This is a genomic window from Polyangiaceae bacterium (assembly GCA_020633205.1).
In the GTDB taxonomy this organism is placed as follows: domain Bacteria; phylum Myxococcota_A; class Polyangia; order Polyangiales; family Polyangiaceae; genus JAHBVY01.
This window is the reverse complement of sequence record JACKEB010000011.1, coordinates 864,308-907,500: the sequence shown is the minus strand read 5'-3', so window position 1 is coordinate 907,500 and position 43,193 is coordinate 864,308. Positions and strand designations below refer to the sequence as shown.

General features: G+C 64.0%; 46 protein-coding genes (2 of these 46 running past the window's edge). 18 read left to right on the top strand and 28 right to left on the bottom strand.

Translation table 11 applies throughout. The features are described from left to right. The 4 genes from H6718_10540 to H6718_10525 form a co-directional block, all read right to left on the bottom strand. On the bottom strand, nucleotides 1-636 hold the 5' portion of the coding sequence (locus H6718_10540; protein ID MCB9585830.1) for a peptidyl-prolyl cis-trans isomerase. 285 nt of this gene lie to the left of the window's left edge; 636 of the gene's 921 nt are visible here — the first part of the coding sequence; the start codon lies at nucleotides 634-636; its stop codon lies off the left edge, out of view. After that, complete coding sequence (locus tag H6718_10535; GenBank protein MCB9585829.1) at nucleotides 633-812, bottom strand: hypothetical protein; 180 nt, start codon at nucleotides 810-812, stop codon at nucleotides 633-635. The genes H6718_10540 and H6718_10535 overlap by 4 nt, the downstream gene beginning before the upstream one ends. A 13-nt stretch (nucleotides 813-825) precedes the next feature. Continuing rightward, complete coding sequence (locus H6718_10530; protein MCB9585828.1) at nucleotides 826-1,578, bottom strand: hypothetical protein; 753 nt, start codon at nucleotides 1,576-1,578, stop codon at nucleotides 826-828. Nucleotides 1,579-1,725: 147 nt separating this feature from the next. Further along, nucleotides 1,726-1,998, bottom strand: coding sequence for a DUF2277 domain-containing protein (locus H6718_10525; protein ID MCB9585827.1), 273 nt, complete (start codon nucleotides 1,996-1,998; stop codon nucleotides 1,726-1,728). A gap of 188 nt (nucleotides 1,999-2,186) precedes the next feature. Here H6718_10525 and H6718_10520 point away from each other — a divergent pair, with 188 nt between their 5' ends. Both H6718_10520 and H6718_10515 read left to right on the top strand, forming a co-directional pair. Continuing rightward, a complete protein-coding gene (locus H6718_10520; protein MCB9585826.1) occupies nucleotides 2,187-3,308 on the top strand; it encodes an ADP-ribosylglycohydrolase family protein in 1,122 nt (373 codons plus the stop codon). 110 nt (nucleotides 3,309-3,418) lie between these two features. Further along, the gene (locus H6718_10515) at nucleotides 3,419-4,786 is read left to right on the top strand and encodes a hypothetical protein (GenBank protein ID MCB9585825.1); all 1,368 of its coding nucleotides are present in this window, start codon (nucleotides 3,419-3,421) and stop codon (nucleotides 4,784-4,786) included. Between the two features lie 34 nt (nucleotides 4,787-4,820). On the opposite strand, the gene H6718_10510 is transcribed toward H6718_10515, so the two are convergent. Genes H6718_10510 through H6718_10500 form a run of 3 tightly spaced genes read right to left on the bottom strand, consistent with a single transcriptional unit; the run spans nucleotide 4,821 to nucleotide 7,047 of the window. Continuing rightward, on the bottom strand, nucleotides 4,821-5,240 hold the full coding sequence (locus H6718_10510) for a hypothetical protein (protein MCB9585824.1): 420 nt from the start codon (nucleotides 5,238-5,240) through the stop codon (nucleotides 4,821-4,823). Further along, a complete protein-coding gene (locus H6718_10505; protein ID MCB9585823.1) occupies nucleotides 5,240-6,061 on the bottom strand; it encodes a metallophosphoesterase family protein in 822 nt (273 codons plus the stop codon). Before H6718_10505 ends, H6718_10510 begins: the two co-directional genes overlap by 1 nt. Beyond that, nucleotides 6,058-7,047: an ADP-ribosylglycohydrolase family protein gene (locus H6718_10500; GenBank protein ID MCB9585822.1), complete on the bottom strand. Its 990-nt coding sequence runs from the start codon at nucleotides 7,045-7,047 to the stop codon at nucleotides 6,058-6,060. The genes H6718_10505 and H6718_10500 overlap by 4 nt, the downstream gene beginning before the upstream one ends. 328 nt (nucleotides 7,048-7,375) lie before the next feature. Here H6718_10500 and H6718_10495 point away from each other — a divergent pair, with 328 nt between their 5' ends. Then, nucleotides 7,376-8,083 (top strand): hypothetical protein, encoded by a 708-nt coding sequence (locus tag H6718_10495; protein ID MCB9585821.1) that lies wholly within the window; start codon nucleotides 7,376-7,378, stop codon nucleotides 8,081-8,083. 30 nt (nucleotides 8,084-8,113) lie between these two features. On the opposite strand, the gene H6718_10490 is transcribed toward H6718_10495, so the two are convergent. From H6718_10490 to H6718_10480, 3 genes are all read right to left on the bottom strand, one after another. Continuing rightward, on the bottom strand, nucleotides 8,114-8,854 hold the full coding sequence (locus tag H6718_10490) for a CbrC family protein (protein ID MCB9585820.1): 741 nt from the start codon (nucleotides 8,852-8,854) through the stop codon (nucleotides 8,114-8,116). Nucleotides 8,855-8,935: 81 nt separating this feature from the next. After that, nucleotides 8,936-9,457: a DUF427 domain-containing protein gene (locus H6718_10485; protein MCB9585819.1), complete on the bottom strand. Its 522-nt coding sequence runs from the start codon at nucleotides 9,455-9,457 to the stop codon at nucleotides 8,936-8,938. 213 nt (nucleotides 9,458-9,670) lie between these two features. Further along, nucleotides 9,671-11,155, bottom strand: coding sequence for a leucyl aminopeptidase (locus tag H6718_10480; protein ID MCB9585818.1), 1,485 nt, complete (start codon nucleotides 11,153-11,155; stop codon nucleotides 9,671-9,673). A 511-nt stretch (nucleotides 11,156-11,666) separates the two neighbouring features. On the opposite strand from H6718_10480, the gene fbp reads away from it, so the two are divergent. The 3 genes from fbp to H6718_10465 all read left to right on the top strand — a co-directional run bounded on the left by fbp (nucleotide 11,667) and on the right by H6718_10465 (nucleotide 14,684). Then, entirely contained in the window at nucleotides 11,667-12,677 is a 1,011-nt protein-coding gene (gene fbp / locus H6718_10475; GenBank protein MCB9585817.1) for a class 1 fructose-bisphosphatase, read from the top strand. Nucleotides 12,678-12,823: 146 nt separating this feature from the next. Next, a complete protein-coding gene (locus H6718_10470) occupies nucleotides 12,824-13,684 on the top strand; it encodes a hypothetical protein (protein ID MCB9585816.1) in 861 nt (286 codons plus the stop codon). A gap of 628 nt (nucleotides 13,685-14,312) precedes the next feature. Continuing rightward, nucleotides 14,313-14,684 (top strand): DUF559 domain-containing protein, encoded by a 372-nt coding sequence (locus H6718_10465; GenBank protein MCB9585815.1) that lies wholly within the window; start codon nucleotides 14,313-14,315, stop codon nucleotides 14,682-14,684. On the opposite strand, the gene H6718_10460 is transcribed toward H6718_10465, so the two are convergent. Both H6718_10460 and H6718_10455 read right to left on the bottom strand, forming a co-directional pair. Beyond that, nucleotides 14,665-15,384 (bottom strand): hypothetical protein, encoded by a 720-nt coding sequence (locus H6718_10460; protein MCB9585814.1) that lies wholly within the window; start codon nucleotides 15,382-15,384, stop codon nucleotides 14,665-14,667. The two genes, H6718_10465 and H6718_10460, sit on opposite strands and share 20 nt — an antisense overlap. Before the next feature lie 247 nt (nucleotides 15,385-15,631). Beyond that, nucleotides 15,632-16,276: a hypothetical protein gene (locus H6718_10455; protein ID MCB9585813.1), complete on the bottom strand. Its 645-nt coding sequence runs from the start codon at nucleotides 16,274-16,276 to the stop codon at nucleotides 15,632-15,634. Between the two features lie 272 nt (nucleotides 16,277-16,548). On the opposite strand from H6718_10455, the gene H6718_10450 reads away from it, so the two are divergent. From H6718_10450 to H6718_10440, 3 genes are all read left to right on the top strand, one after another. Beyond that, nucleotides 16,549-17,337, top strand: coding sequence for a class I SAM-dependent methyltransferase (locus H6718_10450; protein ID MCB9585812.1), 789 nt, complete (start codon nucleotides 16,549-16,551; stop codon nucleotides 17,335-17,337). 27 nt (nucleotides 17,338-17,364) lie between these two features. Next, nucleotides 17,365-18,018 carry a glutathione S-transferase gene (locus H6718_10445; protein ID MCB9585811.1) on the top strand — a complete coding sequence of 218 codons (654 nt, stop codon included), beginning with the start codon at nucleotides 17,365-17,367 and terminating at the stop codon, nucleotides 18,016-18,018. Between the two features lie 217 nt (nucleotides 18,019-18,235). Next, nucleotides 18,236-19,114 (top strand): LysR family transcriptional regulator, encoded by an 879-nt coding sequence (locus H6718_10440; protein MCB9585810.1) that lies wholly within the window; start codon nucleotides 18,236-18,238, stop codon nucleotides 19,112-19,114. On the opposite strand, the gene H6718_10435 is transcribed toward H6718_10440, so the two are convergent. The 3 genes from H6718_10435 to H6718_10425 all read right to left on the bottom strand — a co-directional run bounded on the left by H6718_10435 (nucleotide 19,093) and on the right by H6718_10425 (nucleotide 22,651). Continuing rightward, on the bottom strand, nucleotides 19,093-21,375 hold the full coding sequence (locus H6718_10435; protein MCB9585809.1) for a GAF domain-containing protein: 2,283 nt from the start codon (nucleotides 21,373-21,375) through the stop codon (nucleotides 19,093-19,095). The genes H6718_10440 and H6718_10435 overlap by 22 nt on opposite strands. After that, a complete protein-coding gene (locus H6718_10430; protein MCB9585808.1) occupies nucleotides 21,365-21,979 on the bottom strand; it encodes a biliverdin-producing heme oxygenase in 615 nt (204 codons plus the stop codon). Before H6718_10430 ends, H6718_10435 begins: the two co-directional genes overlap by 11 nt. A gap of 138 nt (nucleotides 21,980-22,117) precedes the next feature. Further along, on the bottom strand, nucleotides 22,118-22,651 hold the full coding sequence (locus H6718_10425; GenBank protein ID MCB9585807.1) for a hypothetical protein: 534 nt from the start codon (nucleotides 22,649-22,651) through the stop codon (nucleotides 22,118-22,120). A 108-nt stretch (nucleotides 22,652-22,759) separates the two neighbouring features. Here H6718_10425 and H6718_10420 point away from each other — a divergent pair, with 108 nt between their 5' ends. The 5 genes from H6718_10420 (at nucleotide 22,760) to H6718_10400 (ending at nucleotide 27,171) form a co-directional block, all read left to right on the top strand. Next, nucleotides 22,760-23,608, top strand: coding sequence for a zinc metallopeptidase (locus H6718_10420; protein ID MCB9585806.1), 849 nt, complete (start codon nucleotides 22,760-22,762; stop codon nucleotides 23,606-23,608). 45 nt (nucleotides 23,609-23,653) lie between these two features. Next, the gene (locus H6718_10415) at nucleotides 23,654-24,547 is read left to right on the top strand and encodes a YihY/virulence factor BrkB family protein (GenBank protein ID MCB9585805.1); all 894 of its coding nucleotides are present in this window, start codon (nucleotides 23,654-23,656) and stop codon (nucleotides 24,545-24,547) included. A gap of 180 nt (nucleotides 24,548-24,727) precedes the next feature. Continuing rightward, complete coding sequence (locus H6718_10410) at nucleotides 24,728-25,165, top strand: hemerythrin domain-containing protein (GenBank protein ID MCB9585804.1); 438 nt, start codon at nucleotides 24,728-24,730, stop codon at nucleotides 25,163-25,165. 27 nt (nucleotides 25,166-25,192) lie between these two features. Next, nucleotides 25,193-26,317 (top strand): putative zinc-binding metallopeptidase, encoded by a 1,125-nt coding sequence (locus tag H6718_10405; GenBank protein MCB9585803.1) that lies wholly within the window; start codon nucleotides 25,193-25,195, stop codon nucleotides 26,315-26,317. Then, nucleotides 26,314-27,171, top strand: coding sequence for a hypothetical protein (locus tag H6718_10400; protein MCB9585802.1), 858 nt, complete (start codon nucleotides 26,314-26,316; stop codon nucleotides 27,169-27,171). Before H6718_10405 ends, H6718_10400 begins: the two co-directional genes overlap by 4 nt. 63 nt (nucleotides 27,172-27,234) lie before the next feature. Here H6718_10400 and H6718_10395 read toward each other — a convergent pair whose 3' ends face one another. The 12 genes from H6718_10395 to H6718_10340 form a co-directional block, all read right to left on the bottom strand. Further along, nucleotides 27,235-27,627, bottom strand: coding sequence for a hypothetical protein (locus H6718_10395; GenBank protein MCB9585801.1), 393 nt, complete (start codon nucleotides 27,625-27,627; stop codon nucleotides 27,235-27,237). Then, nucleotides 27,624-27,953, bottom strand: coding sequence for a phage holin family protein (locus H6718_10390; GenBank protein ID MCB9585800.1), 330 nt, complete (start codon nucleotides 27,951-27,953; stop codon nucleotides 27,624-27,626). The genes H6718_10395 and H6718_10390 overlap by 4 nt, the downstream gene beginning before the upstream one ends. Further along, nucleotides 27,950-28,336 (bottom strand): hypothetical protein, encoded by a 387-nt coding sequence (locus tag H6718_10385; GenBank protein ID MCB9585799.1) that lies wholly within the window; start codon nucleotides 28,334-28,336, stop codon nucleotides 27,950-27,952. The genes H6718_10390 and H6718_10385 overlap by 4 nt, the downstream gene beginning before the upstream one ends. Before the next feature lie 53 nt (nucleotides 28,337-28,389). Further along, entirely contained in the window at nucleotides 28,390-30,072 is a 1,683-nt protein-coding gene (locus tag H6718_10380) for a hypothetical protein (GenBank protein MCB9585798.1), read from the bottom strand. Nucleotides 30,073-30,084: 12 nt separating this feature from the next. Next, entirely contained in the window at nucleotides 30,085-30,633 is a 549-nt protein-coding gene (locus H6718_10375; protein MCB9585797.1) for a hypothetical protein, read from the bottom strand. Between the two features lie 22 nt (nucleotides 30,634-30,655). Continuing rightward, a complete protein-coding gene (locus tag H6718_10370; protein ID MCB9585796.1) occupies nucleotides 30,656-31,075 on the bottom strand; it encodes a tellurite resistance TerB family protein in 420 nt (139 codons plus the stop codon). A 44-nt stretch (nucleotides 31,076-31,119) separates the two neighbouring features. After that, complete coding sequence (locus H6718_10365) at nucleotides 31,120-32,913, bottom strand: hypothetical protein (protein ID MCB9585795.1); 1,794 nt, start codon at nucleotides 32,911-32,913, stop codon at nucleotides 31,120-31,122. A 75-nt stretch (nucleotides 32,914-32,988) separates the two neighbouring features. Further along, on the bottom strand, nucleotides 32,989-34,782 hold the full coding sequence (locus H6718_10360; protein ID MCB9585794.1) for an ATP-binding protein: 1,794 nt from the start codon (nucleotides 34,780-34,782) through the stop codon (nucleotides 32,989-32,991). Between the two features lie 54 nt (nucleotides 34,783-34,836). Further along, complete coding sequence (locus tag H6718_10355; protein MCB9585793.1) at nucleotides 34,837-35,715, bottom strand: hypothetical protein; 879 nt, start codon at nucleotides 35,713-35,715, stop codon at nucleotides 34,837-34,839. 74 nt (nucleotides 35,716-35,789) lie between these two features. Further along, the gene (locus H6718_10350) at nucleotides 35,790-37,406 is read right to left on the bottom strand and encodes an OmpA family protein (protein ID MCB9585792.1); all 1,617 of its coding nucleotides are present in this window, start codon (nucleotides 37,404-37,406) and stop codon (nucleotides 35,790-35,792) included. Next, nucleotides 37,406-38,152, bottom strand: coding sequence for a PspA/IM30 family protein (locus H6718_10345; GenBank protein ID MCB9585791.1), 747 nt, complete (start codon nucleotides 38,150-38,152; stop codon nucleotides 37,406-37,408). Before H6718_10345 ends, H6718_10350 begins: the two co-directional genes overlap by 1 nt. Before the next feature lie 126 nt (nucleotides 38,153-38,278). Then, nucleotides 38,279-38,896 carry a hypothetical protein gene (locus H6718_10340; protein ID MCB9585790.1) on the bottom strand — a complete coding sequence of 206 codons (618 nt, stop codon included), beginning with the start codon at nucleotides 38,894-38,896 and terminating at the stop codon, nucleotides 38,279-38,281. Between the two features lie 419 nt (nucleotides 38,897-39,315). Between H6718_10340 and H6718_10335 the strand changes: the two genes are divergently transcribed. The 4 genes from H6718_10335 to H6718_10320 are packed head-to-tail and all read left to right on the top strand — an operon-like array spanning nucleotide 39,316 to nucleotide 42,965. Beyond that, complete coding sequence (locus H6718_10335) at nucleotides 39,316-40,173, top strand: alpha/beta fold hydrolase (protein MCB9585789.1); 858 nt, start codon at nucleotides 39,316-39,318, stop codon at nucleotides 40,171-40,173. 23 nt (nucleotides 40,174-40,196) lie between these two features. Further along, nucleotides 40,197-40,412 (top strand): hypothetical protein, encoded by a 216-nt coding sequence (locus H6718_10330; GenBank protein ID MCB9585788.1) that lies wholly within the window; start codon nucleotides 40,197-40,199, stop codon nucleotides 40,410-40,412. A gap of 44 nt (nucleotides 40,413-40,456) precedes the next feature. Then, a complete protein-coding gene (locus H6718_10325; protein MCB9585787.1) occupies nucleotides 40,457-41,185 on the top strand; it encodes a ferredoxin--NADP reductase in 729 nt (242 codons plus the stop codon). A gap of 46 nt (nucleotides 41,186-41,231) precedes the next feature. Next, complete coding sequence (locus H6718_10320; protein ID MCB9585786.1) at nucleotides 41,232-42,965, top strand: hypothetical protein; 1,734 nt, start codon at nucleotides 41,232-41,234, stop codon at nucleotides 42,963-42,965. Here the strand turns inward: H6718_10320 and H6718_10315 are convergent. After that, a protein-coding gene (locus H6718_10315; protein MCB9585785.1) for a nucleotidyl transferase AbiEii/AbiGii toxin family protein crosses the window boundary here: on the bottom strand, nucleotides 42,946-43,193 show its 3' end. Its footprint extends 340 nt past the window's final position; 248 of the gene's 588 nt are visible here — the last part of the coding sequence; the start codon falls outside the window, past its right edge — the gene reads right to left on this strand; the stop codon is at nucleotides 42,946-42,948. The two genes, H6718_10320 and H6718_10315, sit on opposite strands and share 20 nt — an antisense overlap.

Genomic DNA, 43,193 nt, shown 5'->3' with positions numbered 1-43,193 from the left:
AGTCGGCGGCGCCGGATTGTCCGGAGTCACTGGCCGGCCATCGGCGGCAACCGGGGGCAACGCCTCGACCCGCACGTTCAGGCCTTCGGTCGGAACTGATTTGGCCTTCGCTGTGAAGTCCGCTTCGTCCTTTGCGCCGGTGACGGCCTCGAGGATGCGCTCCGCAAGCGCCTTCGCGCGCGCCTTGTCCGTGTCCTTGTCTACCAGCACGACGGCATGGCTCGTACGCGCGGCGCTTGGGCGATCAAACGTCAGCCAGCGCTCCTGGGTGAGCTCCGACAGCTCAGCGTCGGTTGCAGGTCCCTTGGCGCGCGCGTCGGCTTCGAGCTCTTGATAGAGGGCGCGCGCCAGCTCTCCCCGGCGAACCACGCTGCGTTCGTAGGGGCTGAGACGAGCGTCCGCTGCCTGCGCGAACAAACTGTCCTGAACAGCGGAGTCCCTGGCCACCTCGAGACTGAGTCCTTGCGCAGAGGCGATGCTGCGCACCGTGGTTCCCGAAATTGGCTGAGTGCCGACGACGGCGACCGTGCCGTCGCTAAGACTCGCGCGCTGGGCGACGGGCGCCTGTTGTTCGTCCTCGCCGCACCCAGGGAGCAGCACGAACAGAAGCGCGATGGTGCCGCGAGTCGGCTTCATCGCCCTCCCTTCGGCCGCACCATGTCCGTCGCTGCTTTGAGCACCAGCGCACCCACCACGAGCCAGTACAAGGCCTCCAGATCGGCGCGCTTGCCCAGAGCGTGCACACCCACGCCAAACGCCGCGATCGCCAGGACCATCAGGACAATCGACAGCAAATCGACGGCGCGGCTCATCAAGCCCGGAACCTTACCAGAGCATCGCGGCCATGAAGCCAAGCGACAGCAGCGCCACAGCGAGACCCAGGGAGCGACTGGCTAGCTCCAGGCGAGTCCGGGGCGAATGCTGCCGAGTATTGCCGCGTGACACGCCAACCAGCGCCGCGGAAGTCACCAAGGCGACGGCCACCACGACAGCCACCGCGTGCCCAAGCAGGGCGTGCAGCGGGCGATCGATGCGCCAGGCTAGGAAGATTGGAACCACGGCGCCCGCCAGGCCCAGCCCCATGACGATGCCTGCTCCCTTTGGCAGGGTGCTGCGCGCCGTCAGCGGAGCGCCTGTGAGCGCGTGGGGATCTTGCTCCGGGATTGCGCCGACCTCACGCACGGAGCCCCAACCGAAGGCGAACAGCGCCCAGCCCACACTCCCAAGAGCCGCGCGTACGGGGTCGAGCTTCGCGCCCGACAGCAGATCTCCCAGGACCAGCCAGGTGATCACCGCAAATCCAACGAAGCCGTATACGCCCATCGCGCGCCCGACGCGCTCCCGATAGAGCGCAACGATGGGTCCGCCGATCAGACAAACCAGGGCGAAAAAAGCGCTGATCTTGGGCAGAGCCGACGCATCTCGCTGTGCGCTCGGAAGCGCCACCGTGACGATCCAAGCGTAGATCCCTGGAACCAGCACCCGGATCACTGCGGTCGGCAGGCGCTGCGACGCGCCCTCCGCCTCCAACCTCACCGCTGGTGCGCGGCTGCTCTGGGGCTCGACTTCCGACTCCACGACGGCTGACTCTAGCCTTAGCTGGGCGTCACGGGGAGCGCCGGGCCCGTATTGTTGATTGTTCGGGCCTGCCGGGCGCGAAAATCGCCGCACGCCGTATGGGGTTTGGGGGGGAGGAGCAGCGTTCGTGCGCGGTCACTCGGCAGCTCAGGCGCCGCCAAAGCGCCGCTGATTGCGCTCCTTGGCCTTGCGCGCTTCTTCCTCGCGGTCCTTGGGAGGGGCGTGGGTGCTCAGGGAGTCAAGCAGGCGCGTGGCCGCCTCCGTGACCTCCTCGACGGCGCGCTCGAACGCTTGAGCGTTGGTTTGCGACGGCGCGTTGTAGCCGGAGAGCTTGCGCACGAACTGCAACGAGGCCGCGCGAATTTCCTCCTCCGTCGCGGGGGGCTCGAAGTTGAAGAGAGTCTTGATGTTGCGACACATGGCTGAACTCCAAAGTCGGAGCGCGGGTGCGATTCCCCGCGGCAGAGAGGTTGTCAGTCTGGCGCGCCGCGCCCGAACCGCACGCCAGTCTGGCAGGTTTCAAGGCGCCTCCCAGCGGCAAAAGGCGGAAATAGTCGCTGACCGTCGCTTGGCGCGCGGCTTGCTCAAGCCTGTACATGAGCCTCTACATGCTCGAGCAAGCGCCCTATCTGCCGCCAGGGCGGCCCTCGTTGGTGGCTGTAACCCAACAGCAGAACTCCCACCGCGGCGAAGCCCGCCGCCGAGTAAGCGCGGTGGAGGCAGTGCAAGGCGCGCTCCTCGGGACCGCCGTCGGCGATTCGCTGGGCTTGCCCTACGAGGGAATGAGCCGCCAGCGAGTGATGAACACGCTGCGTGGAGATCCGCTCCGCCAACGCTTGATGTTCGGGCGCGGCATGGTGAGCGACGACACGGATCACGCCTGCCTGGTGCTGGAGACCCTGGCGGAGACGACGGATCCCGATCAATTCGCACACCAGCTCGGCGACCGTCTGCGCTGGTGGCTGGCTGGACTCCCCGCCGGTGTGGGGTGGGCCACGTTGCGTGGCATCGCACGGCTGTGGCTCGGCAAGTCACCCCACGAAAGCGGCGTCTACTCCGCAGGCAATGGTCCCGCGATGCGCGCGCCGCTGATCGGCGCGTTTCCTCAAGGCAATAACAGAGAGAAACGCCGGGCGCTAGTGCGCGCGTCCACCCGACTCACCCACACCGACCCGCGAGCGGAACAAGGCGCTCAGGTGTTGGCGAGCGCCGCCGCCTACGCTCGCCTCGGCGAGGCTCCAGAGGACATCCTGCGGTTGGTGCTGGCTGACGCTGAAGACCTGGAGCTCCACACACGGCTCGAGCGCGTCGCCGAGTCGCTCAAGAGCCCGAGCGCTGAGCTGTGCGCGGAGTGGGGCCTTGGCCGCGGCGTGACCGGCTACGTCAACGACACGGTTCCCGCGGCGCTGCATGCCTGGGCGCATAATCAGGGGCACATCGAGCCGGCCCTCGCAGAAGTCATTCGCCTTGGCGGCGACACCGACACGACGGGCGCCATCGTAGGCGCATTGTGTGGAGTGACTCACGGCGTGCAGAGCATTCCGCTGCCGTGGATCGAGGGCATCGTCGAGTGGCCGCGTTCCACCGAGTGGATGCTGCGAATGGCTGAGCGCGCCGTGCTCCAGGCACCGCTACGCCGCGTATCCTTCGTCGCTCAGCTACTCCGCAATGCCACCTTTCTCTGCGCCGTGTACGGGTTGATCGCCAAGCGCGCGCTACCACCTTATTGAGACCGCTCCCGGGGACAGGGGCGCGCTCGACCAGCGCGGAGTTTTCCACGGCGAAATCGTGCGTTGCGCTGGGACTCGCGCTGGGCTTGGAATTGCGAGACACTTAGGGGATGGGGCGCTTCTTCTCTTCGGTGTTGGCGGTGGTGTCTTGCTGTGCGGTGGGTACTCCGGGATGCGGAGGTAGCGAGTTTAGCGCTGCGGAGACGGAAGGGGCCGGAGGCAGCAGCAGCGGAGGTACTTCCTCTAGCGGAGGTACTAGTAGTGGAGGCGCTGCGGGAAGCGCTGCCGGCGGCAACGGTAACGGCGGCGCCAGCACCGGCGGTACCGGCGCTCTGGGCAGTGGCGGAAACGGCGCCGTCAGCGGGAACGCGGGTGCACCCGGCGGCAGCGGCGGTAGCGTCAGCTGCCCGGAACCCTCGGGAGACGAACTGTGGGTCGATGGCAAAGCGAGCGCCGGGGGGAACGGCTCACAGGCTTGTCCGTTCCGAACGATACCCGAGGGCATCGCCGCCCTGGGCAGCACTTCGGCAACCACGGTACTTGTGCAGTCCGGCAGCAAGTATGCCGGAGGATTTACGGTTCCTAGCGGATACACCGTGCGAGCTAGTGATCCCCAGACGGAGCTCAAGGGCACGACCATGTGCGACTCAGGGAGCGTGTGCGCGGTAGTCGTCTCGGCGAACGCCCGGCTCGAGAACTTCACCATCCTACTCGAAGACAATGAAGATGGTGTGTTGCTCGGTATGGACTCGACCCTGCGTCAGGTGAAGACGCGAGGAGGTCGCCGCGGCATCGTCGTGAACGGGCAAGCCGTGCTGGAACTCGGCGTCGAGGCCACCGACAGCGTACACAGCGGCATCGAGGTGGTGGCTGGCGGGACGCTAGGTTTCCCGAACGGGGACTACAAGTTTACTGGGTCCCAAGGTGTAGGTCTGCGAGTGCTGGGCAACGCGGTCATCGATATGTCGCACCTCACGGAGCAGGCTGCAGTCGACTTTTCGGACAGCGCGGAAGGCATCCGCTTCGAGAGTCGATCAGACGCAGTCACCGCAAGCACTCCAGCAAGCGAGATCAGATTCGCCCGCTTCCAGCGTAACCAAGTCTCACTCACCGTGCGAAACAACGTGAAGGTCAACGTCCGGAACAGCGAGTTCCTTGGCGCCGTGAACCCGGCGGTGCAGCTGTTCGCGCCCAACTTCGCGAACTTCGGAGACAACTCCAACGTTGGGGGCAACGTCTTCCAGCGCGCCGATGGCGGAAGCAGCGTGGCGTTCATGATGCTCTGCGATCAGCCGTTTTCGAACACGCCCAAGATAGCGCTTGCAGGGAACACCTTCCCCAATTGCCCGAGCATTGGCTACGCCGGTCGGCTGCAAGTAGGAAGCTGCCCCACTACCGCCTCCGGCGCTGACACCATCGCGTTCTTCCCCGGCGGGACGATACCGGGAGAAGCCGCGTTCAACGGTAGCTGCCTCTAGCAAGACACCCGAGTGCGTTGTTTGGCTTGGGCAGCTAGCGCTGCCGCCAGCCACCGCCAGGCTGACGCTCCCGAAACTCCTCTTTGAGTTCGCTGCGCGCGTCCGTTTCTAGCAGCTCACATGGATCGAACCAATGGGTGGTGACTTCGCGCGCCAGCACATCGGGGAGCTGCCCCGCAAACTCTGGGTTGGTCGGACAGCGGCGCCGCCACAAGCCGCCGCGATCAGGCATTTCCGCGAGGCAAAGCACCTCTTTGACCCCGCCGTTGCAGTTGGTGGCGACCACCAAGTACGCGCCCGGCAAGCCGGGGCAATCGGCTCTCAGGACGACATCGTGGTGGAACTCACCTTGCTTCCAGTGGGCGCACAGCTCGTAGCCACCTGCGCGCTCACGCAAGCGCTCGAGCAACGCGCCGAGCACCATCTGAGAGGCTAACTCTTCGAGGACCTGCATCAGTCCAAAGCTAGCATCCGCACCAGCCTCAAGCCGGCTCCGGAGCCATCCGACACCCAAGAACCATCCGGACCGGGCGGCAGCGACCAGTGCCCCACGTGACCCGCAGCAGGACGCACGGAAATCAGTGCACTCGCTTGAGCGATTTCAGCAACGGGCGCATCCCCATGAGAAAAGTCCACGATGGCAAATCCCTGGGGGTAGCCGCGAAGCAGCGTGCCGGCGTTCAACACGCCCAGGGACGCTTCAGCCGCGGGAACTTCGATCGGCTCATTGCCAACGACCGACTGTTGGAGCGCGAACTGGCGCAGCATCAGCTGATGGGTGTGTCCGTTGATCACCCAGCGCCAAGGTCCTTCCAGCAGGCGAATCAGCTCTTCGCTCTCCAGGCTGTACCCGTGGTCATCTGGCTTGATGCCAAGCATGTCGTTGTCGCCGAGGCCGTGACACACCTTCACCAATCCCCGCGGTGTCTCGAAATCAAGGCTGACGGGCAGCTGCTCCAGGTATTTCCGCGAGGATTCGTTCACCGCAGTCGGCGGCGTGGTAATCGGGAGGTCGCGCTGGGTGCCCGTCAAGAACCAGCGGTCGTGGTTGCCGCGCACGGTGTGCACACGGTGCTCTCGCAGCAGCGAGATGGTGCGGTCCGCATCACCCAGGCCGTCCATCAAGTCCCCGACGCAGACGACCAAGTCGAGTCGAGCATCCGCGAAGAATGCGAGGATGCGCTCCAGCACGAGGTCCTCGCAGTGCACGTCGCCAATGCAGCCGACCCGACAGTAGCTGCCCTCCAGTTGCTCTACACGATGCTCGAGTGTCATGACTCTTCGAGGCCCTTGAGGGGTGGCTGGCGGCTCATCACGACCAGGGACTCGCGCTCTTCGGTCCACTCAGCCGGTGCGCAGACTCGCGAGTCACTCGCGAGAATTCCGCCCACGATGGCGCAGGTGGTGTCGCGATCTCCGAGGCCGCTCACGGTGGCCCAGAAAGCAGCTTCGTAGTCGCCGAGGTGACGGGCGACGCACCACAGGCAGAAAGGCACTGTGTCCTGCGCCAACACTTGGCTGCCGTTGCCCAATGCGCTCACCGCCGTGCGCACGTCGTACTCCGACGGCAGGCTGGCTGCGCGCTCGATGCGGGCGGTGGTCTCTCCCGGCGTGGTGTGCCTGAGCACCAGCTGGAAGAGCTCGGTGAGCGGCCTCTGAGCTTTCTGCTCGGCAACCCAGGCGACCCAGGCCGCGGCGATCGCTACGGCCTCTGCTCCGGCTTGGCCTTCGGGGTTTGCGTGAGTCACTGCCGCAGACAGCCGGGCCTCCGCGGCGACGTGAGCCCAAGCTGCCTCGAGCTCAGCGGCGGGAGTCAGCGCTTCCGGAGCCCAAAACGCGCCCACCGGAGCGGCGCGCATCGCTCCGCCATTGCCCATGGAGCCGCTGCCTCCGAACGGAGCTCGGGCGACCTCCCGATAGTCGGCTCCTGCGTGAAGCGCCTGGAGCGTGCGGTGCATCGACGGCCCGTAGCCGCGGCCTGGATCTGCGGTGTATTTCTCCCCGAACCCTAGCGCCAACGCGCGGGGCTCGATGTGGCCAAACTCAGCCAAGTTCTCCACCACCGCCAGTGCCATCACGGTGTCATCGGTGTAGCCCCAGGTACCGCGCGGAAATACACGCGCTTCGATCAGCTGCTCGACGGTGTCTGGGTTCACGAAGAATCGCTCACCGAGAGCGTCTCCCGTCGCCAGCCCGCGCAGTGAACGCAGCGCACGCTCGAGGCGCGCCGGCGGGACGGCTCCAGGGGGAACGGTGGATATCGAGTTCGACACGGTCCGGCGCAGGGTGCCGCGCCTGGAGCAGCTCGCAAAGCCTGTGACGTGCGATTTGTATTACTCTCGGGCCATGTTGGTGGGGATTGGGGGGAGGAGCACCGTGGTCTGCGCTGTTGCCGCGCTAGGTTGCGCCCTTGTGGCTGGCTGCCGGAGCGGTGCCGTCTCCCCCCCAACCAATCCAAACCAAGCGCGCGGCCCTGAAACACAGTCTTCCGCCCCGGACACGCCGGACCCCTGCGCCGCGCGCCGAAGCTGCGACGCCTGTGTGGTGGCCCCCGGGTGCGAGTGGTGCGCCGGCCAAGAGCACGACTGTGTGAGCAAGAGCGCCGAACGCCCGTGCAGCGGGTTGAAGCTGACGGCGCTGCCCCACTGCATCAACGATCCCGGTGACCCGGCAGCGCACGATCGCAAGTTGATCGAAGATCGTCTCGGGGTGACGCTGGGCGCCATGACTCCGGACGCGCCGCCGATCGTTGGCCAACTGGAGAACTTCAGCGGCGTGGTGCACGCCGTGCAGCGCGGGCGCTGCTACTTCATGGTCGCCACGCTGGCCCCCGACGCGAAGCCGGGCAAAGCCATGACCCACTTCTCCTGGCGCACCAAGACCGAGACAGAAGGCAGCGTCGGCGGCGCTGCGACGGCGGGCGCGATGCTTGGTTCCGGGAGATTTTGTCCCCTAAGCGAAGGCACCCTGCGCTTCTACTTTGGCGAGCTGACCGGACCACCCGTTCCCTCGAACGGCTCCGGGGGCGTCGTGGTGCAAGTCTTCAGCGAGCCCATCGACGCCGGGGAGCTGAGCGCGATGGAGCAACGCAGGGCTGATCTGCTGCGGAAAATCGACGAGATGCCCGCCGACTGCGACGGCTATAGCTATGACTGCAGCAACGACCGCGACCACTGCGATCGGGACTGCTGGATGAGCTATCGCGTGGGCGACAACGAGCGGCGGCGATGTGAGCGCACCTGTGAACAGCTCGAGCGGGACTGCCTGCGCCGCTTCCAGCGCCGCTGCGGTTACTAGGCGGCAGCGATGCTGGCGGCTACAGCGCCCTCAGTCCATGTCCCAGTGGGCGCGCAGCTTGCCACTGCTCGGCATGCTGAACACGTAGACGCTAATGCGGCCGCCCTCTAGCGCCTTCCACATCCAGCGCTCTTTGCTCTCGATCACTTGTTCGAAGAAGCTCTGGGGGTCTTGAGTGCCGGCGTGGTGCTTGAAGTCAGCCTGGGTCCAGCAGCCCTGGTAGACACCGGGAGTTCCGCCGTCGAACAACCAGCGCTCCCCCTGCCAGGAGATATAGGTCGGCGTGGTCAACAGCTCACGCATGACCTGAGGATCCAGGCGAGCACCAATCCAGTCGTGACCGATCTCGACCAGCGGCACCCGCTCCGAGTGGCGCAGCCCGCTGCCACCGGGCACGCCGTGGGTCAGCCCCGACTGCGCTTGCTCCCAGGTGATCATCCCGTACTCGGTGTCCTTGCTTATCGCCGCACGGAAATCTCTGAGCGCGGCATACGAGACGATGATTTCTTCGGGCATGTCGCCGGGGAAATGCACGAGGTCTGCACACTCGTGGCAAACCTCATCTTCTCGCTCATCGCAATCGAGGCCATTGAGCGCCTGGCACTCTGGGCACTCGATCATCAACGCGCAGCCCATACCCAAGCGAAAGCACGGTACGTCGCTGTCCCCGGAGAGGCTGCAGGTGCCTAGCCCGACGTACTCCGCCGCTTCTTCTGCTGCTGCTGCAAAGAGCGGGAAAGCCGCCCCAAGATCGTCGAAGTGCTTGGCCAATGCGTTTTTTCGAAGGTGGAGGAGCGCTAGGCTTCGAACTCTGACCGGGAGTCACGATCCAAAGCAAGCCTCGCGTCGGCCCTACCAGCCAGAGCTACCTGGGTCCCCTTTGAACGGCCCCACCAGCTCCCGCGTGATCCAGCCACCGTAGAAGTCCCCAGGCTGCGCTTCCACCCGCTCTCCTGCGACGAAGCACTCAACACGGCTCGGATAGAAGGCGATGGCTCCGCCGAGCGCTTCGAAGCCAGGCTTCGGCCGATCGTAGCTCCAAGCGACGGGGCGCTCGGAACCGCGCAGTGACCAGTAGCTGGCTTCGCCTTTCCACTCGCAGAAGGAGCTCCCGCCGCAGCGCTCGAGCTCCGCGAAGCTCACGTCCTCCGGCAGGATGTAGAACGTGGGCGGGCTTGCTGTCTCCAACACCCGCATCGCTACCTTGGAGCGGGCCAGCTGGACGCCGCCGCTCAACACCTCGACGAGTCGTCCGTCCGTTTCCACGCGCGGCGGACGCGGGTAGTCCCAGACGGATTCCTGACCAGGCCCCGGCTCCACGGCAAACGGCGGCCTCGATTGGCCATACCACTGCCATCCGTAGCGTTCGGTCATCACAAGAGCTTCGTGGATCCTTGCGCCGGGTCCTATCACCCAGCAGGGTCAATCGCTCCCCATCGGCTGTATCAGACCTCAGCGGCGCAATGACCAGCGCCGGGGAGATCGGATCACCCAAAAAGCAAAACGGGTTCCGTGCCTACCGCGCGGAACCCGTTCGCAATTCGCGCCCGGGAGGCGCGAACAAGTAAGAATTGGGCGACGCCGAGCCTAGTTGAAGCTCTCGATCAGGTTCAGGAAGGTCAACACGGGGTGCCCCGTGCCACCCTTCGGCAGCACACCGCGCGGTGCGTCACTGAAGGCCGGACCGGCGATGTCGCAGTGGATCCACGGCACATCACCCACGAACTCCCGCAGGAAGAGCGCCGCCGTGATGCTGCCACCCCAGCGATCGCCGGTGTGCTTGAGATCGGCGCAGTCGCTCTTCAACTGCTCACGCAGCTCAGCCAGGAGCGGCATCCGCCAGAAGTTCTCACCGGCGTCCGAAGCCGCCTTGTCCACGCTCTTCGCCAAGCGGTCGTCCGCCGTGTAGAAGCCCGTGCAGTTCTTACCCAGGGCAACCATGCACGCGCCAGTGAGCGTGGCAGCGTCGACGATCAGGTCAGGCTCGAGGTTCCTGGCGTAGGCCAGCGCGTCCGCCAACACCAAGCGCCCCTCGGCGTCGGTGTTGATGATTTCGACGGTCTTGCCATCGAGGGAGCCGAAGATGTCGCCGGGGCGGTACGCCGCGCCATCGGGCATGTTCTCCGCCGCGCCGATGATGCCGTGCACCTCGACGTTCGGGCTCAGCTCGGCGATCGCCGACATCACGCCCAGGACGGAAGCCGCGCCGCCCATGTCGCTCTTCATCTCGCCCATGCCCGGAGCTGGCTTGATGCACAAGCCACCCGAGTCGAACGTCAGCCCCTTACCGACGAAGACGATCTTCTTCTTCGAGCGCTTGGGCACGTAGCTCATGTGGATGAAGCGCGGCTCATTGGCGCTGCCTTGGCCGACCGCGTAGTGCAGCTTCATGCCGGCTTTGGCGATGCCCGCCTTGTCGAGCACGCTGATCTTCAGCTTGCCTGCCTTGGAGATGTCCCGCGCGATCTGCGCCATGCGCTCCGGGGTCAGCTCGTTCGGGGGCTCGTTCACCGCGTCACGCGCGACGCAGATGCTGTTCCCCACGGCAAGGCCCTTCTCGAGCAGCTTCTTCTCAGAGGCGTTGGCCTTACCTGATTTGAAGACCTCGACGTCGGTGATCTCCTTCTTCGGCTTGCGATCGCCGGTGAGGTACTTGGTGAAGCGGTAGGAACCGAGAACGACGCCCTCGCCCAGGCTGCGCATCAAGGGCCCAGCGGCCTTGTCCGGAGGCGCTAGGCCAACGCTGGTCGCGAGCAGCGCGTTCCCGCAGCGTGCAGCCGTTGCCGCGAAGATACGCAGCCGCGCAGCATCCACGCCCCGCTTGCTTCCGAGGCCAATCAGCAGAATCCGCTTCGTCGGCAGACGCCCACCAGTCTGCACCTCGAGCAAGCTGTCTGCGGCACCGCTGAACTCCGCTCGCTCTGCCTCGGCAAACAGCGCACCTTCGAGAGCGCCATTCAGGGCGACCAACAGCTTCTGCTTGTCGAGGGCGCCTTGAATCACGCCTACGGCCAGAACGTCGGTGCTGGCGGTCAACGGGTCCGCCGAGGAAAGTCGAATGCTGAGCGCCATCTAAAGCTCCCTCTCTTGGGGGTGATCTGTCGCCCTTTGGGCGACCAGACCTCTGAACCTGCGCCGAGCGGCGCCACCTCATATCGGAGCTGATCAGCAACCCCGAAAGGTTCCCTAACGGAAACCGGGGCGGATAATGGCACCGGGCCCGTGTAACTATCAACCGCCTTCCCAGTCACGAGCGGTGACCCCCGCCGGGCCCCCCAATCGTCAGTTAACGAAGTGGCTGCTCTGGCGGGGAACCCGCCGCGAACCAGCCCCACCACCAGGCAGCCTGCAGCCCTTGGGCGAAGGCGTCGGGAAACAGCCAAAAAAGCCAAGTTCACGGGCGGCAGCGCGCCAACCAGCAACAAGGCGCCGGGAGTCCATGCATCCGAGCCCTGGCGTTGCTAAAGCCCGCGGGATCCGCGCGCCCGTCGAGGCGTGAAACAACGTGAGCCAGGGAGCGCCGCTCCGGCCGGCCCCCCCACGCCCGAAAAACGAGGAAAAAGCCATGCAAAATGCCTCCTGGATGCCGCCTTCGGTGTCCGACTCGCCCACCATCGAGACCTTCATTCTCGAAGGCATGTTCCAAGCCTCGGCCGCCACGGGCACATTTACTTCAATCTTAAACCAGATCGTCCTCTCCTCGAAGCTGATCACCGGGCGCGTGCGCCGGGCCGGTCTCGCGGACCTCCTGGGCCACACCGGCGGAGTCAACGTTCAGGGCGAGACGGTGCAGAAGCTCGACGTGATCGCCAACGAGACGCTGATCCGTCAGCTCAAGCGTCGGGGCCACTGCGCCGGCATCGCCTCCGAGGAGCTGGACCACGCGGTCATTTTCCCCGAGGCAACGGGCAACTACCTGGTGTGCTTCGACCCCCTCGACGGCTCGAGCAACATCGACGTCAACATCAGCATCGGCACCATCTTCGCGCTCATGCGCTTCGACCGCAAAGCGGGCCCGCCGACGGAACAGACGTTCCTGCAGAAGGGCTCCGACATGGTGGCGGCCGGCTACATCATCTACGGCTCGTCCACGGTGATCGTGCTGACCACCGGCAAGGGCGTACACGGCTTCACGTACGACCCCACCGCCGGGGAGTTCTTCCTGAGCCATGAGAACATGCGCGTCCCGGAGCGCGGGAACACCTACTCGATCAACGAAGGAAACCACGCCAAGTGGAGCCCTCAGGTGAAGGCGTGGAACGAGTACATCAAGGGTGACGGCCCCGGCCGGCCCTACGGCCATCGCTACGTTGGGACGCTGGTCGCCGACGCCCACCGCACGTTGCTGCGCGGCGGTGTGTTCGTGTACCCAGAGGACAACAAGAATCCCGACGGAAAGCTGCGTCTCCTCTATGAGGCAGCACCCATGGCGATGATCTTCGAAGCGGCCGGCGGCGCGGCGTCCACCGGGAGCAAGCGCATCCTCGACGTGATGCCCGGCGAGCTTCACCAGCGTGTCCCTCTCGTCCTCGGCAGCAAACGCGACGTCGAGGACTACGAAGCCATCATGCGCGGTGAAACACCTGCGCCCTGAGCTGGCTCGCTTTTGACGCACCGGCGGGCGTGATTGTTCACGCTCGGCCCAGGTGTTTTGTCGCTGGATCGTCGCGGGAACGCCGTGTGAAACTCCCCCGCGTTTGAGGTGGCCGCGATCGGCTATCGAACCTATGCTTCTCGCCTATGGGCCTTAAGCACGCGGGAATCGCCACGACCATCATCGCCGGCGTCGGTCTATTTGCAATCGACGCCAGCGCTCAATACGGGCAGCCACCGCCTCCCGGTTACGGTCAGCCGCCTCCCCCCGGCTACCAGCAACAGCCGCCGCCCCAGGGCTATCAGCAGCCGCCTCCGCCCGGGTATCAGCAGCAGCCCCAAGGCTACAATCAAGGCTACGGCGGTGCACCTCCGCCTCCGCCGCCCAAGAAGAGCAGCGGCAGCGACTTCGAGATCGAAGGCTGGGCCGTGCGCCTCGATCCGCTCAACTGGTTGCTTCAAGGGCGCCTCGGCATCTCCGGTGACATCGCCCTCACGGAGTGGTTCAGCGTCGAGGTGATGCCCGTGTTCGTCGTCAACAGCACGCCGCCCGCGTTCAACCTCCGCGGCCGCGAGGACACGCTCAGCCAGGAGGGCAATTTCATCGGCGCCATGAGCGAGATCAACATCGCGCCGAGCTTCTGGCTCGAGGCTCCGCTCGAGGGCTACGTGCTACGCGGCATCTACACCCACGCGGCGTACAGCTACAAGGCGGAGGACGGGAACGGCCAGTTCGACGCCGTCGACGAGAAGTCAGACAAGCTCACGTTCTTCTTTGGTTCCTACGGGAAATACGGACCAGTCACGATTGGTGGCGGGCTTGGCATCGGCACCTACCTCGGCAGCCAGGAGCGCTGTCCGGATGACGCCGGTGGCGTCAAGACTTCCGGTTGCGATGGTGAGCTGAATATCGCTATTGACCGTCAGGGCAACTACGCGGACATTCATCCTTCGTTCTACCCCATTGATATTTCCGGGCGGATTGAATTTGGCGTTGTGTTTAATTGATGCCTCCCCCCGGTCCGCGCCGCGCTGACGCGCGAGCGGCGGCCCGCCCCCTCCCGGCGCCGGCGCGTCTCGCTTCGCTCGCGCGCGCGGGCGGAGGGGGCCCCTCCTCTCAGTAACCTAAGTCGTTTTACGTTTCCGCACGGCTTCTCCAGAGTGCGGTGTACAGGGTGTCGGCAGTTGGGTTTGGGTGATCGCGGCGCGCTCGCGCGCGGCCGCTTTCGGGGCCTTTCGGCGGGCTTGGTTCGGTCGGTAGCTCGGGGTGGCCGCGGCGCGGCTTCGCGCGGCCGCTTCCGTTGCCTTTCGGCTTGCTTGGGTTTTCTTGGGGGCGCGGCGCGGCTGCGCGCGGCCGCTTTCGTTGGGTTTGGGCGGGCTTGGTTCGGCGGGTAGCTTGGGGTGGTCGCGGCGCGGCTGCGCGCGGCGCTTCCGTCAGGGCTTCGCGGTTCGATTGGTGACTGCTGACTGGCTCAGCGGCGCCTTCCTGCTCGGGGCTGCCGCGCCTTGTGTCGCGCACAGCTCGCGCCGCGCTGTTTCCGCGCGGTGTTGTTGAGGCGCTGAGCGGCGGGGCGCGGCACGCGCTCTGCGCGTGGGGCGGCGGCTCGGCAGCCCCGAGCAGGAAGCCAGCGAATCCATGCCAAACCACGCAACACTCCACCAACGCGCGGCGCGCCGCGCTGATCTCGAGACCCGCGCCTACTGGCTGCGTCGCCACCCCACGCCAACCGAGGCTTTGCTCTGGCTCTACCTGCGCCGCGCTCAGCTGGGCGTCACGTTCCGGCGGCAGGTCGTGCTCGGGCGCCGCTACATCTGCGACTTCGTCGCGCGGGACATCAAGCTCATCGTCGAGCTCGATGGCGCAACTCATCAGCATCTCCAAGCCGCTGACGCCCGTCGGGATGCGTTCTTGGCTCGCCTGGGCTACCGCACGCTGCGCTTCTCGAACACAGACGTGCGGCAGTCGCTGGAGCAGGTGTTGCTCGCCATCAGCCGCGCCATCGGCTGACCTCGGTCGCGCTGGCCTGCAGGATGGCGATCGTCTCGTAGGCGCGATTGTCGGCGTCCATCATGGGTACGACTCCGATCACCGTTCCATCGGGCATCAGGAGCAACTCGCGGCCGCCTTCAATCAGGGTCGTGGTGCGATCCGTCAGATCGATCAAGAACGCCCACGGCGTGAGGTCGTCGCCTCCGTCGCACCACACCAGAGCGCGCTCTGCGGAGTGAGTAGCCTGCACGCCGCGGACACACGCAGCATCCTCTAGCAGCAACGTTGCGCGGCGGTTGGCGAGGTCGAAGCGCCAGATGGTTTCGTCGAGCGGGTCCGCCACGAAGGTCCACGCGGCGGATTCGATGGCGAGCACCTTCACGCGACGGGTCTTGATGAAGTCGGGGTCGGCGTGGCGCCACCAGCTCGTGAGTGATGTTGGGTCCGCTGCGGCGGTGAATGCCTCGGCTCCCGGCTCGGAGAACGCATGCTGCGCCAGGCGTTCGCCGTTTGGGGCGACTACTATGGGTTCGAGCAGGGTGTCCGCTCTTGAATCCGTGCGGTTACAAAGCGGTACGGAGGATGACTCCCGGGGACCGTTGGTGGCGGTGGCGTCCAGCGTGATATATTCGGCTTCGTCACCCACACGGACGCTGAAGCGGTCGCCTTGGGTGCACTCCAAGTGCAGCTTCTTCGCGGTCAGGCCGAAGTAGTCCACGGCGGACGCTGGGCTTGGGCGGAGCTCCGGCGTGGCCCATGCCAAACCGTAGACGTGGCTTGCGGCACTTTCATGGGATTGCGCGTCGCCCGGCGCTTCCAGGGGAATGACAGATTGTGCCGTTGCTCTCTCACCCCCAACCGCGGGAGAGCAGGCAAGGAGCGGTAGCGTGGCTGCTCCGATGCGTGCGGCGCGGCAGGCTGAGGGGCACATGGCTGTCGGACACCGCGCCCAGGCGCTGCTTGGGTCAGGGTTCGAAGCTTTGCCCGTCCTTCAACGGCTCGCCGAAAGCCACATGAAGTAGCACGGGCCAGAACTCGTCGAGGCGCGCCTCCGACTCCGAGCCGATGTTCAGGCTGAGCGTGAGGGACGAGTCGTGGATGAGAAACGAGACTCCGCGCCCCCAGTAGCTCCAGCCCATCGCGTCCTTGGTGAGCCGGTCGCCAAACACCGCACGAGCTCGCTTGAGCACCTCTGGCGGGAGCTCTGAGTCGGCGGCTGAGGGGTTGGTAGTCAAGTTCGTGACGTGGTCCGATTCTGCAGGGTTCCAACAGAAGGTGACGAACCAGCTCGGCTTCTCCACTTTCATCGAGACGCACCGGCCGCGGTTCGCCCCGCCGTGCTTGGCCACGAATTGATCGCGGGACTGCTCCAGCTGAATGGCGTGCAGGTCGGCCACTTCGATCTCTTGTGCCGCGACGTGCCCGCCTGCCCCGCTGGTGATGGTGAAGATCGCTAAGCCGATGCCAGACAGCACCACGAGCGCTGAGATGGCGAAGATCAACGCCAGCGGCTGATCTTCCGGCTTGGTGCCGACCGCCGTCGAGGGCGCCTGAGTCAGCGACTGAGTCTCGGTGACGATGTGCGCTCGACAGTACGAACACTCGATCACTTGCGCGGGACCTCGCCAGCGCAGCGGTGCCCCACAGTTTGGACAGCTCAAGATCCGGCTTTGACGTCCAGTCCACTGCATCACAACAAAGACCACTGCATCATGAACGCCTCACACCATCGACGCGGAAACGCGACCCATCAATCCGCGCGGCAATAACGCCTCATAGTTTCCACAGGTCGCCCGCGACAGCTTGTCGGGTTCTCTTGAGCGCAGCGTTTGCTAGCCTGCTCTGGTCAGCACACGGAACATCCAGATTTTTTGGGGGTGAGGTGGGACGCATTCAGCTATTCGAGTTCTTCGACCTGACTTGGGTGCCCGGGGTGCTGCGTCAATGCGGGGTCGAGTACCTGGCGTTCATCGAGGGAACGGCGAAAGGGCCGGTTTCCACGCTGGCTGAGCCCATCAGCCGCGCTCTCGAGATGGTCCCCGCAGACGGCGATGGGCGCAAGCGTGTCGTCGACCTGTGCTCCGGGGCGGCCGGGCCGTGGCCGGTGCTGCTGGAAAGTCTGCCCGATGTGAGTGTCACGTGTACGGACCTGCATCCTAACCTGGCCGCGTTGGAACGCGCGGCGGATCGATCCGATCGGCTGAAATTCGAGCGAGCCTCGGTTAACGCCCTGGAGGTCCCGAACGAGCTCGTGGGCGCGCGCACCATCATCAACGGCTTCCATCATTTCCCCCCGGCAATGGCAGCAGGCATCCTGCAGTCCGCCGTTGACGCCCGTGCGCCCATCGCGGTGCTCGAGATGACGTCGCGATCCGCGCTTCACGTCTTGACCTCCCCGTTCATCTTCCTGGCCTGCCTGCTGGTAACGCCATTCGTGAAGCCGTTCCGGCTCTCGCGGCTGCTCTTTACCTACCTGATTCCGCTCTTGCCGTGGATGATCTGGTGGGATGGCCTGGTGAGCGGACTACGGGTCTACTCCGAAGGCGAACTCAAGGAGCTGGTCAGTGGCCTGAACCTGCCCGGGGACTACACGTTCGAAGTCGGTTCACTGAAAGCAGGGCCGCTGCGTGTGCCGTACTTGGTGGGCAAGCCCTCCGCAAGTCTTGCCTAGCTCGACGACATTGGTAGCCTCCGGCGCATGTCCTTGCGTCTGGTTGTTGGGCCCCTCAACTACAGCTCTTGGTCGGTGAGGCCTTGGTTGGCGCTCAAGTACAGTGGGTTGCCTTTCAAGACGCACCTCATTGATTTGTTCGTCGACCCCGCATGGCACGACAAGGTGTTGCAGTTCTCCGGCGCTGGGAAGGTGCCGGTGCTGATCGACGGCAGCCTCAGCGTGCACGAGAGCCTCGCCATCTGTGAGTACGTGAACGAGCTGGCGCCAGACGCGAAGCTGTGGCCCGAAGACCGCGCTCAGCGGGCGCGCGCACGCGCCATCAGCTGCGAGATGCTCGGCGGCTTCCCCGCTCTGCGCAACGAACTCGGGATGAACGGGCGAGCGCGCGCCAAGGCTTTCAAGCCGAGCGCTGAAGCCCTCAAAGAGGTCGCGCGCGTCAGTGAAGTCTGGAGTGCGTCGCTGCAGAGCCTCGGTGGGCCATACCTCTTCGGCCACTTCACCATCGCCGACTGCATGTACTTCCCCGTGGTAACACGCTTCCGCACCTACGGCATCGAGCTGTCCGGTGACGCAGTGGAGTACTGCCGCACGATGTGGGAGCACCCCATCGTCGCCGAGTGGGAGAAGCTCGCGGCGGAGAGCGTCGCCATCCCGAAGTACGACGCGGCGATTGAGTAGCCAGATGTAGTCCCCCTCCGCCCGCGCGCGCGAGCGGTAGCGAGACGCGCCGGCGCCGGGAGGGGGCGGCGCAGCGAGGAGCCGAGCGAGCCGGGGGGAGGCAGCAAGGGCTGTCTCACGCGAGGCAAATCGCAACACGCCGGAATGCCTCAGGCACGTCAAGCCCTCGAGATCATTCAGTCTTGGGCGGGCACGCCGGTTGCAAATCAGTCTCCCGATGTCCCTGGAACGACTGAACTTCAACCACCTGTTCTACTTCCACATCGTGGCGGAGGAAGGCTCCATCGCGCGTGCGGCGGAGCGCCTGCGCATCACCAAGCCGACGGTGAGCGAGCAAGTGAAGCAGCTGGAGTCGACCCTGGGCGTGAAGCTGTTCGCGCGCCGGGGAAACCGTCTCGAACTCACCCAGGAGGGCCGCACCACGTTCTCCGTGAGTCGCCGCATGTTCAGCGCGGCCAGCGCGCTGGTGGAGCAATACTCAGGACAGACAGAGCACGCGGTGCTGCGAGTCGGCGTCGCGAACTCCGTCTCACGCGCAGTTGCGGCTGACTACTTTCGGCCGATCTTCGGAGTCGGGGGACTACGCACCGTGCTGCGGGTACAGCCGGGGGAGGACTTGGAAGCCGCGATCCAACGGGGTGATGTCGATGTGGCCATCACGGATCAGCTTCCGTTGGGTGCGACCGAGCGTGGCTTCGTCACCGACCCGCTCACCACCACGCAAGTGGTTGCCGTGGTCGGCGCCGGAGTGGAACACCCCCAGGGTGTGCTCTTGCCAGCTCGTGACACGGCCCTACGGCGCGCCGCAGACGACTACATCCTGCGCCACGAGCTGCATGAACTGAACATCCTCGGGGAAACGGATGACATCCCGGCGTCGCTGGCTTTGGCGAAGGACGCCGAGTGCTTGGTTTTCGCCCCTGAAGCTGGAATCCGCCACGAACTCGCGGCGCGTCAGCTGAAGCTGGTTGAGGAGCTGCCGAACGTGATCTCCGTGGACGCCTTCTACTGGGAGCGAACGAGCCTGAACGAGCGCATCCTGCACGCACTGGCGCTGCTCAAGCGGACACCGGTTCAGCTCTCGGAGTCCGCCTGAGCGTCGAAGTCGCCCGTAGCAGAATCTCCACTGCCTCCGGAGAGCGTGAAGAGGAACGTGGTCCCCTCTCCGGGAGTGGACTCCACCCAAATTCGGCCGCCATGTCTGGACACGAGGTTCTGCGCAATCGCCAGCCCGATGCCTCTGCCTCCCTGGTAAGCCCCGTCGGGGTGGAGGCGCCGAAAGACCGTGAACACATCCTTGAGTCTTTCCTTGGGGATCCCGATCCCGTTGTCCTTGACGTAAATGGTGGGCGAAAGTCCGCTGCTGGGTAGTACGCCAATCTGGATCAGCGGCCCGCTGGCGTCGGTGTACTTCAGTGCGTTCGAGATCAGATTCTGGAACACCTCGCGCAGCATGGTGCGATCGCCGTAGACGAGAGGTAGCTGCACATCGAGCTGTACCTCCGCGTTGCTGGCGATGATGGCAGCTCCAAGCTCCTCCTTTGCTTCACGCACGACGTCGGCGATAGCCACTTCTTCAAGGTGCATCACCCGTCGCCCCGACTCGGAAAAGGCCACCAGGGAGTCCAGGAGGCCGTGCATGCGGTCGGAGATGCTCAATAGCTGGAACAGCCGTTGCTTTCCCTCGTCGGGCAGGTGCTCGCCGTGATCTTCCAGCACCCACTGAGCGCAGTAGCGCATGGTGCGCAGCGGTGCCTTCAGATCATGTGAAGCAACGTGCGCGAACGCGTCGAGCTCCTGGTTCACCTGCCTGAGGCGATCGTTCAAGCGATCCAGCTGGCGCAGGCGCCGATAGGTGATCTCGACGAACGCTTGCCTGAGGCGTCGGACAGAATGCAACTCCTCGGGGTCCCACGCAACGCTCCGACCGCGCACATTCTCGCTCCACTCCGCAAAGCTCTTGCGAGGGGAGATGCGCTGGGTCTCCGGGTCGACCGTATAGGCCTCGTCGGGCCGGCCTGCCCACTTCACCGCGCGCACTTGTTCCGCTCGGAACCAAATCAACCACTCCGTACCGGTATCGGTCAAGGGCAACGCCAAGAGCCCACTAGCGATCGCCGTCACGTCCTCGGCACCTTGGAACCCCGCTTCACCCACGCAGTCGGTCGCCCACACATCCAGCACGTTCTGGGCATTCAACCAGCTGACGAAGCGCCGCAGCAGCGCGGGCTCTGGACACTCGCCCCAGCTCCCGGGGTGGCTCCCGACGATCGCAAAACCAGTAGAGTCGACATACTCCGCGAGCTTCTCCCCGCCGTTCAGCAGCGCCTGGAGGGGGTCTTTGGTCTCGCCCTTGAGCGCCTCAACCAACAACAGTCGCGTGCTGGTCGCTTGCTCCTTGATCTCGAGCTCGCGCCGCTTGAGCTGTCGCTCCACGTGGAGCGACACCGTGCGTGAGAGCACTTCGCACGCAAGCCGTGCATCATAGGAGAGCCGCCTGGACCCTGAATAGTGATGGCACGCGATCAGCCCCCAGAGCCGCCCACTCACCACGATGGACAGGCTGAGACTCGCGGTCACTCCCATATTGCGCAGGTACTCGAGGTGAACTGGGGCGGCCGCCCGCAGCTCGGCGTACGTGAGATCCAGCGCGCCTGTCGCCGCGTTCGTCGCCGGGCAGACGGGTGAGGCGGGGGCGTCGACGTCGACGATGACTCGGGATCGCTTCAAGAGCATCACCCGCCGCGCGGGCTCGGGAATGTCAGTGGCTGGGTAGTGCAGATCGAGGAAGCTCTCGAGCTGCAAGTTGTCGCCCATGGCTTCGGAAATGACGTGTCCGGCGCCGTCTTCTGCGAAGCGGTACACCATGACGCGGTCGTAGCCTGTGAGGCGACGAACGTCGGCAACGACGGTTTCCGCAAGGCATTGAATACTCTGCGCCTTCTCGCAGCGCACTAGGCTCTCGTGTAGCTGCTCTGCGAACTCGAGGGCGATCAGGTTTCTCCCTTGGGCAAGCTCGGCTTCGAGCAGCACCACGTCGCCACACTGATGCAGCAGAATGTCGAAGTCCTTGTCCGTGCCGAAGCGGTCAACTCCCAGGTGCCGAATCGCATCCCCGAGGCCCTCCAGCACCCGGCGCTGCAACCGCGAGTAGGTGTCAGCGGTCACCAAAGCGCTCACCGGAACACCGATGATCTCGTTCAGCTCACGCTGAAGTTGCTGCTGGGCGTTCAGGGAGACTCGCTCGACCACCAGCGTCACGGAGTTCAGGGCCAGCAGCACTCCATGAGGCTGGATCGCACCAATGAAGTGTACCGGCTCCGTGTCGCAGTATCGGCGTAGCGCTTCAGTGTCCATCCCGGGCACCTGCTCCCTGCTCAAACCAAGCTTCGAGCCGAGAGAACGCGTCGACCGCACCCTGCGTCGCCTCCAGCTGATCTGGGTCGCTGATCACGCTCGTCTCCAGGGCGTTCAGGAAGCGCTTCCAGCGATAGCTGGTCTGCGGACCGTAGCCGCGCAAGTACCTCCCCACGCCTTCCGTTTCCTCTGGAAAAACCTCGAGCGCTTTCAGCAACGAGCGCCCTCCAAGGGTGGCCCCTTCGAGCACGTACAGGACACCAAGTGCTCGAGGTAGCGTGTCGGTCTGCGGCAGGTCGCTGCAGATCGAAAGCTGGGTATCAGGCGCAAGCACTCGCAGGTCTTCCCGAGCGAGCTTGGCGCGGGCGCGCAGCGGCACATCCGGCAACACCGTGCGGAGCCGCGGAAAGGCCGCCAGGCGCTCTTCAAGCGGATACTGGAAGCCCCACATCCGCTCGAGGAAGCGCACATAGCGCTTCCGCTCGAAGCGGTCATTGGACAAACCGACGTGTAGCTCTAGCCGCGCGTGCGCAACCCGAGTTGCCTCCCGGATACGGCTACGCACTCCGTTAGACTGCAAAGATGAGTGGTAGATCGCTTCCATGAGGTGGAGGAAAGCCTAGTAACCGGCCTCCCCACCCGCCATGAAGAAATACTAGTTTAGGCTAGTTCGGCAAAACCGAACGTAGCATACCGCCACGTCGCTGAATGGCGTGGTGACAAGGCTGGAATATCCGCCTGGTTATATCGTGCTACCACGCAGAAACACGACGAAGTTGCTCGGGTCCGTCATGAAGTCGATGCCGTACCAGTTGCTGACCAGGAGCGCGACGGCAAGCAAACTCATCACCACCCAGACTCTGCGCGCCGCGCGCACGCGCTCGCGATTCAACAGCAGCGTCCCCACCCCCAGCCCGACCACGGTGGCTCCCAGGACAACCAGTGGAAACGTGGCGTACATGAAGGGCCGTGCGCTCAGCGGCGCCAGGTCCAATTGAGTCGCGACCGCTATACGAAGCTCGAGAAACGCGTAGAGGGACTGGATAGCTGCCCCAACCCCGAGCAGAGCACCGAGCAACGCGACGCAGTGTTCGACGGTCAGGGTCAAGACCCGGGGCGCACGAGGTTCATCGATAGGTGCCTGAAACGGATTCTGGGGGGGAGGTGCGGCGGTACCCACCTGCGTCAGACGCAGGCGACGCTGTTTCGTTTGGTACGCCTGCGCTTTGTTGGAAAACGCGAGCTTGAGTCGGCGTAGATTTTTTCCGCCGGGCAACAATCGGCCGCCTCAAGGTGAAACACCATTCCGTCACGCTGGTGTAATCTTCTACGCACAGCGCTTTGCGCCGTGCCGCGACGTTTGAGTGTTGATAGATCTGAGCCCATGCGCTGGGACCAGAATCATAAGAGCTCGGACGTTGTGGACCGTCGGGGTCAGGGAGGTGGGGCTGGCCTCCTGGGACTCATCCCGCTGCTCATCCGCTCGCCGCTGGGCCTGGTGGGCACTTTGATCGTGGTTGGACTCTACGTGGGTTACCGCTTCTTTCTTGGTGGTGGACTTGGGCTGAGTCAGGATAGCGCCGGCGGCGGACAGCAAACCAAGGACGAGTCGATCGCGTTCGTCTCGTTCGTGCTGGACGACGTACAAAAGACCTGGGAGCGCAAGTACCCGGGCGGCAAGTACCAAAAGGCAAAGCTGGTGGTCTTCACCGGTAGCACCCCTTCCGCGTGTGGAACCGGCCGCGCCTCTACTGGCCCTTTTTATTGCCCCGCGGATCGCAACGCGTACATCGACCTGAGCTTCTACGACGCCCTGAGAAAGCGCCTGGGCGCCCCTGGAGACTTCGCCCAGGCCTATGTGATTGCCCACGAGATCGGCCATCACGTCCAGAACCTCATGGGGACTAGCGCGAAGGTTCACGCGGCACCCAAGTCCCAACAAGCCGGTGCCAATGGCTTGTCCGTGCGGCTGGAGCTCCAGGCGGACTGCTACGCAGGTGTGTGGGGCCACGACACCAGCCAGCGCAAGCTGCTCGAGGAAGGCGACCTGGAGGAGGCGCTGACGGCGGCGGCAGCGATCGGTGACGATCGACTTCAGAAGCAGGCGACTGGCACCGTCTCTCCAGAGACGTTCTCCCACGGTACCTCCGCCCAGCGGGTGAAGTGGTTTCAACGCGGATACAAATCTGGCGACCCGGCGGAGTGCGACACCTTCAGCGTCCCCGCACCGTAGGCCACTCGCCTCGGCACACTCCTTGCTCAGAGTCGGTCAGCCGCCATGATCGAGCGATCGACCTCCCCCACATTCCGAGCGCCTGCACAGCAGGTCCAGGCGCCAACTGCTTCCAAGCACCTCGGAACCACGCTGCGCCGGGTCTGGCAGGAAGTGAGTGAAGACAATCTCTCGCTCGTTTCCGCCGGCGTGGCGTTCTACGCCTTTCTCTCTCTGGTTCCCGCGCTCAGCGCGGTGATCTCAATCTGGGGGCTATTTGCCACGCCCGAGCGCCTTCAGGCCCAATTGGTCACGCTCCAGGGCGTCGTTCCCCCGAACGTGTTCGGCCTGCTGCGAGAACAAATGCAACGCGTCGCGGAGACCAACTCGAACAGCCTCGGCTTCGGAGCTTTGGGCTCAGCCCTAGTTTCCCTCTGGATTTCCAAGAAGGGCGTCGAGGCGATCATCGACGCAACCCACATCGCCTACGATGAAGAGGACGAGCGGAGCCTCGTGCGTCGCACCCTGGTAGCGCTCGGCCTGACCGTGGTCTCCGCCGTGGTGTTCGTGCTGACCGTCGGCTTGGCACTCCTGGTTCCCCTAGCGCTTGCTCAGCTCGGAATTGCTACGGCCTCTGCGACGCTGTTCAGCGTCCTGCGCTGGCCTCTGCTCGGGGGAATCGTGTTTAGCGCCCTGTGCGTGTTGTACCGCCTGACCCCGCGGCGGGTGACGAGGTGGCGCGAAGTGCTGCCTGGGGCGTCGATTGCAGCCCTGGCTTGGCTGGTGCTTTCAGCAGCGTTTTCTTTGTACGCGTCGGAGTTCGCGAACTACCAGCGGATCTACGGCTCCCTTGGCGCCGTGGTGGCTCTGTTGCTTTGGCTTTGGCTGAGTTCGTACATCGTCCTCGTCGGGGCGGAGCTGAACTCTGAGGTGTACCCGAGCGCCCAGTCAGCGGACTAGGCGTGCCCAGTGTTTAGGCGTGGGAACTAGTATGGCTCAGCCGAGGCAGTGTGCCGCTGACCTGTCTGCGCCGCTGCGGCGTTCTCCAGCAGGAACTCACCCACCCAAGCGGCCGACTGTGTGGCGCAGTCATTGCTAGTTTGGTCGCGCTCCTTCGTTGGAGAGCTCTGGAGGTCTGAAATGTCTACGATCTACGATGAAATCAAGAACGACCATCGCACCCTGGAGAAGCTCATGGACGCACTCACCGAAACCCACGGCGAGAGTGAGGAGCGCGCCGCGTTGTTCGAAGAGTTTCGCAAGCTCCTCGAGGTGCATTCCCACGCGGAAGAGCGAGCATTCTACGCCGCTATCCTTCCAAGCGCAGACGCGCGAGAAAAGACGGCTCACGGTATGAAGGAGCATTGCGAAGCCGCTGAGCTGCTCGACGAGCTCGAGCACCTCAGCCAGGGCAGCGGAGGATGGCTCCCGAAGATGCGAAAGCTCCGCGAGGCAGTACGCCATCACATCAAAGAAGAGGAACAAGAGGTCTTCGCCAAGGCACGCAAGGTCTTGCCCGCCAAGACAGCCGAGCAAATCGCGAAGCGCTTCTTGGACTTCAAGCAGGACGAGTCGTAACCGGGGCTCGGAGCAGCAGGTATCGCGATGCAGCTGTTCAACTGTGAATGTGACTCCCTGGTGTTCTTCGAGAACACCCAATGCACGGACTGCGGTCGGACCGTCGGCTTCGACCCAATCTCCCGCTCGATGCTGGCGCTGGAAGCGGCCCCGGCCGCAGAGCTCCTCTCCCCCCAAACAGGTAATGCGTACAGGCGCTGCGCCAACTGGCTGGAGTATGACGCCTGCAACTGGCTGGTTCCGGTGGAGGAGAGGGACGCCCGCTACTGCAAGGCTTGTCGCCTAAATGATTGCGTGCCCGATCTCTCCAACGAGACGCACCTAGCACTCTGGAAGCGCATGGAGGCAGCCAAACGGCGCCTGCTGTACACCTTGTTGACCCTCGGCTTACCCCTCGCGTCCCAGGCGGAGGCTGAGAACGGACTCGCATTTCGTTTCCTTGCGGATCATAGGCTGGGTACCAACCCCGACGGTCCTCAGGTGATGACCGGACATGCCTCAGGGGTGATCACCATCAACCTGGCGGAAGCCGACGAGGTCGAGCGCATCCAGACAAGACAACAAATGGGGGAAGCGTATCGAACGCTACTCGGCCACTTCCGCCACGAGATCGGGCACTACTATTGGGATGTCCTGGTCCGCGACTCACCACACCTGACCGGATTTCGAGAGCTGTTCGGAGATGAACGCATCGACTACGCCCACGCCCTCGAACAGCACTACGCCGCGCCTCCGGACCCAAACTACGCCGACCACTATGTCAGCGCGTACGCCGCGAGCCACCCCTGGGAAGATTGGGCGGAGAGCTGGGCGCACTACCTCCATCTCGTGGACGGGCTCGAGACCGCGAGCACCTTGGGTATTCAGACCCACAAGCACGCGCGCAGACTGGTTGAGCCGACGTGGACGCCAATTGGCAGCTCTGCAGAGCTCACGTCTGGGCAGTTCGAACAAACACCGCGTTTCGAACAATCACTGCAGTTCGAGCAATCACTGCGAGCCTGGACCTGGCTGTCCCTCGCGATGAACGAGCTAAATCGCAGCCTCGGTATGCGGGACTGCTATCCGTTCGCGCTCAGCGCTCCCGTGATGCGCAAGCTCGAGTTGGTTCACGGGGTAGTGACCTCGAGCGCACCTGGAGAGCATTCGTGAGTTCGTCACTGGACCGTGCACTGCGGCTGAATCGTCACTTCTCGCAAGGCTACGCCCAGGCAAAGACCAAGGCAGTCAGTCGGGCACTGATGGCATCGAACCCCACCATCATCCGCGTCGAGTCGGCCTTGGTGTTGCTGCGCTCCGGCACGCGCGAACGCGCGGAAATCCTGGGTGACGACTACCACGCATACAAATCCGTTGCGCATGTGCCGGCTACGCTCACGCTGGCGCTGACTCAACCAACGCCACCGCCAACCCCACAGCTCGAGTCCCTACTCGAAGATTTGCGGGTCTTGTTGGATTCTTCGGCCCTCGATTCCCGCCTGCGCGCCGCCGCAGCGCCTTGTATGTCACTGGTCGAGGCTTGGCTAGAGGCGCGCCACACCACGCAGGACGCGGCGCCTCCGGACGAGCGAGTTGCGAAGTTCAAGCTGGAGGCACAGCGGGCGATCGGGCCATGCATGGTCGCCGCCGCCCGCGCTGAACTCGCGCAACTCCACGAGGTTGTTTCCGCGTGGACTAAGGCCTTCAACCAGGACGACTGGCGCAGCTTGAAGGTCGTCATCTGCGCGAGCCATCAGGCGCGCTACCGCGAGTCGACAAAGCTCTACTTCACTAGGCTGCTGGCCGATGCGCTTGGTCGCAAACAGCGGTCGACGACGCACGCGGCGGATGAACACCAGGTAATTTACGCGGAGAACTGCAACACCGAGGATGACGCGCTCAATTTGCTGGCGATGCATCACGTCGATCGCGATCTCGCGAGCTGGCTACTGGGCGACGAGAGCAGCCTTCAGAAGGACGTGATCGGAGACACCTTTGCGCGACTGCTCGACGAGTTGTTCGACTGAGTCGCTTCGAGCGAGCACCTGCGCTCTCGGTGTACCTCGCACACCGAGAGCGAAGCGGTGCCGTCAGCGCCCGAGGACCTCTGGAGCGTAGCGCCTGGCGAGCGCCGATGCGACGCCTGGCAGCACAGCGGTCATCAGCAGTCGTTGCCCTTGTTCCAACATGGGATGTGGCGCGGAGGACGTCGGTTGCTTGCGCTTCTTGGCCTTCTTCGGCTTCGGCATGCTCACGAGCATGGCTTGGACCTGAGGCTGCTTTCGCCCGAGCAGCATGCCGATCCCAACAGCGCCGGCGATCAGCGCCCAGGGACGCTTCTTCATCTGATGATCGAAGCTCAGGGCTTGTTTGCCCTTCTTCGCAGCGTTCACTGCGCGATCCTCGAGGCGCTCGAGCTTGTCCTCGATGTCGGCCTTCTTGGCCTCAATCTCACGTTCGACTTGGTCGACGGTAGTAGTCATGAGTGCTTCTTCACCTTTCGAGTCTTGGCATAGAGAGCCACGGCGGCGAGCGTTGGCACGCTGGCGATCACCAACATCGAGAGCTCCAGTGGCAAGTGGGAGGCGCGGGACAGTCCTAGCGCCGATGCGAACGCGAGCATGGCGACGACGATCAGCGCCATGCCGAGTGCACCCAAACCAAGAAAGACGCGACGCACCACGTCTTTGAGTTCGTCGCGTGCTTGAAGTTTGCTGACCTCGAGTTCCTTGAGGGCGAGGTCCTTCATATCGAGCAGGAGCTCACGCACCAGCGCTGGTGTGCTCTCACTCGGGAGCGGGGCGTTCATGACGTGAGACGACCGATCAGGTAGCCAAGGCCGACCCCCGCCAGGATCGCGGGGATGGGGTGGCGCTTCACCACAGCAGTGACATCCTCGACCAGCTGATCGTAGTCAGCGCCTTCGAGATAACTGCCCACGTTCTCGAGGCTGCCGGCAGCTCGCTCGGTGAGGTCCGCTTCGCGGACTCGATCCGCGGCGACTTGAGCGGATTGCCCTACGGAAGTAGTGACCTCGTCAACGCGATGGTTGACCTTGTCGTGAACGGACTGGTTGCGGTTGGTGGTTAGGGTGTTTTCCATGATGGCGCAGATGCACGCAGCATGCCCATGCGAACCGCCGGAGTTCTCCCGCGCTGGCTTTGCCAACACGCGCTCCGTCGCCCCGGCCATGGCGCATTTGCTGCTCGCCAAATGTCCCCAACCGTCGGGGCTGGTGCGGCGCGCTACTTATTGGCCGCCCCCCACGGAAACTCACACGTCTCACCATTGCTGATGGCGTTCTTGCTCCGGCTCCAGCCGATCGCCGGCGCAGGCACCACCTTGGCGGCGACGTTGACCGTCAGGGCGCCTTCGTAGACCGTGCACTGAACGACGTCCTTCTTCTGAATGGGCTCGAACTCGTGCTTCTCCATCAAGCGCTGCCCCTTGAGCTTGAGGATCCCTCGGGCGTCCAAGCTGAAGGAGATGTACTCCTCCCCGCTGCTCACGCCACCAGCGAACCCAGGTTCGTCGTAGTTCCCCACTCGCGCGACGTCGATCTTGCGTTTGAGCTCCCCCGCGTCGTCAAAGGCGAAGAGAGTGAGGCCGAAGGGATCAATCATCAGCAGATAGGTCCCGCCTTTGACGCCATTGATTCGCGCTCCGTACCGGTAGAGGCGGTCCGGTTGCAGCGTCCAGTCGAGCCCGACGTTTTGAATCAATGGCAGGTACTTCGTTTCAACCCGCGGCCCGACGTCGACCTTGGTTTCCAGAGTCACCTCGGCTGGCGCTTCGAGCACCTTGAACCGGTCCGCAAACTCGCTCAGCAGCGCCGTTCGCGCCGCCTTCGCCGCCTTGCGCCCATCAGCGGTGGGAGCCCACGCAGGGTGAGACTTCCAATACTCGAAGCCTGGAATGGTTGCGCCGTCACAAGTCCAGTACCCCGTCTCGTCCGCAGCGCACGCCCACTTTTCCGTGATGGCGAGGTCAGAGAACTTACCCTTCAGCCCAACTTCCGACTTATCGCAAGCGATTGAGCCTTCGGCATCGAGCCAGCAGAGTCGCTTCCCCGCGGCAACAAGCTTCTTGACGGCACCTGGTACTTCCCGGGCGCTGCAAGTCGCCTTCTCGCCTTCGAGGGCGCACACGAAGTCCTTGCCTGCGACCAGTCTGCTGAAGTTCCCTTTGGCGCCCAGAGTGGGTGCGTTGGTCCCCCAGCAGCGAACGCCGCCGTCGCTCGTAGCGCAAGCGAAGCAGTCACCCCCCAACGCGATCTGCCCGGCGCTCAAACCCGCAGGCGGTGTGAGGTCGCAGGTCGCGTTGTTGCTCCAACAATGCGTGGCGCCGCTTTGCTCGACGGCGCACGCGTTCTCTCCCGATGCCGCGACGGCGCGGAACTTCGCATCAGGAGCAACGGCCTCGCCGCCCGCGTCGGCTCCAGCGTCGGAGGCTTCTGCAGTCCCCAACTTCAGCGGGGCATCCCCAACGACGACTAGCTTGAGCCCACCGCCGATCCCAATCACGAAGCCGTCCCCCATGGCGGCGCTGGTCCACCCTGCAGCCGTCTTGCCAGACAACCCACCAGAGAAGCAATTCAGGCTGCCTGAGTGAGTCACCCCACATAAGGAATCTCTGCTGCTGTAGATCGCCTTGAAGGGCAGCTGCGGATCGCGAATCTTCTCCGCGTCGCGAGGCAGATCTGGCGAGTCCTTAGGCAGCTCGGCCAGCCTCACGCGGAAGTCCTTCAGCGCAATCTGAGTGAAGCGCTCGGCAAAGGGCTTGTCTGCCTGAGGTGCTGCGGAGGCAGACGGCGCCTCGGCCGCGCTCGGCTGGGCGCTGGCTGATGCGGCGCCAACCGGCGCGGGCTCCTCTGATTTTCCGCAGCCTGCGAGGGCCAGAATTGCCCCAAGGAAATAACAGTATCTCACGGCGGCGAGAGTCTAACCCCAGGTGCTGATCTTGCCCCAGACGCGGTCGGCCTGATCTTGCTGGATGCGCACGCGGCTGGCGTGGAACATCACCCGCATCACCTTGGAGGTGACGCTCAGCTTCACTCGATTGCTGCTCTCGGTCTTCTGGAACACGGCTTCGGAACCGGGAGCTGGCAACGGGAAGGAGAGTTCGCTCTTGTCGTGGTTACGTCCCCCGGCACAGCGAGCCCCGATGAAGGGGTGCTCTTTGTTCGCGATGCCGGTGGCGAGATCGATGACCTCGATACAGCGCATCCCGGAGTCGAGGATGTACACGCGATTCTTGGTCCAGATCTCGTAGACGCGCCGAATGCTCGCGAGCGCCGACGGACCATTTACCGTACGGATATCTAGCTCGACGTCGGGGCGCTCCATTGGACCTGGAGGCGGCGGAGAGGGCTCCGGCTCTGCAAACTGGATGCGCGTTGCCGCCCCGGCCTTGGGCATATCGTCTTCTTCGACGACCCACTCCGGCGGCGACCACACGACGGTGGGTTCGTCATCCCATTGATTCGACACGTTGGCTCCTCGATGAATCGGTTCAGAACATCGGGGAGAGGTCGCCAGCCTTGATCCAGCCAACGATGCCCTTCTCCAAGGCGGAGTACTGCTCAACGGAGAAACCCAGTGCCGCGCGGTAAGCCTCGAGGCGCTCGGCCTCCTCCTTGCTGATCTTGCCGTCGGCCATGGCAAGCATCACTGCGCACTGCATGGCGAGCGTCTTGAGAGCAGGATCCTCACCCAGAGCAACCGCCAACTCCGCGGGAGTGATCGCCGGAACCTTAGACGGCTCCTCGAGACCAAGGTCCTCATCCAACCCCTGAACCAGCTCGGTGATCATCGCGAGCTCTTCTTCGTGCATGCCGTCGCTCTCGGCGATGTCACGCAACGCGCCGGCGATGGCCAAAGCCTCGTGGCTGCTGATCGGGATCTCGGAGAAGAGCGGATTCAGGTCGGTCATACGGGCATCCTACAGTGCCAGGCGGCCGCTTTGAACAGCTGCTTTCACGCGGCATTGAGCGCGATGCGCAGCCGCTCCGCAGCCGGTGCGAAGGCGACCCGCATCACCTGATCCATGTGCCAAAAGTTCACGAGCCGATCCTGCTCGTACAGATGGGTGATGGCGATCAAGAACAAATCCGGGGAGCTACCCGGGTCGCGCCAGTCACCGCCCTGGCCCTCCAGACCATTCTCGAGCTCTGCGGCGATCAGCGTCAGCTGCAGCATGGCGCGTCGGTACAAGGTGGAAGGCACCGTCTCCGCGCCCACTGTCGCCACGGCGTTGCCCGATGAACCCGATGCGGCGTCGGGTTTGGGGGTGAGGTTCGCCGTCCAGCCAACCTGCGTCGGTGAGAGCTCGCTGCTCAGTAGGGGCTCCAACGCCTGCCACAAAGTCACGCCCACGCGCTGGGCCGCCGAAAGCGCGAGCGCCGTGGGAAACCCGTCTGCGATGAGCGCGTCCGCGAACTGCTGCTGTGCCTCAGGCTCCGTCGCGAGGCGCCGATACGGCTTCGCGAGGCGCTTGATCTGCCGCCCAATGTCCGAGAGCGATAGGTCGATCTTCAAGTGCGCCACGTCGATCAACGACGACGTGGGCAACGCCTCGTCAGGTACCAGGCGCGCAAACTTCGACTCCATGAAGTCCGCCAACATCTCGCTCAGGGCGATGCTCGTCGCGACGCCGAACCGCCCGAGCACGTCTTGCTTCGCAATTTCGAGCAGCGCCGCTTCGTCGACCTCCAGCGCATCATTTTCCACACGCAAACATGAGCCGAGGGTCGCCACGTCACCACCGAAAGCCGGTCCGGCGTCAGGAGTCAAGTCGTCCGCCAGCTCGAGCACCCGCGCGTACTCCCACTCGAACTCACTCAGCGCTTCTTGCCAAGTATGGCCCCAGGAGTCGTGTACCACGTACTGGTCGACCTGGTGCGTCGGCACGATCATCACCATCGTCTCGAGGGTCTCGAGCAACACCTCTTCGCTCACGCCACAGGCCGCAACCAAGCGGCCCCAGAGCGGCTCCGCAGGTCGATTGGGTGCCAGGCCGAACGCGGGGAAGCGCAAGGTGTTCGCTGTGTTGGCCTTGCGGAGCTTGACCATGAAGGCGCCGATCACCGCTTGCTCTTCCGCGCTGCGCTCGTCCCAGTCGTCCTTCAAGAGCTGGTCCTTCTTGCGCGGCACGCAAGGGAAGATGCTGGTGCCCGTGATGACCCAGTCGATGTCCCCGACGCGCCAAGGCAGCTCGCCGTAGAGCACATCCATCAGCACCAGACGTGGGTCTCGGGAACCAGATTTCTGTTCCTCGAGGAACTGCGTCACGCAAGCGGTGATCTTCAGCTTGATGTCCAGGTTGCTCGTCAGGTGCGCGACCTTTGCCTCGAGCTCCCGCATCTCAGCGTCGCTCCAGCCAAATGCCCCTTGCACCGCGCGACGCATCGCCGCGCGCGCTCCCGCGTCCACTGGAAAGTCGACAGGGAACTTCGCCAAGGTGCGCGTGCCAGCGGTGTCGACCAAGGGCGCAGAGCTGGTCTCCGCGTAACGCATCCAGAGCAGCACCGCCTCGGAGAACCAGCGCCGAAAATTCGGTGCTTCGACGGACAGGGACTCCGGGATCGGCTCCCGGTAGGCCCAAGCTTGCTCGAGGAGCTTTGCGTAGAGCGCGCGTGCTTCGGTCTGACGGGCGCTGAGTCCTGTCTCCTCTTCAGTGAGCTTTTGGATGCGTGCCAGCGCTTCCAGGGCGGGGGCCCAAGCGTCTGGCAAGAAGGGGCTAAGGGCGTGTTGTCGGCTGAGAATCGTCATCGCGTTTCCGTAAGGTTTCTAGGCGGCGCTCCTCACCCCCAAACCCGCCTGAAGCTCGAGCAGGCCGTGCGTCACTCAGGCATAGCCGACGAGGCGCTGCAACTCTTCCCGTTCGCGACTCAAACCAGCAGCGTCATCGCGCAGCCGCGAGCGCCAGGGCTCCGGCAAGTACTCGAGGTGGTTCGTGTAGAGCACGGCCTCGATGGTCTGCAGCAGGAGCTTCGTCTGGTTGCCTTCCGGAACGTAACAGCGCGCTTGGTGCTCGAAGGTCGTGATCGGCACCGGGAGCAAGCCCTTGTCGTCAGGCTCCACGCCCGCCTGGCGCGCGGCGCGTCGGGCGCGATTGCAGATCAGCTCGAGGGCAGCCGGCGTCACGAAGCCAAGCGCCTCGAACACCTTGTCGAGGGACTCCGAGCTTGGCTCGTTGCCTTCCTCATCCAGGCGGATCTTGCGGCTCCTACAGATGGCGTTCAGCACCGCGAGTTTTTCTTCGGGCGTCTCCGGCGCGAGGATCGGGACGTGCTCTTCCACGCGTCCGGGGCGGCCCGTGTCCGGCGCGAGATTGAAGGGGCGCGCGGTGAGCAACAGCCAGAAGATGCGCCCGCGGTACTCCGGATCGCCCATGAAGGCGGTGAAGGCGCCGAACACGCGCTCGTCGACCTTGTTGCCAGGCGAAGACTGCTCGTTGCCCAGCATCTTGTCGGCTTCGTCGATGATCACGATGTTCGGCGTCATCGACTTCAGGATGCTGAAGATGATGTCCAGGTTGCTCTCGGTCTGACCGACGTACATGCCGCGGAAGTTCTTCAGCGACACGCAGTTGAGCCCGCTGTCTCGCGCGAAGGCTTTGGCGATGAAGGTCTTGCCGACGCCGTTTGGCCCGGGGCACACCACGCCGACGGGCACGTCATCAATGCCAATCGCCAAATCCTTTGCCGTACGGATAAAGAAATCCTTGATGGCGTCGTTGCCACCCACGGCGTTCATGCCATGCTTGGGCATCATGATTTCCAGCATGCCACGGCTGTCGCGCTCGATCAGCTCACGCTTGCGCTCCATCACGAAGCTGGAGGAGAGCTTGCGCTCTTCGGAGTGCATCGCGCGCCAGAACAAGTGACGAATGCCCGTCAGCGTGAGCCCGGCGGTCTGCTCCACCAAGCCCTCTTCGCTCACATCCATGGTCACGGGCGGCTTGCCCTCCACCACGAACTTCGCCTGCTGCCATTTGATGTAGCGGCGGCGCGCTTCTTCGTCCGGACGCGGCACGCTGATCTCGTGCACCACCTCTTGGCGCACGATATCCGGGTGCATCGAATGCAGGTTCGGCGTGATCAAGAAACACACGGCGTCTCGCGCGTCGGGCTGCTGCAAGCGCTCGTAGAAGAGCCGCGCAAAGCGCTGCAAGGTGACCGCGTTGATACGGTCGCCTTCACTCATGTGCTGGGGGTCGCCGTTCGGCGCGACGTGCTCGGCGTACTCGAGGATCACCGCCACCGGGCGCTTGCTCGCCTCGATGCCGACGATGAACGCCTCGATGAAGGCAAGCGCCTTGGTCGGTTCCCGAGGGAAATCGTAGATGCTCTGGATGATGCGCTCTTTGCCGCTGCGATTCTGATTGGCAAGCTGCAAGAACTGCTGCGCCTCTTTGTCATCGACGAAGCGCATGCCCCGAGAGACATCGTAGTTGATGGCGATGTAGTCGCCACGCTTGAGCATCGCCTCGAGATAGGTCCGCAGGGAAACGTAGTCACCCTCGAGCGGGAACACGTCTTCGATGTTGTCGTGGAGCACGAACATCGCAGACTCACGGCGGTTGTAGGCCTCGCGAAACTCTTCGGCCCAGGGCAAGTACTGCTCGCTCTCGCTCATGCTCCCCCGACACTCCCTCACGCATGCGCCAAACTAGCGCAAATAAACTAGACCTCAGTAGCTCGAGATGCGCCGATTTCGGCGCTCTCCCATGATGCTGGTGCGCCCAACCAACTCATCACAAGCGCGGCCAGCCGCGATCAAGCGCTGCTGCAGCTCGCCCACGTTGTGGCCCTGATTCGCGCCCATCGCCGCGTCCGCCTTGCGCAGCTCCATCGCGAGCTTGAACTCCTGCAAGTTCGACTCGATGACGGTGAGCACGCTGCGGATCTGGTGCTGCTTCTCGAGAGCCTGGGTCCACTGCTTGAGCGTACGCTCCGTCGACTCGTGAGCCGCGACCAGCGCGTCCCGCACGGGGCCTTCTGGCGTGCGCGCCATCTCGCGCTCCATGCGGGCCAGCTCATTCTTGAGGTAACCCACGTCGCTCTGGGCGATCACCGCCGAAAGCCGCCGGTGCAGGTTCACCAGGCCAAGGGCTCGATCCCGCAGGCCCTTGATGTCGTCTCGCGAGCTCTCGAGCACTGCCTCGACGGTGTCGCTCGCGCCGTCGGCGTAAACCGATTCGATGTTGTTGTAGTAGTAGAGGATGCGCTCGAGTACGGGGCGCAGCGCGGGCTCCGCGTTGTAGACCGCGTTCTGCAGCTCCTGAAACTCGCTCGCGACGCCTTGCTCCTTGGCTTCGTCGATCAGCTGTTGGTTCAGCTTCTTGTCGAAACCAGAGGTGACGAAGTAGCCGTAGAGCGCCGTCCCCACGCCCATCACCAGCATGCCAAGCCCAGGCGCCGCGTCCGGCGTGAGCATCGCGCTCGTCGCAACAGCAGCCGCTGCTCCCGCCGCCGCCGGCACACCGAAGACGTGGAGAAACCGATGGCGCCAGCTAAAGCACGCCTTGAGTCGATCTTTCCAGGTGGGTAGCGGAGTGACGGGAGCCACGTTTTCGTTCGATCTACTGCAGAGCCAACAAAAGCCAAGCCCCGCGATCGACGCGAGGCTTGGCCCGGGCCAGCTCAGTTGCAGTTGAAGAGCTTGAACTCCGTGCGTCGGCTGGCGTTCTTGTCCTCCACGCCATCCTTCATCAAGGGCTTCTCCGAGCCAAAGCCGCGCACATCGAAGCGCGAGGCCGGGAACGAAGACGCGTCTTTCTTCTGCAGGTAGGCGACGATCGACTTGGCGCGCTGCTCGCTGAGCGCCTTGTTCGAGGTCGCGTTGCCCACGCTGTTGGTGTGACCCCAGACGTGGACGCACAGCGCCGGGAAGCTCTTCAGCTTGTCACCGATGCCGTCCACGACGCTCTCGGCGTTGGGATCGAGAGCGGACTTGCCCTCCTGGAAGTAGATGCTCGGCAGATTGAGCGTGCCGATGGTCGAGGAGGTGTCGTCCTTCGTCTTGTCCGCAGCGTAGGTGTACTCCTTCTCGCTAGCCTGGAGCTTGGCCTCGGCCTCTTTCGAGTCCTTGCCAGCCACTTCGGCCGCGAGCTTCGCCTTCATATCCATTGCGGATTTGATGGTGAGCAAGAAGGAGTCGTTCAGCACATCCGCCGGCTTCGGCATGTCCGCCGCAGAGAGCTTGTTCTTCGCTTGCAGCAAGCGCCCCGTGCGTGAGATGCGATCCACCATCTTTGCAGGCTTTCCGCACTGGCCCCACCAGAGACACATGTTCTCCTGGTAGTCGAGGAAGTCGATGCCCTTGAGCACCGCGGTGCCCAAGCCCTGATCGCCGTTGCAGTCCGGGCCGCAGTCCGCCGTGATGAACTTACCGTGGGCGGCAGGATCTTTGATGTAGCCGTCAATCACCTTGAAATAGGCCTGGGTCAGCTTCTCGATCGCGCCCTTGTTCTTGATCACGTAGTCGCGATTGGCGACCGCGACGTCGACGATCACGTCATCCGCCTGACCACCCGTGGCGAAGACCTTCGGGTAGCCCTCCTTCTCGGCGATGGCGGTGAACGGCTGCCACAACACGGCAACCTGCACCTCGCCCTTCTTGAGCTTCTCCCAGCAGTCCTTTGCGACGACGCCTGGATCTGCCTTCACGTTCTCGAGGGCGGTGAAGGAGAGGCTCGCAAAGTCCCACAAGTGCTCGCTGGGCGTGCCGGCGGAGTAGCAGACTTTATCGCTGGGCTTCACGTCGTCGAAGCTCTTCTTGTCCTTGGACAGGAAGATGGCGTCGCCGCCGTTGCTCTCGTCGATGCCCCAGATGATGACGCCGGGATACAGGCCGTCTTTCTTGTGCTTGGCGCCGTGCTGCAGGAACGCATCCACGGTGGTCAGCACCACATCGAGATCGCCGGCTGCGAGCGCCTTCATGCGCTCGTTCTGATCGTAGTACTTCTCGTCGTCGAAGTAGGCGACGCCGATGTCGCTCTTCGCCAGCTCCTGCTCGAGCTGCGGTTCCTTACGGAAAGTGCTGTAGCCCGACCACGGGTCGCCAGCCATCTTGATCATCGTGCCGTATTGCTTGCCGGACAGCGACGTCGACTTGCCGAGCTTTTCTTCCTTGGCCTTGGAGTCTTTCTCCTCCATCGCCGGTTTGATGAACTTCGTGTAACCGAAGTAGCCACCTGCCGCGAGGATCACCAGCGGGATGCCGACGGTGAGCGCGGGACCTGGTTTGCCAGCAGCCATCAGCCGATCCCGCCCTTCTCGGTTTGCTTGGCTCCGCCAGGACCGCCGCCCGCCGATGCTTTGCGCGCCTCGAGCATCTCCTGGAACTTGCTCTTGCTCGCACGCTCTCGAGCCGCGTTCCTCAGCGCCTTGCGCTTGGACTCGCGGGTCGCACCGCTCATCTCATCGGAGATGTCAGCTTGAGCCGCAACGCCTTCGATGTACTTGTCGATGTCTCCCACCGCGGCTTCTTCGGCGCTGGTGCTCATGCCGCTCATCATGTCGCCGAAGGCCTTGCGCGCCTGGGCGCTCTGCAGCTTGGCGATCATCGCGTCCTTCTTGGACTCCATCGCCTTGGTCTTGCTCTCGAGGTCCCTGAGCTTGCTCAGGTACTCGGTGACCATGGTCTCGCTGCGTGAGAGTTCTTCCCGCACGGTACCGATTTCGGCCTCGAGCGCTTCCTTCTCGTTGAGCAGGTCTTCACCTAGCTCCGCGGCTTCCGGGTTGCCCGCCTCGGCTTCACCCAGCGCACCTTCGAGGTCGCGCTCGATTTCCGCGAGCTGCGAGGTCTTGTTTTGAATCAGGGCCCGCAGGCGATTGCGCTCGGCAGCGAGCTTGCCCACCGCCCTGTGCATCTCCTGGTAGTTCACCTTCATCTTCTGGATGGCCATCATGTAGACGGCCTCGGGGTTCGCCTGCTCGAGGCTGCGTTGTCCCTGCCAGAAGAGACCCTTAACGAAGTTCCAGAAGCGTCCTGCAACACTCATCGGTTTCTAACTTTCTCTATCCGTCGCGCCCATTTCGGAGCGCGAGCCCTGAGGTCCTGCCCGGCGAACCGAGCCAAAAGATGATCGTGGTTCTTGGGGGGTGAGGCGCGCTGTTCGCCTCTCGGTTCAGCCTTGAACCGGTGCTTGAACGTGACCAAAGAAGACGCGCGCAGCCTGCAGGCGCCCCTCTTCCACACGGCAACAATGGCGCACGCCTTCGAGCTCTGCCTGCATCGCCTGGATGCGCTGGCGGCGCTCTTCGATCTGCGCGTTGAGCTGGTCTATCTCGCCTTGAATGGTCTGAACAGCGCCATGAGCCTCGTGCTCTTTGGCCTGCAGGATGCCGTGTACCGTGCGGATCTTACGCTCGGCGTCCCGGAGCACATCGTCCTTGCTCTTGCCGATGGCACCCAGGAACGCCTGGGCCGCAGCGAGCCGCGAGGTCTGTGGCAGCGACGAATCCAGCCCGGAGAGGAACTTCTCGAGCTGCTCAACTTCGTCGGTGTCCGGGATCCCGGCTTCGTCGTATTGATCCTGGAAGTCGATCTCGACACCGTTGGCACCGGTCGTCACCTGAACGCTGCCGACCTGAACCACAGGCTGGTCGGTCACGGAGAACTCATCAGCCTGCAGGAACGCCGCGAAGTCTTCGTCGGACATTTCCTCCGGGTTGATCTCTGGCGGGGGCGCCTCTCCGCCCTCGGACTGCCAGAACAAGTTCTTCATTTTCTTCCAAGATGACATCGAGGCTCCTTAGGTGAACCCGGCTCGAAGGGGCTGTAGTCCGCGAAAGATACTAATCGGCTCGGGGTGACGTTGGGGTGGCATCCCGCCGGCGCGAGGCTGATGGCCCAATTCGCGCGCCTGAGGCGCAACCAGACCGGCCACGCCACGAACTCCCCAATCGAATCGCCAGCTTGCCGAGGGCCCTCCCCGCCGTCAACGCGAGTCGGCTTCGGATGTGCTCACGCCGGAGCGCGGAAATACGCAGGTTTCTGCGACCAGCGCCCGCGGCGGGGCAGCACGGCCTCGCGCCCGGGCTCGGACGAAACATTCCGGAAGCATTCTGCACTTCGCAACGCGGCACTCGCTGGGGAGGTGAGCCCGGAAAACGCGGAGAATTCTAGGGTCAACGCCGCAAAAGCGCGGCAGGCTGCGCCGCCATGCGAGTGCTCTGGGCAATCGTCTTCGGCTATGCGGCCTTTGCCCTAGGTGCGCTGCTTTACCTGCGCGTCAGCTACTGGGCGATGGGCTCCCACGTGGACCGGCGCTCCCCGCTGGACTCCCTCAAGAGCCTGCTCTTCGAGTGGCTGTGCGTCTTGTGGGTCCAGCCCCTGCTCCCACTCTACTTCCTGATCGGCCGGCGTCTGGGTCCAGCCTCGGCTCACACCGGCTCCCCAGCGCCGCGTCCGATCGTGTGCGTCCACGGCTACGGCCAAAACCGCGTGGATTTTATCTGGCTGGCGCGCCGTCTCGCCGCCGCGGGCCTCGGGCCTTGTTTTGGGATCAACTATTCGTTTCTGTCCAGCGTGCGCGACAGCTCCCAGCGCCTCGAGACCTTCTGCAAACGTGTCCTCGAGGAAACAGGCGCGCCACAGGTAGATCTGGTTTGTCATAGCCTTGGAGGCCTGGTCGCGATGGATCTCGCCGCGCGGCGCCCTGAGCTCATCGGCCGCATCGTCACCATCGGTTCGCCTCACGCCGGAGTGTTGTTTCGCGGTCCGATCCTCGGCGCATCGGGCGGCGACCTGAAGGCGGGCTCCGAACTGCTCAAGGAACAAGCGGCGCTCAAGGCAGGCGTGCCGGTGCTGAGCATCTACTCGAGCCACGACAACGTGGTGCACCCGAAGAGCACCTCGTTCCTATCGGCGCGCGGAGGAGAAGACATCGAGGTACCCCACCTTGGGCACTTCGGGTTGCTGTTCTCACGCAGCGTGGCCGATCCCGCGATCGCGTTCTTGAAACGCGATCTGCTGCAAGCCCAGCGCAGTCGACCGCACGGAAACAGACTTGACACCTAAGGGCGGTCAACCTAGCGAAGGCTGTGCTCTACATCATCCTGGTCATGGTGGTCTGGCTGTTCGTCTGGCGGATCATCAAGTCGGCCGACGCGGAGCGAGAAGCCAAGCACCGGCTCAACCACCGCATGCGCCTGCGACGCATGGCCAAGCGCGGCCCGGCACCAGCGCCTAATGACGGTCAAGCCTCAGGCGAAGATGAGAGCGATGAAGGCGAGGAGCGCAACCAGGAAGACACCTGACGTCGCTTGCCATGGGCCCGTGGCGTCGCTAAGTGCTGCGAGAGATGAGCAGCGTCGCGCTCGTGAAGCGCATTGACTGGGCCCCGGGCCTCTCGACCTTTCGTTTGAACAAAAGCGCCAAGTTCGAGCCGGGTCAGTTCTTCAACTTCGGGGTGGAAACCCCCGCCGGCTTGGTGCGCCGCTCCTATTCAGCAGCCTCCGCGCCTGGCGAGCCACTCGAGTTCCTCGTGACGGAGGTGCTCGGGGGCGCCCTCACCCCCAGCCTGTTCGAGATCGCCGAAGGCAGCCCCATCGACTTGAATCCCCACGCTCAAGGCTTCTTCACCCTCAAGCACGTGCCCACCACACGCGACGGTTGGTTGGTCGCTACGGGCACGGGGCTCGGACCGTTCATCTCGATGTTGCGTAGCGGACAGCTGTGGGACCACTTCGAGCGCCTGTTCGTGGTGCATGGCGTCCGCGAGCGGGCTCATTTCGCCTACGCCGACGAGCTGCGGGAGTTTGAGGCAAAGCACAGCAACTTCCGCTACTTGCGCTGCGTGAGTCGAGAGCCGGCAGGCCCCGGGGAGATCTCCGGACGCATCCCCGCGGCCCTCGCGGATGGGCGCATCCAGGCGCTCGCAGGCGCCGAGCTCGAACCTGAGCATTGCCATGTGCTTTTGTGCGGCAATCCCCAGATGATCGATGATACCCACGAGGCGCTCAAACCCCTCGGCTTGGTCAAGCACCGCGTGCGCAAGCCAGGGCACATTTCCGTAGAGAAATACTGGTAGGCACTCGTGACGCAGGCGCGACGCGGGTCATTGGAAGGACCCGATCGTGGGAAGCGTTCAGTCACATACGTTGCTCGCCCTGGTACGCGCCGAGGAGCTCGGCCTCACTGAGGCGACGCACCTCGCCGTCTCCAATATCGACCCGCTGCTTCGGGGCCGGGTGAAGCGCAACATGGGAAAGGCGCTCGCGACGGCGCGAGCGGACCTGCTTGAGGCGACCCCCGAGCACGTGCTCCAGGCCGCCTTCCTGCAGTTACATCCGCGCGGTAAAGACGTAGACATCCAGGACCCGGTCGCCGTCAGCAACGCGTTCGCGGAGCTCCGAAGCTCGGCGGAGGTACCCAGGTCTTCTACCCGCGCGCCCAGCTTGGTCGTGTTCGTCGGTCTTGCGTTGCTGGTGCTCGCGACCGCAGGCATCGTCATCTACAAGAAGTACAACCCGACTCCTGAAGATGCGTTTCTCGCGACGCCCCTCGGCAAGGCGCTCGACAAGCCACTAACAGGCTTCGTGGTCGCCATCGACAAAGCGCAGGACACCAAGCCCTTCACCGACGAGCTACTGAGCCCCGCGGTGCAGAAGCAAACGGGCGACGATGCGTACAACCGCCTCTCGGATGTGGTGAGCGCGAGCATCGCCATGAGCAAGACGAAGCCGACCGAGGAACTCTACCTGGACTACAACAAGAAGCTGAACGCGCTGAACCTGGCGTTTACCGACGCCAAGGTGCCCGCCTTCTTGTACGCCTACCTGGAGACCACCAACGACGGCCTGAGCTCCAACTGGCTGATGGCATACGTGGTGCGACGGCGCTTCTCGGTGAAGATCGGCTCCCAAGAGCTGAAGGTGATGTGGGGCAAGCGCATCGATCGCCTCAACTTCAACATGACGGCTACCGGCCTGCTCTCCCCGGGGCACGACTTCGTCATGCTGCCCATCGAGTACAACGAGTACTACTTCTTGGACCGCCTGCTCTTGCCGTCCGGAACCAACGGCACCCTGGGCCTCGACATCGGACGGGACAACAACGAGGCGGTGCTCACGGCTGGGCGCAAGGCGGCGCCTCTCGTATTCGAAGAGATCGTCAATAACTCCGAGTTCTCGCAGGACGACGCGGAGTTCGTCGCGAGCGAGCTCAAGCGCCGCGACCTCGGCATCCAGGCGCTGCGCCGCAAGAACTACCGCCTCCGGGGTGACGTGACCCTACGCATGCCGGAAGCCTTGGTGGAGCAGCTCGACGAGATCAACGACCCGGACGCGCAGCAAATCGTCAAGGCGGCGGATCGCCTCGAGGGCTATCAGCGCCAGGTCGACAGCGCGCTCACTCACATCTTGGAGCTACAAGAGCGGGAGTTCGTCGTCGAGCAGCTGGAGAAGAAGCGCCTCGATCCCGACCAGTTCGCGCTGCCTGAGGGCGCCGGCAAGGACAGCATCGACAAGCGAGCGTTTGTTTCCTCGCGGCTACTCTTGCTGATGCGCGAACAACCCTGTCCGCGCATCGCCCTGTGGCGCGTCGCCGCCTCCGGCCTCAGCGACGTCACCAGCCTCCCCCGAGCCCACGGCGGCGCCTTCGTGCTGTCGCTCTTGGGTCATGAGCTTGGGCTGCTACCGAAAGACCAATGGCTCAGCGCCCTGCGCCGCGAGCGAACTCAGCTGGCGCAGCTCACCGAAAAGCTCTTCGACAAGTCCCCAGCGGAAATCCAAAAAGCCGCGGCCGCAGCCTACGACCAAGTCTTCAAGTCCAAGCCCCCAGAGGTCGTGGTCACGGAGCTAGGGAAGTAAGCACGGTCTCCAGCTTCTCGCTCAAGTCCTGGTCGCGATCATAGCCACGTTGCTCGATTTCTCTGAGTCGCTGGCGGACTCGAGCCAGATCGACCTCATTGCAGAGGAGCAGGTTCCGCGCGTCGATGCGGTCCTGAAGGCGCTGGTCCGTCATAGACAGGACCTTCATCGCAAGCAACTCTTCTGACTCGGCGACAGGTATCGCGCCGACTCCGGGGTAGTCAAACA

Coding starts and splice junctions, on each gene's coding strand:
- H6718_10395 (MCB9585801.1), bottom strand. CDS start 27,627: ATGACTACTACCGTCGACCAAGTCGAACGTGAGATTGAGGCCAAGAAG.
- H6718_10420 (MCB9585806.1), top strand. CDS start 22,760: ATGCGCTGGGACCAGAATCATAAGAGCTCGGACGTTGTGGACCGTCGG.
- H6718_10505 (MCB9585823.1), bottom strand. CDS start 6,061: ATGACACTCGAGCATCGTGTAGAGCAACTGGAGGGCAGCTACTGTCGG.
- H6718_10515 (MCB9585825.1), top strand. CDS start 3,419: ATGGGGCGCTTCTTCTCTTCGGTGTTGGCGGTGGTGTCTTGCTGTGCG.
- H6718_10385 (MCB9585799.1), bottom strand. CDS start 28,336: ATGGCCGGGGCGACGGAGCGCGTGTTGGCAAAGCCAGCGCGGGAGAAC.
- H6718_10390 (MCB9585800.1), bottom strand. CDS start 27,953: ATGAACGCCCCGCTCCCGAGTGAGAGCACACCAGCGCTGGTGCGTGAG.
- H6718_10410 (MCB9585804.1), top strand. CDS start 24,728: ATGTCTACGATCTACGATGAAATCAAGAACGACCATCGCACCCTGGAG.
- H6718_10535 (MCB9585829.1), bottom strand. CDS start 812: ATGAGCCGCGCCGTCGATTTGCTGTCGATTGTCCTGATGGTCCTGGCG.
- H6718_10345 (MCB9585791.1), bottom strand. CDS start 38,152: ATGAGTGTTGCAGGACGCTTCTGGAACTTCGTTAAGGGTCTCTTCTGG.
- H6718_10370 (MCB9585796.1), bottom strand. CDS start 31,075: ATGACCGACCTGAATCCGCTCTTCTCCGAGATCCCGATCAGCAGCCAC.
- H6718_10340 (MCB9585790.1), bottom strand. CDS start 38,896: ATGTCATCTTGGAAGAAAATGAAGAACTTGTTCTGGCAGTCCGAGGGC.
- H6718_10335 (MCB9585789.1), top strand. CDS start 39,316: ATGCGAGTGCTCTGGGCAATCGTCTTCGGCTATGCGGCCTTTGCCCTA.
- H6718_10465 (MCB9585815.1), top strand. CDS start 14,313: ATGCCAAACCACGCAACACTCCACCAACGCGCGGCGCGCCGCGCTGAT.
- H6718_10470 (MCB9585816.1), top strand. CDS start 12,824: ATGGGCCTTAAGCACGCGGGAATCGCCACGACCATCATCGCCGGCGTC.
- H6718_10480 (MCB9585818.1), bottom strand. CDS start 11,155: ATGGCGCTCAGCATTCGACTTTCCTCGGCGGACCCGTTGACCGCCAGC.
- H6718_10485 (MCB9585819.1), bottom strand. CDS start 9,457: ATGACCGAACGCTACGGATGGCAGTGGTATGGCCAATCGAGGCCGCCG.
- H6718_10405 (MCB9585803.1), top strand. CDS start 25,193: ATGCAGCTGTTCAACTGTGAATGTGACTCCCTGGTGTTCTTCGAGAAC.
- H6718_10430 (MCB9585808.1), bottom strand. CDS start 21,979: ATGGAAGCGATCTACCACTCATCTTTGCAGTCTAACGGAGTGCGTAGC.
- H6718_10365 (MCB9585795.1), bottom strand. CDS start 32,913: ATGACGATTCTCAGCCGACAACACGCCCTTAGCCCCTTCTTGCCAGAC.
- H6718_10325 (MCB9585787.1), top strand. CDS start 40,457: ATGAGCAGCGTCGCGCTCGTGAAGCGCATTGACTGGGCCCCGGGCCTC.
- H6718_10445 (MCB9585811.1), top strand. CDS start 17,365: ATGTCCTTGCGTCTGGTTGTTGGGCCCCTCAACTACAGCTCTTGGTCG.
- H6718_10510 (MCB9585824.1), bottom strand. CDS start 5,240: ATGCAGGTCCTCGAAGAGTTAGCCTCTCAGATGGTGCTCGGCGCGTTG.
- H6718_10435 (MCB9585809.1), bottom strand. CDS start 21,375: ATGGACACTGAAGCGCTACGCCGATACTGCGACACGGAGCCGGTACAC.
- H6718_10360 (MCB9585794.1), bottom strand. CDS start 34,782: ATGAGCGAGAGCGAGCAGTACTTGCCCTGGGCCGAAGAGTTTCGCGAG.
- fbp (MCB9585817.1), top strand. CDS start 11,667: ATGCCGCCTTCGGTGTCCGACTCGCCCACCATCGAGACCTTCATTCTC.
- H6718_10525 (MCB9585827.1), bottom strand. CDS start 1,998: ATGTGTCGCAACATCAAGACTCTCTTCAACTTCGAGCCCCCCGCGACG.
- H6718_10415 (MCB9585805.1), top strand. CDS start 23,654: ATGATCGAGCGATCGACCTCCCCCACATTCCGAGCGCCTGCACAGCAG.
- H6718_10520 (MCB9585826.1), top strand. CDS start 2,187: ATGCTCGAGCAAGCGCCCTATCTGCCGCCAGGGCGGCCCTCGTTGGTG.
- H6718_10440 (MCB9585810.1), top strand. CDS start 18,236: ATGTCCCTGGAACGACTGAACTTCAACCACCTGTTCTACTTCCACATC.
- H6718_10350 (MCB9585792.1), bottom strand. CDS start 37,406: ATGGCTGCTGGCAAACCAGGTCCCGCGCTCACCGTCGGCATCCCGCTG.